The 46,359-nt window shown below is 71.1% G+C and carries 42 protein-coding genes and 1 pseudogene; 13 read left to right on the forward strand and 30 right to left on the reverse strand.

Going from position 1 to position 46,359, the window contains the following annotated elements; genetic code table 11:
* Positions 1 to 819: protein kinase (locus N4P33_RS06365; RefSeq protein ID WP_260825270.1), on the reverse strand; the 819-nt coding region annotated here is incomplete at its 3' end.
* A gap of 135 nt (positions 820 to 954) precedes the next feature.
* Entirely contained in the window at positions 955 to 3,072 is a 2,118-nt protein-coding gene (locus N4P33_RS06370) for a serine/threonine-protein kinase (protein WP_260825272.1), read from the reverse strand.
* 171 nt (positions 3,073 to 3,243) lie between these two features.
* On the opposite strand from N4P33_RS06370, the gene N4P33_RS06375 reads away from it, so the two are divergent.
* Positions 3,244 to 4,278 (forward strand): serine hydrolase, encoded by a 1,035-nt coding sequence (locus N4P33_RS06375; RefSeq protein WP_260825273.1) that lies wholly within the window; start codon positions 3,244 to 3,246, stop codon positions 4,276 to 4,278.
* Positions 4,279 to 4,466: 188 nt separating this feature from the next.
* Here N4P33_RS06375 and N4P33_RS06380 read toward each other — a convergent pair whose 3' ends face one another.
* On the reverse strand, positions 4,467 to 6,173 hold the full coding sequence (locus N4P33_RS06380; protein WP_260825275.1) for a glycerol-3-phosphate dehydrogenase/oxidase: 1,707 nt from the start codon (positions 6,171 to 6,173) through the stop codon (positions 4,467 to 4,469).
* A gap of 271 nt (positions 6,174 to 6,444) precedes the next feature.
* Between N4P33_RS06380 and N4P33_RS06385 the strand changes: the two genes are divergently transcribed.
* Entirely contained in the window at positions 6,445 to 7,653 is a 1,209-nt protein-coding gene (locus N4P33_RS06385; RefSeq protein WP_260825276.1) for a nucleotide sugar dehydrogenase, read from the forward strand.
* 103 nt (positions 7,654 to 7,756) lie between these two features.
* Here N4P33_RS06385 and N4P33_RS06390 read toward each other — a convergent pair whose 3' ends face one another.
* The 4 genes from N4P33_RS06390 to N4P33_RS06405 all read right to left on the reverse strand — a co-directional run bounded on the left by N4P33_RS06390 (position 7,757) and on the right by N4P33_RS06405 (position 12,650).
* The gene (locus N4P33_RS06390; protein WP_260825277.1) at positions 7,757 to 8,881 is read right to left on the reverse strand and encodes a GuaB3 family IMP dehydrogenase-related protein; all 1,125 of its coding nucleotides are present in this window, start codon (positions 8,879 to 8,881) and stop codon (positions 7,757 to 7,759) included.
* Between the two features lie 166 nt (positions 8,882 to 9,047).
* Entirely contained in the window at positions 9,048 to 10,550 is a 1,503-nt protein-coding gene (guaB, locus tag N4P33_RS06395) for an IMP dehydrogenase (RefSeq protein ID WP_260825278.1), read from the reverse strand.
* A 174-nt stretch (positions 10,551 to 10,724) separates the two neighbouring features.
* Complete coding sequence (locus tag N4P33_RS06400) at positions 10,725 to 11,312, reverse strand: sigma-70 family RNA polymerase sigma factor (RefSeq protein ID WP_260825279.1); 588 nt, start codon at positions 11,310 to 11,312, stop codon at positions 10,725 to 10,727.
* Between the two features lie 726 nt (positions 11,313 to 12,038).
* Positions 12,039 to 12,650 carry a response regulator transcription factor gene (locus N4P33_RS06405; protein WP_003948568.1) on the reverse strand — a complete coding sequence of 204 codons (612 nt, stop codon included), beginning with the start codon at positions 12,648 to 12,650 and terminating at the stop codon, positions 12,039 to 12,041.
* 380 nt (positions 12,651 to 13,030) lie between these two features.
* Here N4P33_RS06405 and N4P33_RS06410 point away from each other — a divergent pair, with 380 nt between their 5' ends.
* The gene (locus tag N4P33_RS06410) at positions 13,031 to 13,366 is read left to right on the forward strand and encodes a WhiB family transcriptional regulator (protein ID WP_260825280.1); all 336 of its coding nucleotides are present in this window, start codon (positions 13,031 to 13,033) and stop codon (positions 13,364 to 13,366) included.
* 162 nt (positions 13,367 to 13,528) lie between these two features.
* Here the strand turns inward: N4P33_RS06410 and N4P33_RS06415 are convergent, their stop codons facing one another.
* The gene (locus tag N4P33_RS06415) at positions 13,529 to 14,425 is read right to left on the reverse strand and encodes a LysR family transcriptional regulator (RefSeq protein ID WP_260825281.1); all 897 of its coding nucleotides are present in this window, start codon (positions 14,423 to 14,425) and stop codon (positions 13,529 to 13,531) included.
* An 81-nt stretch (positions 14,426 to 14,506) separates the two neighbouring features.
* Here N4P33_RS06415 and N4P33_RS06420 point away from each other — a divergent pair, with 81 nt between their 5' ends.
* The 4 genes from N4P33_RS06420 (at position 14,507) to N4P33_RS06435 (ending at position 18,643) form a co-directional block, all read left to right on the forward strand.
* On the forward strand, positions 14,507 to 15,187 hold the full coding sequence (locus tag N4P33_RS06420; RefSeq protein ID WP_260825282.1) for an MOSC domain-containing protein: 681 nt from the start codon (positions 14,507 to 14,509) through the stop codon (positions 15,185 to 15,187).
* 173 nt (positions 15,188 to 15,360) lie between these two features.
* Positions 15,361 to 16,932 (forward strand): multicopper oxidase family protein, encoded by a 1,572-nt coding sequence (locus tag N4P33_RS06425; RefSeq protein ID WP_260825284.1) that lies wholly within the window; start codon positions 15,361 to 15,363, stop codon positions 16,930 to 16,932.
* A 140-nt stretch (positions 16,933 to 17,072) separates the two neighbouring features.
* Positions 17,073 to 17,846 carry an SDR family oxidoreductase gene (locus N4P33_RS06430; protein ID WP_260825285.1) on the forward strand — a complete coding sequence of 258 codons (774 nt, stop codon included), beginning with the start codon at positions 17,073 to 17,075 and terminating at the stop codon, positions 17,844 to 17,846.
* An 89-nt stretch (positions 17,847 to 17,935) separates the two neighbouring features.
* Positions 17,936 to 18,643: an ester cyclase gene (locus N4P33_RS06435; protein WP_260825286.1), complete on the forward strand. Its 708-nt coding sequence runs from the start codon at positions 17,936 to 17,938 to the stop codon at positions 18,641 to 18,643.
* Positions 18,644 to 18,810: 167 nt separating this feature from the next.
* Here the strand turns inward: N4P33_RS06435 and N4P33_RS06440 are convergent, their stop codons facing one another.
* The 5 genes from N4P33_RS06440 to N4P33_RS06460 form a co-directional block, all read right to left on the reverse strand.
* The gene (locus N4P33_RS06440) at positions 18,811 to 19,866 is read right to left on the reverse strand and encodes a hypothetical protein (RefSeq protein ID WP_260825287.1); all 1,056 of its coding nucleotides are present in this window, start codon (positions 19,864 to 19,866) and stop codon (positions 18,811 to 18,813) included.
* A gap of 140 nt (positions 19,867 to 20,006) precedes the next feature.
* Complete coding sequence (groL, locus tag N4P33_RS06445; protein WP_260825288.1) at positions 20,007 to 21,632, reverse strand: chaperonin GroEL; 1,626 nt, start codon at positions 21,630 to 21,632, stop codon at positions 20,007 to 20,009.
* Between the two features lie 135 nt (positions 21,633 to 21,767).
* Positions 21,768 to 22,076, reverse strand: coding sequence for a co-chaperone GroES (groES, locus tag N4P33_RS06450; RefSeq protein WP_029382138.1), 309 nt, complete (start codon positions 22,074 to 22,076; stop codon positions 21,768 to 21,770).
* A gap of 374 nt (positions 22,077 to 22,450) precedes the next feature.
* On the reverse strand, positions 22,451 to 23,206 hold the full coding sequence (locus N4P33_RS06455; protein ID WP_399028799.1) for a polysaccharide deacetylase family protein: 756 nt from the start codon (positions 23,204 to 23,206) through the stop codon (positions 22,451 to 22,453).
* A gap of 20 nt (positions 23,207 to 23,226) precedes the next feature.
* The gene (locus tag N4P33_RS06460) at positions 23,227 to 24,213 is read right to left on the reverse strand and encodes a polysaccharide deacetylase family protein (protein ID WP_260825290.1); all 987 of its coding nucleotides are present in this window, start codon (positions 24,211 to 24,213) and stop codon (positions 23,227 to 23,229) included.
* A 90-nt stretch (positions 24,214 to 24,303) separates the two neighbouring features.
* Between N4P33_RS06460 and N4P33_RS06465 the strand changes: the two genes are divergently transcribed.
* Positions 24,304 to 25,530 (forward strand): THUMP-like domain-containing protein, encoded by a 1,227-nt coding sequence (locus N4P33_RS06465; protein WP_260825291.1) that lies wholly within the window; start codon positions 24,304 to 24,306, stop codon positions 25,528 to 25,530.
* Here the strand turns inward: N4P33_RS06465 and N4P33_RS06470 are convergent, their stop codons facing one another.
* From N4P33_RS06470 to N4P33_RS06485, 4 genes are all read right to left on the reverse strand, one after another.
* Positions 25,531 to 26,736 carry an RNA polymerase sigma factor gene (locus N4P33_RS06470; RefSeq protein WP_260825310.1) on the reverse strand — a complete coding sequence of 402 codons (1,206 nt, stop codon included), beginning with the start codon at positions 26,734 to 26,736 and terminating at the stop codon, positions 25,531 to 25,533.
* Positions 26,737 to 26,895: 159 nt separating this feature from the next.
* Complete coding sequence (locus N4P33_RS06475; RefSeq protein WP_260825292.1) at positions 26,896 to 27,258, reverse strand: YciI family protein; 363 nt, start codon at positions 27,256 to 27,258, stop codon at positions 26,896 to 26,898.
* 99 nt (positions 27,259 to 27,357) lie between these two features.
* On the reverse strand, positions 27,358 to 28,374 hold the full coding sequence (locus N4P33_RS06480) for an LCP family protein (RefSeq protein ID WP_260825293.1): 1,017 nt from the start codon (positions 28,372 to 28,374) through the stop codon (positions 27,358 to 27,360).
* Positions 28,375 to 28,524: 150 nt separating this feature from the next.
* Positions 28,525 to 29,577, reverse strand: a complete 1,053-nt coding sequence (locus tag N4P33_RS06485) for a LacI family DNA-binding transcriptional regulator (RefSeq protein ID WP_260825294.1) — start codon at positions 29,575 to 29,577, stop codon at positions 28,525 to 28,527.
* Between the two features lie 131 nt (positions 29,578 to 29,708).
* Here N4P33_RS06485 and N4P33_RS06490 point away from each other — a divergent pair, with 131 nt between their 5' ends.
* A complete protein-coding gene (locus tag N4P33_RS06490) occupies positions 29,709 to 32,027 on the forward strand; it encodes a glycoside hydrolase family 3 N-terminal domain-containing protein (RefSeq protein ID WP_260825295.1) in 2,319 nt (772 codons plus the stop codon).
* Positions 32,028 to 32,033: 6 nt separating this feature from the next.
* Here the strand turns inward: N4P33_RS06490 and N4P33_RS06495 are convergent, their stop codons facing one another.
* Genes N4P33_RS06495 through tsaB form a run of 4 tightly spaced genes read right to left on the reverse strand, consistent with a single transcriptional unit; the run spans position 32,034 to position 34,579 of the window.
* Positions 32,034 to 32,291: a hypothetical protein gene (locus N4P33_RS06495; RefSeq protein WP_260825296.1), complete on the reverse strand. Its 258-nt coding sequence runs from the start codon at positions 32,289 to 32,291 to the stop codon at positions 32,034 to 32,036.
* Positions 32,288 to 33,403, reverse strand: a complete 1,116-nt coding sequence (gene tsaD, locus N4P33_RS06500) for a tRNA (adenosine(37)-N6)-threonylcarbamoyltransferase complex transferase subunit TsaD (RefSeq protein WP_260825297.1) — start codon at positions 33,401 to 33,403, stop codon at positions 32,288 to 32,290. The genes N4P33_RS06495 and tsaD overlap by 4 nt, the downstream gene beginning before the upstream one ends.
* Positions 33,396 to 33,929 (reverse strand): ribosomal protein S18-alanine N-acetyltransferase, encoded by a 534-nt coding sequence (gene rimI / locus N4P33_RS06505; protein WP_260825298.1) that lies wholly within the window; start codon positions 33,927 to 33,929, stop codon positions 33,396 to 33,398. Before rimI ends, tsaD begins: the two co-directional genes overlap by 8 nt.
* On the reverse strand, positions 33,926 to 34,579 hold the full coding sequence (gene tsaB / locus N4P33_RS06510) for a tRNA (adenosine(37)-N6)-threonylcarbamoyltransferase complex dimerization subunit type 1 TsaB (protein ID WP_260825299.1): 654 nt from the start codon (positions 34,577 to 34,579) through the stop codon (positions 33,926 to 33,928). The genes rimI and tsaB overlap by 4 nt, the downstream gene beginning before the upstream one ends.
* 128 nt (positions 34,580 to 34,707) lie before the next feature.
* On the opposite strand from tsaB, the gene N4P33_RS06515 reads away from it, so the two are divergent.
* Entirely contained in the window at positions 34,708 to 35,259 is a 552-nt protein-coding gene (locus N4P33_RS06515) for a hypothetical protein (RefSeq protein ID WP_260825300.1), read from the forward strand.
* A gap of 93 nt (positions 35,260 to 35,352) precedes the next feature.
* Here N4P33_RS06515 and N4P33_RS06520 read toward each other — a convergent pair whose 3' ends face one another.
* The 4 genes from N4P33_RS06520 to alr form a co-directional block, all read right to left on the reverse strand.
* Complete coding sequence (locus tag N4P33_RS06520; RefSeq protein WP_260825301.1) at positions 35,353 to 35,526, reverse strand: hypothetical protein; 174 nt, start codon at positions 35,524 to 35,526, stop codon at positions 35,353 to 35,355.
* Between the two features lie 167 nt (positions 35,527 to 35,693).
* The gene (tsaE, locus tag N4P33_RS06525; protein ID WP_260825302.1) at positions 35,694 to 36,251 is read right to left on the reverse strand and encodes a tRNA (adenosine(37)-N6)-threonylcarbamoyltransferase complex ATPase subunit type 1 TsaE; all 558 of its coding nucleotides are present in this window, start codon (positions 36,249 to 36,251) and stop codon (positions 35,694 to 35,696) included.
* On the reverse strand, positions 36,217 to 37,488 hold the full coding sequence (locus N4P33_RS06530) for an alpha/beta fold hydrolase (protein ID WP_260825303.1): 1,272 nt from the start codon (positions 37,486 to 37,488) through the stop codon (positions 36,217 to 36,219). The genes tsaE and N4P33_RS06530 overlap by 35 nt, the downstream gene beginning before the upstream one ends.
* Positions 37,489 to 37,515: 27 nt before the next feature.
* Entirely contained in the window at positions 37,516 to 38,709 is a 1,194-nt protein-coding gene (gene alr / locus N4P33_RS06535; RefSeq protein WP_260825304.1) for an alanine racemase, read from the reverse strand.
* 112 nt (positions 38,710 to 38,821) lie between these two features.
* On the opposite strand from alr, the gene N4P33_RS06540 reads away from it, so the two are divergent.
* A complete protein-coding gene (locus N4P33_RS06540) occupies positions 38,822 to 39,673 on the forward strand; it encodes a MerR family transcriptional regulator (RefSeq protein ID WP_260825305.1) in 852 nt (283 codons plus the stop codon).
* 60 nt (positions 39,674 to 39,733) lie between these two features.
* Here the strand turns inward: N4P33_RS06540 and N4P33_RS06545 are convergent, their stop codons facing one another.
* A complete protein-coding gene (locus N4P33_RS06545; RefSeq protein WP_260825306.1) occupies positions 39,734 to 41,173 on the reverse strand; it encodes an NAD(P)H-hydrate dehydratase in 1,440 nt (479 codons plus the stop codon).
* Between the two features lie 156 nt (positions 41,174 to 41,329).
* Here N4P33_RS06545 and N4P33_RS06550 point away from each other — a divergent pair, with 156 nt between their 5' ends.
* Entirely contained in the window at positions 41,330 to 42,466 is a 1,137-nt protein-coding gene (locus N4P33_RS06550) for a hypothetical protein (protein WP_260825307.1), read from the forward strand.
* Positions 42,467 to 42,587: 121 nt separating this feature from the next.
* Here N4P33_RS06550 and N4P33_RS06555 read toward each other — a convergent pair whose 3' ends face one another.
* The 4 genes from N4P33_RS06555 to N4P33_RS35655 all read right to left on the reverse strand — a co-directional run bounded on the left by N4P33_RS06555 (position 42,588) and on the right by N4P33_RS35655 (position 45,842).
* A complete protein-coding gene (locus tag N4P33_RS06555) occupies positions 42,588 to 42,959 on the reverse strand; it encodes a holo-ACP synthase (protein WP_260825311.1) in 372 nt (123 codons plus the stop codon).
* A 327-nt stretch (positions 42,960 to 43,286) separates the two neighbouring features.
* Positions 43,287 to 43,796 carry an immunity 21 family protein gene (locus tag N4P33_RS06560; protein WP_260825308.1) on the reverse strand — a complete coding sequence of 170 codons (510 nt, stop codon included), beginning with the start codon at positions 43,794 to 43,796 and terminating at the stop codon, positions 43,287 to 43,289.
* A gap of 1,085 nt (positions 43,797 to 44,881) precedes the next feature.
* Positions 44,882 to 45,424 (reverse strand): SMI1/KNR4 family protein, encoded by a 543-nt coding sequence (locus N4P33_RS06565; RefSeq protein WP_260825309.1) that lies wholly within the window; start codon positions 45,422 to 45,424, stop codon positions 44,882 to 44,884.
* A gap of 64 nt (positions 45,425 to 45,488) precedes the next feature.
* Positions 45,489 to 45,842: a DNA/RNA non-specific endonuclease gene (locus N4P33_RS35655; protein ID WP_399028802.1), complete on the reverse strand. Its 354-nt coding sequence runs from the start codon at positions 45,840 to 45,842 to the stop codon at positions 45,489 to 45,491.
* Positions 45,843 to 45,870: 28 nt separating this feature from the next.
* Between N4P33_RS35655 and N4P33_RS06570 the strand changes: the two are divergent.
* Positions 45,871 to 46,233, forward strand: a pseudogene (locus N4P33_RS06570) (transposase); the annotation flags it as partial.
* Between the last annotated feature and the right edge of the window lie 126 nt (positions 46,234 to 46,359).

Genomic DNA, 46,359 nt, shown 5'->3' on the forward strand with positions numbered 1-46,359 from the left:
CTCGATCGCGGCCCGCCGCATGGCGTCGGGGTCACTCCGGGGCCCCGGCGCGGCGGCCGTTCCGGGCGGCCAGGCCCCGGACCCTTCCGCGTCCGGCACTCCGGCGGACGCCCCAGGCCCGGATGCCTCGCCCCCGCTCTCCTCCGCCCCCTCGGAGTCCGGAGCGGGCACGGGGTCGTAGCCGCACAGCGCCTCCTCGGCCGCGCCGACGGCCAGGCCGGTGAGCATCACGCGGCCGTCGTCGCAGACCAGCACCGTGCGCGCGGTGATGTTCCGGTGCACCCAGCCGTGCGCGTGCAGCACCCGCAACGCCATCAGCACGTCGGCGGCCACCTCCGCCGCCCGGTACGGCGTCAGCGGCTTCTCGGCGAGCAGCGCGGCCAGCGGACGCGCGCCCACCAGCTCACTGACCACCCACAGCGAACCGCCCTCCGCGAACACGTCGAACACCTGGTCCAGCCGCGGATGATCTGGAATCGCGGCCGCCGCCTGCGCGGCCTCCACCGCCCGCCGCACGACCGGATCCGTGGGCCGTCGCGTGCCCGCCCGCGCAGGCGCTCGCCCGGAACCGCGCCGCGCGCTGCCGTCCCGCGCGGTGAAGCCGTCCGGCAGCCCCTCGGCGTCGAGCACCTCCGCCTCGACGACCTCCGGCAACGGCACCTGCCTGACCAGGACTTCCTGCCCGCTATAGGTGTCGAAGGCGCGGGTCTCGGTCAGTTCGTACTCGTCGGAGGGCGGCAGCGGCAGGCGGTAGCGGTCGGCGAGAACCCGTCCCGCATAGTCGTCCACGTTGCCTCCCCCGGCAGTACGGTCGGTCAATTCCGTTCGCCTCGCGACCCGTTCCGGCTGCGTACGGTCCGCAAGCACTCACGATACGTGCCCGAGGCAACCCGCAAAGAGGGGATTGCCACATCTCACTCCCCAAACCCGGGACGGCTCATGCCCGGGAGCGGCTCAGGACTTGGGCTCGAAGGAGCGCGTCAGCGTCCGCCAGGATTCCCTGCGCTCCTCGTCACCCCACGTGTCCGCCTTCGCCGTGTACATCAGCGCGTAGCCGAGACTTTCGTGGACGACGAACCCCCGGTCCACGGTCCGCCACTTCGTCCCGTCCTCCACATAGGTGAACTCCCAGTCGGCGGCCTTCCACCCCCGGTAGCCCACCTCCTCTATGCGGATCTTCTTGTACTGCGAACGCACCATGTAGCGTTCCTGGTTCTTCCAGTCGGCCACCGGGTCGTCCTTCGGCGTGGAGGTCCAGGCGACCAGCAGCTTCTGCCCGTCGGGTCCGGTGAAGCGGTCCCCCGCCGACCCCGTCGACTGGAACTTCCATCCCTCGGGCAGCCCGATCGAGTACCCCTGGTCCCCCTTGTACGTCTCGTCCGCCGACGTGTCGCCGCCGTCGTCGGCCGAGTCGTCCGCCCCGTCGTCACCGGATCCCGCGTCGCTCTCCGCCGGCCCGGCTCCCGCTCCCGCTCCGGTCGACGCGTCGGCGGAACCGTCCGTACGAGTGCCGTCCTTCTCGTCGCCCTTGGTCTCGGCACTGGGCGACGCGCCTGCCGTCACCCCGGTGCCGTTCTTCGCGGCCTTGCCGCCGTCCTTGTCGTCTCCGCCGAGCGCGATGCCGATCACCACCCCGAGCACGGCGAGCACCACGATCACCGCGATGGCGACCAGCGTCCGCCGCGGCACCACATCGGTGAGCGACGCCCTGGGCGCGGGCCGCGCCGGCAGATCCGGCGGCGCCATCACCGGCCACCCCGAACTCGCGCCCTTGGCAGGAGGCTTCGCCTCCCGCGCGCCCTCGTCCGCCCCGGCTCCGGACTCGCCCCCGGACGCCTGCCCCGTGCCGGACTTCCCAGCAGCCCCGCCCGCACTCGCCCCCGCGGACGCGGCGCTCACCGAGGACGATGCGGCACCCGCCCCCGCACCCGGCGTACCCGCTCCGGCCTCCTCTGCTCCCGCAGCACCGGCGGAACCGTCCGAGCCCGCAGTCCCGGTGGAGCCACCCGAGCCCGAAGTACCGGCAGAACCAGTCGACTTAGCACCGGCAGCGGTCCCAGCCGCCACGGCGGCCGCCTTGCGCACGGACCGCAACGCACCCCGCAGCCGCTCCCCGGCCTCCTCGCCCCGCTTGCCCCCGGACCGCGCCGCCCGCTCCCCGGGCTGCTCCGGCAGCGGAACGACCTTCGTCGCGTCCGCCGGCTCGGCCTCCTTGGGCTCGGGGGCATGGATGACCGCGTTCAGCATGGCCCGCGCACCGGCGTCGTCGAGCCGCTGCTCCGGGTCCTTGGTGAGCAGCCCGTGGATGACGTCCCTGAGCGGCCCCGCGTTCTTCGGCTCCTCGAGCGGCTCGGTCATCACCGCGGTGAGCGTGGCGATGGCTGAGCCCTTGTCGTACGGCGGTGTTCCCTCCACCGCCGCGTACAGCAGCCCGCCGAGCGACCACAGGTCGGCCGCCGGTCCCGGCTTGTGCCCGCGGGCCCGCTCCGGGGAGATGTAGGAGGGCGCGCCGACCAGCATGCCGGTCGAGGTGATGGACGGGTCGCCCTCGACCTGGGCGATGCCGAAGTCGGTGAGCACGACCCGGCCGTCGTCGGCGATGAGCACGTTCGACGGCTTCACGTCACGGTGCAGGATGCCCTGGCGGTGGGCGGACCGCAGCACGTCGAGCACGGCGAGCCCGACCTCCGCGGCACGCCGGGGCTCGAGCAGGCCGTCCTCCCGGATGACCTCGGCGAGCGACTTGCCCTCGACGAGCTCCATCACGATCCAGGGCCGGTCGTCCTCCTGGACCACGTCGAAGACGGTCACGGCGCTGTTGTTGCGGATCCGCGCGATCGCCTTGGCCTCACGCAGCGTTCTTGTGATCAGCCGCCGTTTCTCGTCCTCGTCGATGTTCGACGGGAACCGGAGTTCCTTAACGGCGACCGTCCGCCCCAGGGTCTCGTCCTCGGCTCGCCACACCGTCCCCATGCCGCCGCGGCCGAGGACTTCTCCCAGCCGGTACCGCCCGGCGAGGAGACGTGCGCTCTCGTCCGTACGGGATGTCCCCGCCCGCTCCGCCTCCGACATGCGTCCCCTCATGCAACCCGCCCTGACAGAGCCTTCATTGTCTCTCACCCGACAAGTGGCCGACGCCCAGGGTGCCTCAGGCGCCGCGGCGGCCCGCGCACCCCGTGAACCCGGGTGAAGGACGCGTTCCACCGCCTTGCATGATGGGCCTCCGACAAGGGAGGAACCGGGATGCCGCCGCTTCGGACACTACTGGCCGTTCCTGTGTCCCTAGCCCTGCTCGCCCTCACCCCGACGGCTTCCTCGGCTTCTCCCGCGGACGCGCTGCTCCCCTTGCTGGTCACACGGGGCGGGGCGCCGGGAGCTGCCCTGCTGGCGCGGGAGGAGACCGGCTCGCGCTACGCCCACGCCGGCCAGGGCATGGCACGCGCCGACCACTTCCGCGCCGGCAGCATCACGAAGACCTTCATCGCGACGGTGGTGCTGCAACTGGCCGAAGAGCACCGCCTCTCACTGTCGGACACTGTGGAGGAGCATCTGCCGGGGCTGGTGAGGGGAGCCGGGAACGACGGCCGCGCGCTGACCCTGCGCTCCCTGCTCTCCCACACCAGCGGCCTGCACGACTTCACCGCCGAGACCCACGGTGCGGTCGCCGTGACGCCTCTTCAGGCTCTGCGCATTGCCCTCACCCACCCTCCGGCCGACCGTGGCCGCTTCTCCTACTCGAACACCAACTACGTCCTGCTCGGCCTGGTCGTCGAACAGGTCACCGGCCGCTCCTACGCCGCCGAGGCCGAGCAGCGCATCATCGCTCCACTCCGGCTGACGGGCACCTCCTTCCCGGGCTCCGACACCTCCCTGCCCTCACCGCACGGCCGCGCCTACGCCGCCGACGGGACCGATGTCACCGAGCTCGACCCGCGGGTGGCCGGCGCCGCGGGCGAGCTGGTGACCACGCTCGCCGATCTGGACCGCTTCTACGCGGGCCTGCTGGGCGGTGAACTGCTGCCCCCGCGCCTGCTGCGCGAGATGCTCGACACCCGGGCCGCACGCGGCTCGTACGGCCTGGGTCTGTATCCCGTGAAACTTCCGTGCGGCACCACCGTGTGGGGACACAACGGGCGCATCTCCGGCAGCTACGTGCGCACCGCAGCCACCGTCGACGGCCGGCGTGTCCTCACCTTCCGGGTGAACACGGACGCGATTGCCGATCCCGGTCTCGAACCCGCGGTGCTCGCGGCCGAGTTCTGCCCCCGCACCTCGTAGAACGACCGGGTTCCGAACGAAGATCCCGGTTCGCGACACTCGTTCGAGTGAATGAGGCGACGGCAGCGGGCGACGGCGCCAGCGGCACCACAGCAACCACAGAAACCACAGAAACCACAGAAACCACAGAAACCACAGAAACCACAGCGGTCTACACGGCTACAACCGACTACGTCGACTTCATCCGTCTACAACGGCACGATGTCCGGCGCCCCCAGCCGTGCCGCGTCCGCCGTCAGGTCGTCCGGCTGGCGCTGCGACTCCCGCTCTGCCTCCACCCGCTTCTCGTAATGCTGCACCTCGCGCTCGATCTGGTCCTTGTCCCAGCCCAGCACCGGCGCCATCAGCTCCGCGGTCTCACGGGCGCAGCGCGTGCCCCGGTCGAACGTCTCGATCGAGATGCGGGTGCGCCGGGTCAGCACGTCGTCCAGATGCCGAGCGCCCTCGTGAGAGGCGGCGTAGGTGATCTCGGCGCGCAGATAGTCGTCCGCCGCCTGCAGGGGCTCGCCCAGGGAGGGGTTGGACGCGATGAGGTCCAGGACCTCCTCGGCCATCGCCCCGTACCGGTTCAGCAGGTGCTCCACCCGCACCGTGTGCAGCCCGGTGCGCGCGGCGATGCGCGCACGCGCGTTCCACAGCGCCCGGTACCCCTCGGCTCCCACGAGCGGCGTGTCCTCGGTGACGCAGTCGGCGACGCGCACGTCGAGCCCGTGCACGGCCGCGTCCACCGCGTCCTTGGCCATGACGCGGTAGGTCGTGTACTTGCCGCCGGCGACCACGACGAGGCCGGGCACCGGATGCGCCACGGTGTGCTCGCGCGACAGCTTGCTGGTGGCGTCGGACTCGCCGGCCAGCAGCGGCCGCAGACCGGCGTACACGCCCTCCACGTCGTCCCTCGTGAGCGGGACCGCCAGCACCGAGTTGACGTGTTCCAGCAGGTAATCGATGTCCGCGCTGGACGCGGCCGGGTGGGCCTTGTCGAGGTCCCAGTCGGTGTCGGTGGTCCCGACGATCCAGTGCCGCCCCCAGGGGATGACGAACAGCACGGACTTCTCGGTGCGCAGGATGAGCCCGGTCGTGGAGTGGATGCGGTCCTTGGGGACGACGAGGTGGATGCCCTTGGACGCCCGGACGTGGAACTGGCCGCGTTCGCCGACCATCGCCTGCGTGTCGTCGGTCCACACACCGGTGGCATTGACGATCTGCTTGGCGCGGATCTCGTACTCGCCTCCGCCTTCCACGTCCTGCACCCGGGCGCCGACGACCCGCTCGCCCTCGCGCAGGAATCCGGTCACACGCGCACGGTTGGCGGCCTTCGCGCCGTATGCCGCGGCCGTGCGCACCAGGGTCGCCACGAAGCGGGCGTCGTCCATCTGCGCGTCGTAGTACTGCAGGGCGCCGACCAGCGCGTCCTTCTTCAGGCAGGGCGCCACCCGCAGGGCCTGACGTCGGCTCAGGTGGCGATGCACGGGCAGGCCCCGGCCGTGCCCGCGGGCCATGGACATGGCGTCGTAGAGTGCGACGCCCGACCCCGCGTACAGCCGCTCCCAGCCCTTGTGCTGCAGCGGATACAGGAACGGCACCGGCTTCACCAGATGCGGAGCGAGCCGCTCCAGCAGCAGGCCGCGCTCCTTCAACGCCTCCCGGACGAGGCCGAAGTCGAGCATCTCCAGATAGCGCAGGCCGCCGTGGATCAGCTTGCTGGACCGGCTGGAGGTGCCCGACGCCCAGTCACGTGCCTCGACCAGCCCGGTGGACAGGCCGCGCGTCACGGCGTCGAGCGCGGTGCCCGCACCGACGACGCCGCCGCCCACCACCAGCACGTCCAGTTCGTGCTCGGCCATGGATGCGAGTGACTCGGCGCGCTGCGCCGGCCCCAGTGTCGCTGTCCTCACCGCTGCCTCCCGCTCATCGGTCGCGTCGGCCGCACCCGTCGGGCGAAGCCCGGCCCCTCCCTCATGCCCAAATTCTGACCGGCTTGCCCGACTTCAGCCACCACGCACCCCCAGCCTGTGGACAACCACGCGGAACGACTCACCGAAACTCGGCCGATCAATCCCGCAAATCGGTCATATTTACTCCTAGTCTGACATTGCGCTCGCTCGTTCTGTCCACAGGGCTTGCGCACCTGTCTCACTTCGGCTACTGGGAAGGACGGCCCACGCCATGCCCGCAGATCTCGCCGTCATCGGACTCGGCCCGTACGGCCTGCCCCTGGCCCAGGCCGCCGTCACCTCCGGAATGCCGACCATCGGCTACCGGACCGGCCCCGAGGCGGGCTCCCTCAGCCCCGCCGAGGTGCGCCGCATGCTCGCGCAAGGATTCCGTGTCACCGCCAACCCGGCGGAGCTCGGGCGCGTGCGCACCGCGGTCATCTGCGCGCCGGCCCCGCGCGCCGCGGACGGCGGGCTGGACCTGAGCCAGGTGGAGACGGCGGCCCGCACCCTCGCCGCGCGGCTGCGTCCGCACACCACGGTGATCCTGGAATCCCCCGTGCCGCCCGGCACCACGGAGGGGTTCCTCCGGCGCCTCCTCGAGTCGGAGTCCGGCCTCCGCGCCGGGCGGGATTTCCACCTCGCCTACTCCCCCAGCCGTGTCGACCCCGGCAACCGCGACTTCACCCCGGCCAACACGCCGAAGGTCATCGGCGGCCTCACCCCCGCCTGCACCGAATCGGCCGCGGCCTTCTACGGGCGGCTCACCGACAAGGTGGTACGCGCGCGTGGACCCCGGGAGGCGGAGACGGTCCAGGTCCTGGAGACCAACTTCCGGCAGGTCAACATCGCGCTCGTCAACGAGATGGCCGTCCTCTGCCACGAGATGGGGGTCGACCTGTGGGACGTCATCCGCTGCGCGGAGACGAAACCGTTCGGCTTCCAGGCGTTCCGCCCCGGCCCCGGCGTCGGCGGCCACGCGGTCCCCCAGGACCTGACCGCGCACGCCGGGCGCACCCTGCGCATGGCGGAACTGGCCCAGGAGGTCAACAGCCGCATGCCGCGCTACGTCGTGCAGCGGGCGGCCGCGCTCCTCAACGAGCACGGCAAGTCGGCGCGGGGCGCGCGCGTGCTGCTCCTCGGCGTCACCTACAAGCCCGATCTCGCCGACCAGCAGGGCACTCCGGCTCAGGAGATCGCGGTCCGGCTGATGGAGCTCGGCGCCTCCGTCAGCTACCACGACCCGCACGTCCCGTCCTGGAACGTCCTCGACCGCCCTCTCCCCCGCGCCGACTCCCTCTACGAGGCCGCCGCCGACGCCGACCTGACGATCCTGCTCCAGCAGCACCGCACCTACGACCTCCAGGGCCTCTCGGTGAAGGCACAGCTCCTGCTCGACACCCGGGGAGCCACGCCCACGGGGGCGGCCCACCGGTTGTGAGCAGGGGCGCGCGGAGGCGGTCGTACGAAGGCTGCCACCCACCCGGACACACGAGGAGGCCGGTCACCCCGTCGGGTGACCGGCCTCCGGTGTCTCGCGGGGACTATCGCCGGTGCTGCGAGTCCGCCACCGTGACCTCCACGCGCTGGAACTCCTTCAGCTCGCTGTAGCCGGTGGTGGCCATCGCGCGGCGCAGGGCGCCGAAGAGGTTCATCGAGCCGTCGGGGGTGTGGGACGGGCCGGTGAGGATCTCCTCCAGGGTGCCGACCGTGCCGAGGTCGACCTTCTTGCCGCGCGGCAGCTCCTCGTTGACGGCCTCCATGCCCCAGTGGTGGCCCTTGCCCGGGCCGTCGGTCGCGCGGGCGAGCGGGGAGCCCATCATCACCGCGTCGGCACCGCAGGCGATCGCCTTGGGCAGGTCGCCGGACCAGCCGACGCCGCCGTCCGCGATCACGTGCACGTACCGGCCGCCGGACTCGTCCATGTAGTCACGCCGGGCGGCGGCCACATCGGCGACCGCGGTGGCCATCGGCACCTGGATGCCCAGCACGTTGCGCGTGGTGTGCGCGGCGCCGCCGCCGAAGCCGACCAGGACGCCCGCAGCGCCGGTACGCATCAGGTGCAGCGCCGCGGTGTAGGTGGCGCAGCCGCCGACGATCACCGGGACGTCGAGCTCGTAGATGAACTGCTTCAGGTTCAGCGGCTCGTGCGAACCGGAGACGTGCTCCGCCGAGACGGTCGTACCGCGGATGACGAAGATGTCCACGCCCGCGTCGACGACGGCCTTGGAGAACTGGGCCGTGCGCTGCGGAGAGAGCGCGGCGGCGGTGACCACGCCCGAGTCGCGCACCTCCTTGATGCGCTGCCCGATCAGCTCCTCCTTGATCGGCGCGGCGTAGATCTCCTGGAGGCGGCGGGTGGCCGACTCGGCCGGCAGCTCGGCGATCTCGTCGAGCAGCGGCTGCGGGTCCTCGTAGCGCGTCCACAGGCCCTCGAGGTTCAGCACGCCGAGGCCGCCGAGCTCGCCGATGCGGATCGCGGTGGCCGGCGAGACGACCGAGTCCATGGGGGCGGCCAGGAAGGGCAGCTCGAACCGGTAGGCGTCGATCTGCCAGGCGATCGAGACCTCCTTCGGGTCCCGCGTACGGCGGCTGGGGACGACGGCGATGTCGTCGAAGGCGTACGCCCTGCGGCCGCGCTTGCCGCGCCCGATCTCGATCTCAGTCACGTCTGTGGCCTTTCCCTGATGCGTTGCAGCGTCTTCCAGTATCGCCGACGGGTACGACAGCCACCGCCCCGGACGTACGACAAGGGCGGCCCCTGTGCTCCGGGGCCGCCCTCACGGAAGCCTCACGCGTGCGTGCGCCCTTTCGAGGCTCACGCGCGCGTGCGCGTCACTTGCTGCTGTAGTTCGGCGCCTCGACCGTCATCTGGATGTCGTGCGGGTGGCTCTCCTTGAGGCCCGCCGAGGTGATCCGCACGAAGCGGCCCTTGGACTCCATCTCCTCGATGGTGGCGGCGCCCACGTAACCCATGGTCTGGCGCAGACCACCGACGAGCTGGTGCAGCACGTTGGCCAGCGGGCCGCGGTAGGGCACCTGGCCCTCGACGCCCTCGGGCACGAGCTTGTCGTCGGAGGCGACCTCGGCCTGGAAGTAGCGGTCCTTGGAGTACGACCTGCCCTGGCCGCGCGACTGCATGGCGCCGAGCGAGCCCATGCCGCGGTACGACTTGAACTGCTTGCCGTTGATGAACAGCAGCTCGCCGGGCGACTCCTCGCAGCCCGCGAGCAGGCTGCCCAGCATCACCGTGTCGGCACCGGCGGCGAGCGCCTTGCCGATGTCGCCGGAGTACTGCAGACCGCCGTCGCCGATCACCGGGATGCCCGCCGGACGGGCGGCGAGGGAGGCCTCGTAGATCGCGGTGACCTGCGGGACGCCGATGCCGGCCACCACGCGCGTGGTGCAGATCGAGCCCGGGCCGACACCCACCTTGATGCCGTCGACGCCGGCGTCGATGAGCGCCTGAGCGCCGTCGCGCGTGGCGACGTTGCCGCCGATCACGTCGACCGACACGCTCGACTTGATCTTCGACATCCAGCTGAGCGCGTTGCTGTTGTGGCCGTGCGAGGTGTCGACCACCAGGAAGTCCACACCGGCCTCGGCGAGCGCCTGGGCGCGCTCCAGGGCCTCGGGGCTGGCGCCCACGGCGGCGCCGACCAGCAGGCGGCCCTCGGCGTCCTTGGCGGCGTTCGGGTACTTCTCCGCCTTGACGAAGTCCTTGACGGTGATGAGGCCCTTGAGGACGCCCTCGTCGTCGACCAGCGGCAGCTTCTCGATCTTGTGGCGGCGCAGCAGCTCCATGGCGTCCACGCCGGAGATGCCGACCTTGCCGGTGACCAGCGGCATCGGGGTCATGACCTCGCGCACCTGGCGGCTGCGGTCGCTCTCGAAGGCCATGTCGCGGTTGGTCACGATGCCGAGCAGCTTGCCGGCCGGGTCCGTGACGGGCACGCCGCTGATCCGGAACTTGGCGCACAGCGCGTCCGCCTCGGCGAGCGTGGCCTCCGAGTGCACTGTGATGGGGTCGGTCACCATGCCCGACTCGGACCGCTTCACCAGGTCGACCTGGTTGACCTGGTCCTCGATGGACAGGTTGCGGTGCAGTACACCGACGCCGCCCAGACGGGCCATCGCGATCGCCATGCGCGACTCGGTGACCTTGTCCATGGCGGCGGACAGGAGCGGAATGTTGACCCGGACATTGCGGGAGATGCGGGACGAGGTGTCGACCGCGTTGGGGAGCACCTCGGATGCACCCGGCAGCAGCAGCACGTCGTCGTAGGTCAGCCCGAGTGTCGCGAATTTTCCGGGCACTCCGTCGACGTTGGCAGTCATGACACCTTCCCCAAATGGCCTTGATCGGTGCGGATGTCCATGCTAACGGGAAGCGTGGGTGTCTCATTCCACGGTTTCCCACGGCTCCGGGCTTCGTATGTTCGTACGGAAACGGTCCTGCGCCGGTTCATTCGCCGACGGTGTGATGCCGAAGGCGCGGTGGGGCAGCGGCGGTTACTGCTCCGCCAGGGCACGCAGCCGGCTCAGCGCCCGGTGCTGTGCCACCCGGACGGCGCCGGGTGACATTCCCAACATCTGTCCAGTCTCCTCCGCCGTGAGGCCCACCGCGATGCGCAGCAGGAGCAGCTCGCGCTGGTTCTCGGGCAGGTTGGCGAGGAGTTTCTTGGCCCATTCGGCGTCGCTGCTGAGAAGGGCGCGCTCCTCCGGGCCGAGGGAGTCGTCGGGACGTTCGGGCATCTCGTCGGAGGGCACGGCGGTGGAGCCGGGGTGGCGCATCGCGGCGCGCTGCAGGTCGGCGACCTTGTGGGCGGCGATGGCGAAGACGAACGCCTCGAAGGGGCGCCCGGTGTCCCGGTAGCGGGGCAACGCGAGCAGGACCGCCACACAGACCTCCTGGGCGAGGTCCTCGACGAAGTGCCGGGCGTCACCGGGGAGCCGGGACAGCCGGGTGCGGCAGTAGCGCAGGGCCAGGGGATGCACGTGGGCGAGGAGATCGTGCGTGGCCTGCTCGTCCCCGTCGACAGCGCGGTGGACGAGCGCACCGATCGCCCCTTGGGCAGTGCCCGCCTCGTCGTCGCGCATCGGTCCATGGTGCCCTGCGGACGCGGGGTCCGCGGCACCACGTCCCTTGTTGTGCACCGAAGCGTTATGAGCAGGTGCGCCGGAACTCATCCCCTGCGCCCTCCCCTTCCGCTCGACCGACTCGTCCCCGAGGAACTCCACACCTCAAGGATGCGGCATCCGCGGCGAAACGAGCAGCGGGCATCCGGCGACCACCGCCGAAGCCCTGGTGGGCGGGGCTTTCGGCGCCCTGCACACGGTGTGCGCGATAGGCCCTGGGACCTGTCGTTCGGATCGAGCGGGCTCCGTGACTCCGGGCCCGCACCCGGCCGGGACGCGAACCTCGCCGACAGTGCGGTCCCGCGTGCGGCCAGACCTCGTACGGCGCGGTCACGCGGAGTGGGGCCCTCGTGGAGAGCCCGTGCGACACCACGCCCAGGCGAGTCCCGTTGAGCGCTACCGCGCCGGACGAAGATCCGTACGGCGGACTTGCGCCAAGCCAGACCTCGTACGACCAAGCCCCTACGGCCGCACCACGCCCGGGGAGCACCCGTACGGCGACACCGCACACCCGCAGAAGCACGGGCGGCGGAACCACCTCCGCCGCAGCGCCCCCGTCAGAGGCACTCTCCGCGGTCGGTGGGGCCACGCGCGTGTAGCGCCCGGGCGGGGGCATCCACGTACCCCCGCTCACCGGGAGCCGCTCCACGTCAGCCGCCGCGGCCGGTCCGATCCGAAGGACAGGCCCTAGCGCACCAGACCCCACCGGAATCCGAGCGCCACCGCGTGCGCCCGGTCCGACGCGCCGAGCTTCTTGAAAAGCCGCCTGGCATGGGTCTTGACCGTGTCCTCGGAGAGGAACAGTTCGCGGCCGATCTCCGCGTTGGAGCGGCCGTGGCTCATCCCTTCGAGGACCTGGATCTCACGCGCGGTGAGCGTCGGCGCGGCGCCCATCTCGGCGGAGCGCAGCCGGCGCGGGGCGAGCCGCCAGGTCGGGTCGGCGAGGGCCTGAGTGACCGTGGCGCGCAGCTCCGCGCGGGAGGCGTCCTTGTGCAGATAGCCGCGGGCGCCGGCGGCCACCGCGAGGGCCACGCCGTCGAGGTCCTCGGCGACGGTCAGCATGATGATGCGCGCGCCGGGGTCGGCCGACAGCAGCCGCCGGACGGTCTCCACGCCGCCCAGACCGGGCATGCGTACGTCCATCAGAATCAGGTCCGAGCGGTCGGCGCCCCAGCGGCGGAGGACTTCCTCGCCGTTGGCAGCCGTCGTCACGCGCTCGACGCCGGGCACGGTCGCGACCGCGCGGCGGAGCGCCTCTCGGGCAAGCGGGGAGTCGTCGCAGACGAGGACGGAAGTCATGGCCGCCCTCCGCAGCTGATGCGCGTCACCTTGAGCCTCCAGGCTGGTACGAAATCGTCACCTGTGCGGTCGACCGTCTCGGACGCCTGCCCGAGCGCTTGTTCCTTCAACCGCCTCGCACTCTCAACGACGGTCACTCGAAAGAGTTACGGGGCCGTCTGCCATCTTCGGCACTCTACGTGAGGAGGCGGACACGGTGCAGATACGCGCGGCAGACCCTCAACCTTTCATCACAACCCATGCCCCATTCAGACCCTTTTCTTCCCGTTTGCCAGTGTCTGGAGCTAGATTCGCAATGAGTCATATTTTCATCTCCTTGGATCGTAGTTGTACGGTCGTGGACACCGGATCCGCCCAGAACGGCTACAAGGGGTCACGCAATGGCAGATTTCTCCCGCCTTCCCGGACCGAACGCGGACCTGTGGGACTGGCAGCTCCTGGCTGCGTGCCGCGGGGTGGACAGCTCGCTCTTCTTCCACCCGGAGGGCGAACGGGGCGCCGCTCGAAGCGCTCGCGAGAACTCGGCCAAAGAGGTCTGCATGAGGTGCCCGGTGCGCGCCGAGTGCGCCGCGCACGCCCTGGCGGTACGTGAGCCGTACGGCGTGTGGGGCGGCCTGACCGAGGACGAGCGCGAAGAGCTGATGGGCCGCGCGCGCAACCGCCTGGTGTCGGCATCGGCGTCGACAGCCGGCGAGCACGCGGCTTCGAACACCTGAAGGAACGTTTCTGCGCTTCGGGCACGCACGCGTGCCCTTGTTTTTTCGCTGGAGGTGGTCACAGAGGCGTCGTCACGGGGGTGATCAGAGGACCGTCACGGGAAGTGACCGCAGGACAGTCTCCCGCCCCAGCCGCGACACGGCCGCCGGTGCCGGACCCCGCTACCGGCCGGCCGCCCGCGCCAGCTGATCCAGCGTCGCCGTGACCGCCGGCACCTGGGCGAGGTCGGGGAGGGTCAGCGCGACGATCTCCCGCCGCACGGCGGGTTCCAGGGAGACGGTGCGTACGCCCCTGGGCCGCAGGGACTCGATGGCGAGCTGCGGCAGTACGGCGACGCCGAGGCCGGCGCCCACCAGACCGGCGACCGCGGGATAGTCGTCGGTCGCGAAGTCGATGCGCGGGGTGAAGCCGGCCGACTCGCACACCTCCACCAACTGCCCCCGGCAGCGCGGACAGCCCGCGATCCACGGCTCCTCGGCGAGCTCGCCGATGCCGACGGAAGACGCACGCGCGAGCGCGTGCCGCTCGGGCACGAGCCCGACGAGACGGTCCGTGAGCAGCGGGCGCACCACGAGGTCGTCCCACTCCTCGGCACCGGCCGCCCCCTCGTAGCGGAAGGCGAGCGCCACATCGCAGTCGCCCTCGCGCAGCATCTCGACGGAACGGGGCGGCTCGGCCTCCTCCAGGGAGACCCGGGTGCCGGGATGCGCGTCGCGCAGGGCCGCGAGGGCCGTCGGTACGAGGGTGGAGCTGCCGCTGGGGAAGGAGACCAGCCGGACCCGTCCCGCCCGCAGCCCGGCGATGGCGGCCACCTCCTCCTCGGCGGCGGTGAGGCCCGCGAGGATCCCGGCGGCGTGCCGCACCAGCGCCTCACCGGCCTGGGTGAGCCGCATCTCGCGGCCGCTGCGGATGAGCAGGGGCGTGCCGACGGACGCTTCGAGCGCCTTCATCTGCTGGCTGACGGCGGGCTGGGTGCAGCCCAGTTCGCGGGCCGCGGCGGAGAAGGAGCCGGTGGCGGCCACGGCGCGCAGCACTCGGAGATGACGGGCTTCGATCACACCGCCAAGGATAAGCGCTCCTTTGATGCGACGCCGAATAATGCGTCGACGCTTTGATCGAGGTCGCCTACCGTGCGGCTCATGAAGCTTCTCTCTGTGAACCTCGGGCGCCCGAAGGCCGTGCCGTACACCGACCAGCCCGAGGGCCTGACCGGAATCGACAAGAAGCCGGTGGACGGGCCGGTGCGGGTGGCGGCGCCGGGACCGAAGGGAACGGGCGCGGGCGGGCTGGCCGGGGACGCGGTGTGCGACACGCGGCACCACGGCGGCGACGACCAGGCCGTCTACGCCGTGGCCCGCGAGGATCTCGACGCGTGGGAGCGCGAGCTGGGCCGCCCGCTGGCGAACGGCGCGTTCGGCGAGAACCTCACCACGGAAGGGATCGACGTGTCCGGCGCCCGCATCGGTGAGCGCTGGGGCATCGGCTCCGAGGTCGTGCTGGAGATCACCAGCGGGCGTATCCCCTGCCTGACCTTCCAGGGCCACATCGGCGAGAAGGGCTGGGTGAAGCGCTTCACGCAGCAGGGTGCGCCGGGGGCCTATCTGCGTGTGGTCAGGCCCGGTGAGATACGTGCGGGCGACGAGGTGCGGATCCTGCACCGGCCCGACCACGAGGTGACGGTGGCCCTGCAGTTCCGGGCCGTGACGACCGAGCGGACGCTGCTGCCGCGGCTGCTCGCGGCGGGCGAGGCACTGCACCCGGAGGCGCTGGCGACGGCGCGGACGTGGGTGGAGAAGTACGGCGAGCAGCAGTCGACTTGATGACGCGTCAACCCTGATGCCGGGCGCGTGCCGGGCCTTCAGGGAAGTCGTCCTCGGCCAGTCGCCGCACGGCTCCTAGGGGGAAACCCCCGAGGCCCTGCGGGGGTTGTCTCAGGGGCTGGTCGGGGCAGGTCCCCGATGTCCGGCGGGTCGTGATCCACGACGCTCGAAGCATGACTCGCCACACGTCGCACCACGCGGCACCGGACGGAGGAAACCCGCCCGGTGCCCCACGCCGCGCCTTCCGTTTCAAGCGCCTTGTCATCGTGCTGGGTTCGCTGGTGACCACGGTCGCCGTGGCCGTCGGCGCGCTGTTCGCCTGGCTGTGGACCGACGCGAAGGTGAACACGGTCGGCAAGGAGCCGTTCGACAACGCCCTGGCGATACCGCCCCTGGCCGAGTCGACCGTCGACAAGGACGGTACCCGGGTCTTCGATCTGCGAATGCAGGCGGGAGAGACGGAGTTCCGGGACGGTGTGAAGACGCCGACCTGGGGCTTCAACGGCTCCTATCTGGGCCCGACGCTGCGGGCGGAACGCGGCGAGAAGGTACGGGTGCGGGTCAGCAATGCGCTGGACGAGGCGTCCTCCGTGCACTGGCACGGCATGCATCTGCCGGCCCGGATGGACGGCGGCCCGCACCAGATGATCGCCCCGGGAGCCACCTGGAGCCCGCACTGGACGGTGGACCAGCCGGCGTCCACGCTCTGGTACCACCCGCATCCCCACGGCAGGACCGAGGACCACGTGCGGCGCGGGCTGGCTGGCCTGTTCCTCCTCGACGACGAGACCTCGGCGCGCCTGCCGCTGCCGAAGCGGTACGGCGTCGACGACCTGCCGGTCGTCGTGCAGGACGTCCGCTTCGACGGCGCACGGCTGGCGGGCGACCGCGGGCTGATGCAGAACGTGGGTTTCCTCGGCGACCGGACCATGGTCAACGGCACCCTGCGCCCCTACCGGAAGGTCCACGACGAGCTGATACGGCTGCGGCTGCTCAACGCGTCCACGGCCCGCACCTACGCCTTCGGGTTCCCCGACGACCGCGACTTCTCCCTCATAGGCACGGACGGCGGTCTGCTGGAGCGGCCCGCGGTCATGGACCGCATACAGCTGTCGCCGGGTGAACGCGCCGAGATCGTCGTGCGGATGAAGGCCGGTGAGCGGGTGATGCTCCGCAGCTTCCCGCAGGAGAACTACGGGGGCGCCTGGCAGCGGCGGTTCGGGGGCGGCGACGACACCTTCGACGTACTGGAGTTGCGGGCGGCCGAGCGGCTGCGGCCCTCCCCGGAGGTTCCCGCCTCGCTGGCCGCATCGGAACTGCCGGACGCCGAACAGGCCGTGCGAGGGCGGCACTTCGATCTGAAGCTGTCAGGGATCAATGTCCGGAAGATGGATATGGGGCGCGTCGACGAGACCGTGACACGCGGGACGACGGAGGTGTGGACGATACGCAACTCCAACGGAATGCCGCACAACTTCCATGTGCACGACGTGCAGTTCCGCGTGGTGGAGGTGAACGGAAAGACTCCGCCGCCGGCTCTGCGCGGGCCGAAGGACACGGTGTTCGTCCCGCACGGCACCACGATGAAACTGGCTCTGCGCTTCACCGGGCCGGCCGATCCGGACACGCCGTACATGTACCACTGTCATCTGCTGTATCACGAAGACGAGGGGATGATGGGCCAGTTCGTGGTGGTCGAGAAGGGTCAGTCGGCCGGGAGCCCTCCGGACCATGCGGGTCATTGAGATCACGGAGGTCAGGGAGGTCGTGGGGGCGGGCGGAAGCGTGGGGAGAAGGTGGGCTGAACCGACCGGGGCTCCAGCGCACTCCCGGAAGGGGACCGGCGTGAGCGGACCACTCCGCTCCAGGTAACTACTCTTGCGCCATGACAACGGCTCTGATTACGGGATCGACGGCGGGGATCGGTGCCGCGTTCGCGCGGCGGCTGGCGGCCGACGGACATGACCTGGTGCTGGTGGCCCGCGACACGGGCCGGCTGCGGGAACAGGCGACCGAGCTGCACGACCGGCACGGCATCGAGGCGGAGGTGCTGACCGCCGACCTCGCGGAGGACAGCGGCATCGAGGCGGTGGCCGAGCGGCTCCGCGACCGCAAGAACCCCGTCGACCTGCTGATCAACAACGCCGGTTTCGGCAACAAGGGACGCTATCTGGACGTGCCCATGGCCGACGAGCTGAGAATGCTCAAGGTGCACTGCGAGGCGGTGCTGCGGCTGACGTCGGCGGCGGCGGAGGCGATGCGGGAGCGCGGTCGCGGTGGTGTCGTGAACGTGGCCTCGGTCGCGGCCTTCGTCCCGCGGGGGACGTACGGGGCGTCCAAGGCGTGGGTGGTGCAGTTCACGCAGGGCGCGGCGAAGGATCTGGCGGACAGCGGCGTACGTCTGATGGCGCTGTGCCCCGGGTTCGTGCGCACCGAGTTCCACGACCGGGCCGGGATGGGCACGGACAACATCCCGAAGTGGATGTGGCTGGACGCGGACAAGGTGGTGGCGGCGGCGCTGGCCGATCTGGCCCGGGGCAGGACGGTGTCGATCCCGGACCCGCGCTACAAGACGCTGATGGGTGCGGCGAAGCTGGTGCCGCGGGGCATGCTGGGCGGGATCTCGTCGCGGACGGGCCGGAAGTACGGGCCGCAGTAGGGCCACGGCGTCGGGCTGTGGCCCTGGGGTCCCGGTGGGAAAATGGGTGCTGACAGTACCCGGACCCGGGGGGACCGGAGGCGGGCGGCATGACCTTCGTACAGCTCATCGACTGCAGGACGAACCGGCTCGAGGAGATGGACCGGCTGCTCGATCAGTGGGTCGAGCAGACCAGGGGAAAACGGACGGCGACGCATGCGGTGGTCGGCAGGGACCACTCGGACGCCTCGCACGTCGTGGAGATCGTGGAGTTTCCGTCGTACGAGGAGGCGATGCGCAATTCGGGGCTGCCGGAGACCGACCGGATCTTCCGGGAGATGGTCGCGCTCTGCGAGGAGACGCCGACGTTCACCGATCTGGACGTGGTGCGGGACGCGCAGTTGAACGCGGACTCCGTGCGGCGGTTCTTCGAGGTGCTGGCCGGCGAGGGTGATCTGTCGCCGATGGCCGGTCTGGTCGCGGAGCACTACCACGACCACGATCCCGGCAACGAGCAGGACCTCATCGGCCTGGACCACTTCCGGCGCGAGATGGACGTGTGGCGCAACGGCTTCGACTTCACCATCCGGATCGAGGACCAGATCGCCCAGGGCGACCGGGTGTGCACACGGTGGTCCTGGGAGGCGACGCACAAGGGCGAGTTCCTGGGCATCCCGGCCACCGGCAGGAAGGTCTCCATGACCGGTACGACCATCTTCCGTTTCGACGGCAACGGCAGGATCGCCGAGGGCTGGTGGCAGTACGACCGACTGGGGCTGATGGCACAACTGGGGGCGCTGGAGCCGACGGAGCTGTAAGCGCTGCGGCTCCGGAGTTAAGTCAGGTCCCTCTCCCCCGAGGGGGACCTTCGGCCTGCGACGCCCCGCACGCCTGACTCAAGGGCGTCGAAGGGCCCCACTCGTCGCACCGGCGCCGCAAGGCCCGCCCAACCGGGCTGGCGCGCGGTGCGACCGTGCGTACGGCCCTAGTCGCCGCCGCCTCCGCCGCCTCCCCCGTCACCGCCGCCTCCGTCGCTGCCGCCTCCGCCGCTGTCTCCGGCGTCGCCGCCGTCGCTGCCCCAGCCGTCGGAACCGCCGGGTTCGTTGTCGTCGCTGCTGATGCCGATGTTGGTGAACCAGGGGCGGTCCCATTCGGCGACCGTGTCTCCGCGGGAGTGGTGCACGCTGCGGAACCTGGCCAGTCCCGTGGTGTTGCCGAGGCCGAAGGACACGGCGACGGCGTGGGCCATGACGGCGTCCAGGGGGTCGGGGCTTTCGTGGTGGACGGTGGCGAGGGGCAGCAGCAGGGTGCCGGGGTCGAGGGCCGATCGTCGGGGCGGGCGGCTCAGCAGGGCGACCCGGTTCTCGTCGCGCAGCAGCCACGAGCTCTCGGCGTTCTCGCGCCGCAGTGTCCAGCACCGGTCGGGCAGGCGTATCTCGACACGGCTCTTGGACTTGCGGAGCCTCCGCTGCAGGACGAGTTGCGCGTAGACGTCGCCGACGCTCATGACCAGGCCGCTGCCGGGATCCGTCGAGTCGCCGCGGTAGCCGTACGGTGCCCTGAGGCGTACGGCGGGCGCGTTCGGGCCCCAGACGTCCACGCGGACCAGGCGCCGGTCGACCGCGACGGCGACCGGGCCGGCGGGGCCCGGCGCGTACCGGCGGGCGATCCACAGGGGGACGCCCTCCGCCTGGGCACGCGCGGCGAGTGCGGCCACCTGGTCCGGGCCGCCGCATCGGCGCACCGCCAAGTCGCCCAGCGCGCGGGCGAACTCCGCGGCCCGGCGCACCTTCAGGGGCTTGGTGGAGCCGGTCACCCGGGTGACCGGAACGGTGCCGGGACCCTCGGCCAGGTGTGCCAGCGGGCGTTCCGTGCCGCCACCGCCGAGCCAGAATCCCCGTAGGAAGGCCTCGGCCATGGCGGCGTGGTTCAGTTCGTCCAGCGGTGTCGTCCTGCCGCCCCTGCGCAACCGGTCGTCGGTGAGTTCCACGGTCCGTGCCAGCGGGTTCCGGGACCGTTCCCCGTAGAGCACCTGGCTCATCGCATCCCCCTCGTGCTTCGCCCTCGGTTAAGTCGCCGGCGCGCGTCGCCCTGGTTCCCTGGTCCTCGCGGGGAGCTGACAGGCGCACGGCGAAGGCCCGGCACCCCCGTGGGGTACCGGGCCTTCTACGAGCGCGTCGCTCAGTGGGCGTGGCCGTGGCCGTGGCCCGCGGCGGCCGGCTCTTCCTCTTCCTTCTTCTCGACGACCAGGGTCTCGGTCGTGAGCAGCAGGGAGGCGATGGAGGCGGCGTTCTCCAGGGCGGAGCGGGTGACCTTGACCGGGTCGATGACGCCGGCCTTGATCAGGTCGCCGTACTCGCCGGTGGCGGCGTTGTAGCCGCTGCCCTTCTCGAGCTCGGCCACCTTGGAGACGATGACGTAGCCCTCGAGGCCGGCGTTCTCGGCGATCCAGCGCAGCGGCTCGACGGCGGCCTTGCGGACCACGGAGACACCGGTGGCCTCGTCGCCGGTCTTGTCGAGGTTGCCCTCGAGGACCTTGACGGCGTGGACCAGCGCGGAGCCACCACCGGAGACGATGCCCTCCTCGACCGCGGCGCGGGTCGCGGAGATGGCGTCCTCCAGACGGTGCTTGCGCTCCTTCAGCTCGACCTCGGTGGCGGCACCCACGCGGATGACGCACACGCCGCCGGCCAGCTTCGCGAGGCGCTCCTGGAGCTTCTCGCGGTCCCAGTCGGAGTCGGTGGTCTCGATCTCCGCCTTGATCTGGGCGACGCGACCCTCGACGTCCTCCTTCTTGCCGGCACCGTCGACGATCGTGGTGTCGTCCTTGGTGACGGTGACGCGGCGGGCGGAGCCGAGCACGTCCAGGCCGACCTGGTCGAGCTTGAGGCCGACCTCCTCGGAGATGACGGTGGCGCCGGTGAGGACGGCCATGTCCTGCAGCATCGCCTTGCGGCGGTCACCGAAGCCGGGCGCCTTGACGGCGACGGCGTTGAAGGTGCCGCGGATCTTGTTGACGACCAGGGTCGACAGGGCCTCGCCCTCGACGTCCTCGGCGATGATCAGCAGCGGCTTGGAGGAGTTGGACTGGATGATCTTCTCCAGCAGCGGCAGCAGGTCCGCGATGGAGGAGATCTTGCCCTGGTTGATGAGGATGTACGGGTCCTCCAGGACGGCCTCCATGCGCTCCTGGTCCGTCACGAAGTACGGCGACAGGTAGCCCTTGTCGAAGGCCATGCCCTCGGTGAAGTCCAGCTCCAGACCGAAGGTGTTGGACTCCTCGACGGTGATGACACCGTCCTTGCCGACCTTGTCCATCGCCTCGGCGATGAGCTCGCCGACCTGCTGGTCCTGGGCGGACAGCGCGGCGACGGCGGCGATGTCGGACTTCTCGTCGATCGGGCGGGCCGAGGCGAGCAGGTCCTCGGAGACGGCCGCGACGGCGGCGTCGATGCCCTTCTTCAGGGCGGCCGGGGAGGCACCGGCGGCGACGTTCTTCAGACCCTCACGGACCAGGGCCTGGGCGAGCACGGTGGCGGTGGTCGTACCGTCACCCGCGATGTCGTTGGTCTTGGTCGCCACCTCCTTCACCAGCTGCGCGCCGAGGTTCTCGTACGGGTCCTCGATCTCGACCTCGCGGGCGATCGTGACACCGTCGTTGGTGATGGTGGGGGCGCCGAACTTCTTGTCGATGACGACGTTGCGGCCCTTGGGGCCGATCGTCACCTTCACCGTGTCGGCAAGCTTGTTGACGCCGCGCTCGAGGGCGCGACGGGCGTCCTCGTCGAACTTCAGGATCTTCGCCATGGCAGCGGGAGCCCTCTCGGAATTCTGGGTGACATCACTGCGCCCCGGGCGCCCGGCTTCTTATGGGATGCGGGGGCCAGGGGCGCAGTTCGAGCAAAGGTGCTTCGAGGTGGTACGAGGAGTCTTGCTTCTCGCTTACTTCTCGACGATCGCGAGCACGTCGCGGGCCGAGAGGACGAGGTACTCCTCGTTGTTGTACTTCACCTCGGTGCCGCCGTACTTGCTGTAGAGAACGACGTCGCCGACCTTGACGTCGAGCTCGACGCGCTTGCCGTCCTCGATGCGGCCCGGGCCCACGGCCAGGACGACGCCCTCCTGGGGCTTCTCCTTGGCGGTGTCCGGAATGACCAGGCCCGAGGCCGTGGTCTGTTCGGCGTCCAGCGGCTGGACCACGATGCGGTCCTCGAGCGGCTTGATGGCAACCTTGGAGCTGGCGGTCGTCACGATCCGACCTCCCCCTTCGGAGATCTCACGGGGTTAACTGTCTGAGGTGGCGACCAGGTCGATCCGTCGTCGCGGGTGCCGGACCTGCCCGTCGCGTAGTTGGCACTCTCCAGTGGGGAGTGCCAGAGCCGAGACTATGACTGCGGTTAGCACTCGGTCAAGCGGAGTGCCAATTGCCTGCGGCGCGTCGGCCGTGGGTTCGTTGTCGGCGCCGGTGTGTGCGGCCGGCCTGTGTGGTGGTGAGCGTCGTCTGGGGGCTGCGCCCCCAGGCCCCCCCTTCGGCCCTGGACGGGCCTCGTCCTCAAACGCCGGACGGGCTGGATTTCCTGACCCTCCTCAAACGCCGGACGGGCTGTGCTGTGCCGGCCCGGGACTCAAGGGCTCCCGACGTAGTCCTCCAGGCGGGCCACCCTCAAGCCTCGGCGCTCGATCTCTCGCAGCAGGCGGGTCGTGCGGTCTGCCAGGGACAGGGGCGGCAGGTCTGCCGACGGGATGGAGATGATGTCGCCGGGGTTCAGGTGGTCGGGGCCTTCGGTGTACGTGAGGTCGCCGTCGCCTTTCAGGGTCGCCCGCCAGAGGACGACCGCCGTGATGCCGCAGTCGGCGGCTGCCCGGAGGGTCGTGGTGTCGTACGTGCCGTAGGGCGGGCGGAAGAGGTGGGGGCGAATGCCGAAGCGGGAGCGGAGTTTGCGTTGCTGGCCGCAGATCTCCGCGCGCTGGCCGGCGTACGGCAGGCCGCGCAGGGCGGAGTGGTCGAGGGTGTGGTTCTGCAGGCTCGCGCCGACCGCGCGGAGCCGGGCGAAGTGGGCGTAGCCGGGACCCACAACGCTGTCCGTGAGGAAGAGGCTGACGGGGAGGCGGCGTTCGCGGACCAGGTCGATGAAGCGAGGGTCGCGTTCGGCGCCGTCGTCGTAGGTCAGGAAGACGACCTTGTCGCGGGTGCGGATGTGATCGATGACCGGTGGGGCGGCGGGGGCGGGCGGACGCCGTGGTGGGGTGCGGGTGGTGCGTGGTTGCTCGCGCAGTTCCCCGCGCCCCTTTCGGGGCGCTTCGCCCGCGTCGTCTCCGGCCACCCGGTGTTGCCCCGGGCCGCCACAGCCCGCGGCGAGGAGCAGAGCGGCCAGGAGCATCGCCGGCAGGACGCGGCGCCTCACAGGTAGTCCTCCAGGCGGGCCACCGCATATCCCTCCGCCGTGACCTTGTTCAGGAAGCGGCGGATCATGTCGCGCATCGTGCCGTCCCAGTCGTCGGTGCCCCGGAAGTGGGTGAGGACGATGTCGCCGGGGTGCAGTTCCCGGTCCCACTCGCGGTACTCCCAGTGGTCGACGAAGACCTCCTCGTTCCACAGGGGGACGTACTCGATGCCGCAGCGCTTCGCCGCGCGCAGGGTGTTCTTGTCGTAGTTGCCGAAGGGCGGGCGGAAGAGGACGGGGCGGGTTCCGTAGCGCTCCTCGATGACCTTCTGCATGCCGCAGATCTCGCGCTTCTGGGCGGTGTAGGACAGGGCGGGCAGATAGGGGTGGTTGAGCGTGTGGTTGTTCAGGGTGACGCCGCGGTCCTGCATCCGCTTGAAGTAGCCGTAGTCGTCGTTGACGACGTAGTCGCTGAGGAAGGCGGTGTACGGGATCCGCAGGTCGCTCATCATCCGGAGGAACTTCGGGTCCTTCTCGGCGCCGTCGTCGATGGTGAGGAAGACGATCTTCTTCTTGGTGGGGACGGTGGTGAAGACCGGGGGGAGGCCGAGGCGGCGGTGGCCGTCGACCTCGAAGCCGTCGCGGGTGGTGATGTGCGGCTTCTTCTTCGGTGCCGGAGGGGCCGTGAGGGGCACCCTCTTCAGCCCCCAGCGTTTCGCGGCGGCGACTCTCGCGGCGTGCGCGGCGCGCAACTTGGTGGCGTAGGAGTCGAGCGCGCGGGCCGGGGGCGCGTTGAGGGGCGGCTGTCCGCCCGCGGGCCGCACCGAGTCGCCGCCCTGCCCGCAGCCGGGAGCCAGGGCAGCGAGGGTGAGGACGATCAGGCCGATGCGTACGCGACTCAGCGCGCCCCTGGGCCGCCCTGCGCCCCGCGTCTCCCCCGCTTCACCCGAAGCCCACCCCACACCCCACACCCGCTTTTTATCGTTTTGTCCTACTACTCGCATGGGCCCGGATCCTCCCAGCCGCCCGCCCTCAACCCGGCCCGACACCGCCGCCGGAGGCGTACGGTCCACCGACTGGCCCACAATGAGCCGGTGAACGACCTCGCCCCGCTCCTCACTCCCGAAGGCCGCGCTCTCCTGGAGGAGGTGCGCGACACCGACCCGGCGCACGAGCTCGCCGTCGCGACCCGGCTGCGCCGCGAGCACCCCGCCGAGCTGGTGTCGGCGGCGCTCGGTCAGGCACGGCTGCGGCAGCGGGCGGTGGCCAAGTTCGGGGAGGAGGACGCCCGGCGGATGTTCTTCACCCCGAACGGGGTCGAGCAGTCGACGCGGGCGAGCGTGGCGGCGTACCGGGCGCGGCGGTTCACCGAACTGGGCGTGACGTCCGTGGCCGACCTGTGCTGCGGCATCGGCGGGGACGCGATCGCGCTGGCGCGGGCCGGGATCCGGGTGCTCGCGGTGGACCGTGACCCGCTCACCGCGGCGGCGGCCCGGGCGAACGCGGAGGCGCTGGGGCTGGCCGAGCTGATCGAGGTGCGCGAGGCCGATGTCACGGAGGTCGACACGGCCGGGTACGACACCGTCTTCGTGGACCCGGCCCGGCGCGGCGGCCGGGGCCGCATCTTCGACCCCGAGGCGTACTCGCCGCCGCTGTCCTGGGCGATCGCCACGGCGCGCACGGCACCTCGCGCCGCAGCCCTGAAGATCGCCCCCGGCGTCCCCCACGAGGCAGTCCCGGACGACGCCGAGGCCGAGTGGATCTCGGACGGCGGGGACGTGAAGGAGGCCGTGCTGTGGTTCGGCACGGAACAGGCCAGCCGCAGCGAACAAGGCCCGGCGCAGGCGAAGGGCGGCCCCTTCCGCGCCACCCTCCTCCCCGGCCCCCGCACCCTCCTCTCCCGCGGTCTGCCCGACCCCCCGGTCCGTCCGCCCGGCCGGTACCTGTACGAGCCCGACGGCGCCGTCATCCGCGCGCATCTGGTCGCCGAGGTGGCCGAGCAACTCGACGGCGGGCTCATCGACGAGACCATCGCGTACATCACCGCCGATGAGCACCGCCCGACGCCGTACGCCACCGCCTACGAGATCACCGACGTGCTGCCCTTCAACGCCAAGAAGCTGAAGGCGCTGCTGCGCGAGCGCGGGGTCGGCACCCTCACCGTCAAGAAGCGCGGCTCGGCGGTCGAGCCGGAGGAGCTCCGCCGCAAGGTGCTGCCCAAGCCGCACGGCACGGAGGCCGTCACCGTGTTCCTCACGCGGGTCGCGGGCGCCCCGACCATGCTGCTCGGGCACCCGGCGACCGGCCGGTCGACGGGCTGATCAGGCGCCGCTCTCCTCCGCCCTCCGCAGCAGCAGCTCCCGCTCGCGTCCGTTGCGCGTCAGTGACGCCGCCCGCTCGAACTCCGCGCGGGCCTCCTCCGACCGCCCGAGGCGTGCCAGCAGGTCGCCGCGCACGCTGGGCAGCAGGTGGTAGTCCCGCAGGGCGGGTACGTCGGTCAGCGCGTCGACGAGGGGCAGGGCGGCGGCGGGGCCCTCGGCCATGGAGACGGCGACCGCACGGTTGAGTTCGACGACCGGGGACGGGGCGCGGGCGGCGAGCAGGCCGTACAGGGCGGCGATGCGCGCCCAGTCGGTGTCCTCGTACCTGGCCGCCTGCGCGTGACAGGCGGCGATGGCGGCCTGGAGGGTGAACGGACCGGCGGCGGCGCCCGGTTCGAGGGCCCGCTCCAGGGCGGCCAGGCCGCGCCGGATCAGCAGCCGGTTCCACAGCCGCCGGTTCTGGTCGGCGAGCATCACCGGCTCGCCGTCGGGCCCGGTGCGGGCCGCCGTGCGGGATGCCTGGAACTCCAGCAGGGCGGCCAGTCCGTGCGCCTCGGGCTCCTTGGGCATCAGCGCGGCCAGCAGCCGGGCGAGGCGCAGCGCGTCCTCGCACAGCGCGGGGCGCAGCAGGTCGTCGCCCGCGGTGGCGGCGTATCCCTCGTTGAAGATCAGGTAGATGACCTCCAGGACCGAGCCGAGCCGGGCGGCCCGGTCCTCGCCGTAGGGCACCTCGAAGGGGACCCCGGATGTGGCCAGCGTGCGCTTGGCCCGCACGATCCGCTGCGCGAGGGTCGCCTCCGGCACCAGGAAGGCGCGGGCGATCTCGTCCGTGCGCAGCCCGCCGACCAGCCGCAGGGTCAGCGCGGTGCGGGCCTCGGCGGACAGCACGGGATGGCAGGCGGTGAAGATCAGCCGCAGGACGTCGTCGTCGATGTCGCCGGGGCCGGAGGGTTCGGGGTCGTGCGTCGCGTCCGGCAGCACGCGGCCGGCCTCCGCGAGCTTGCGGGCGTAGGTCTCGCGGCGCCGCACCAGGTCGATGGCACGGTGTTTGGCGGTGGCCGTCAGCCAGGCGCCCGGGCGGTCGGGGACTCCCTCCCGCGGCCACTGCTCCAGCGCGGCGACGAGGGCGTCCTGGGCGATCTCCTCGGCGATGCCGACGTCCCGGACGATCCGCGTCACGCCGGCGATGATCCGGGCGGACTCCATCCGGAAGACCGTCTCAAGGGTCTCGGCGATGGTCTGCGGGCCGTGTGCCGTCACACCTCACATGACAGCACACGGCACCGACACCGGCCGCCCGCTCAGACCCCCGGCACCGACAGCAGCCGCCCGCTCAGACCCCCGGCACCGACACCGGCCGCCCGCTCAGGCCCCCGGCTCCTCGACCTCGCGGACCTCCAGGCCCACGGTCCACTGGGGCGGGTGCACCTCCAGGAACCGCTTCCCCCACTCGATGGCCTCGGCCATGTCCTTGCACTGCATCAGCGCGTACCCGCCGACGACCTCCTTGGTCTCCGTGAACGGGCCGTCGGTGTACGACAGCTTGCCCCCGGACCAGGTGATGCGGGTGGACTCGGCGGTGGGCTTGAGCCCGGCGGTGTCGAGCATCACGCCCGCCTTGGTGAACTCCTCGAACAGCGCGCCCATGCGCTCCTCGAAGCCCGGGTCGGCGGACTCCATGTCGATGGTGTTCTCCTCGATGCGGACCAGGGACAGATAGCGGGGCATGATGCCTCCTCGGGTCTCGGGCGGGGTCTCTCCCCGCTCTCACCCTGTGCGTCGAACGAGGGACGCCGGCTTCGACACGCCTGCCGGAAAATCTTCAGGTCACTTCAGCGAGTCCCACAGCTCCTTCGCCCCGGGCTCGTCCGCCACCACCCGGTTGGGGTCGTAAGGGGCGGGGACGACCGGCATGGTCACGGTCGTGACGCCGGACGACGACAGGTCCCCGAGGCTCCGGCCGAAGCCCACCAGCTCGCTCAGCGAGTCCAGCCCGGTGTCCGTGGTGAGGCTGCCGGTGAGCGCGTCGGCGATGTCGTAGAGCTTCACGGGGTCGGTGAACAGGTCCTGGTCGGCGATGCGTTCCAGGAGGGCCTTGACGAGCGTGTGCTGGAGGCCGATGCGACCGAGGTCGCTGCCGTCGCCGATGCCGTAGCGGGTGCGCGCGAGGGCCAGGGCCTGGGTGCCGTCGAGGTGGTGGGTTCCGGCGTCCAGCCGCAGGTGGCTGCGGTCGTCGTCGGTGTCCTGCTCGGTGGTGACGGTGACCCCGCCGAGCGCGTCGACCAGCCGCGCGAAACCTGCGAAGTCGATCTCGATGTAGTGGTCCATGCGGACGTCGGTGAGGGCCTCGACCGTCTTCACCGCGCACACCGGGCCGCCGACCGCGTAGGCGCTGTTGAACATGGCGCCGGAGACGGGGGGCGTCTCCCCTCCGTCCGGCAGCGGGCAGGCGGGCCGGTCGACGAGGGTGTCGCGCGGGATGCTGACCACGGTGGCGGCGGTCCGGCCGGGGTCGAGGTGGACGACCATGGCCGTGTCGGAGCGGGCCCCGTCGGTGTCGCCGCCGCCCAGCGCCTGGTTCTCCTCGCCGCTGCGGGAGTCCGAGCCCAGGACGAGCAGGTTGAGGGACCCCGTGGACACGGGCGAGGCCGCTGCCGCGCCCTCCGGGGAGGAGTGGCTGCCCGCCTCGGCGGGACGGTCGTCGCCGAGGGCGCTGTCGATGTCGACACCGGTGATGTTGTCGTCGAGCTGCCAGTACGCCCATCCGGCCGCCCCGGCCCCGAGCACGAGCACTCCTGTCAGCGCCAGGCCGACGATCTTCAGTTTCCCCGTGAGTCCCGTCACGGGCAGGAACGTACGTCCGAATTATGACGACCAGCGACCCGCGGACAGTTTTCTTGTGAAATTCTCAGACTTCCAGCTGACGACGGCGGGATCTTCCGCCGATGCATCGAAACTTTCGCTGGACTCGACGACCGAGTTCGACCGCGCGCCTCACGCACCCCCCGGTGCCGCCGTGCTGCTGCGCACGACCAGGCTCGTCGCCAGTTCCACCCGGGTCGCCACCTGCTGGTCGTCGCCCTTGGCGAGGTCGAGCACCAGCTTGGCCGCCGCCTCCGCCATCTCCGTCAGCGGCTGCCGTACGGTCGTCAGCGGCGGCCCCACCCAGCGGGCCACCGGCAGATCGTCGAAACCGACCACGCTCACGTCCTCCGGGATCCGCAGCCCCAGTTCGCGGGCGGCCTCGTAGAGCCCGAGTGCCTGGAGGTCGTTGCCGGCGAAGACGGCGGTGGGCCGGTTCTCGCGGCGCAGCAGGGCGAGGCCCTGCCGGTAGCCGGCGTCATGGTGGAAGTCGCCGGTGAGGATCAGCCCCGGATCCACCGGGAGCCCGGCGGTCTCCAGCGCGGCGCGGTAGCCGTCGACGCGGGCGCGGCTGCACATCATCCGCGTGGGTCCGCTGATCGCCCCGATCCTGGTGTGACCGAGCTCGATCAGATGCCGGGTGGCGGCGAGCCCGCCCTGCCAGTTGGTCGCGCCGATGGAGGGCACGTCGGTGCCGGGGTCGCCCGCCGGGTCCATCACCACGAACGGGATGGAACGGCTGGTCAGCAGCGCCCGGCCGGACTCGTCCAGCCCGGACAGCACCAGGATCACGCCGTGCGGGCGGCGGGCGGCGACCTGGTCGGCCCAGGTACGCCCGGGCGTGAGGCGGCCCGCGCTCTCGGACAGCACGACGCTCAGTCCGGCGTCCCTCGCCACGTTCTCCACGCCCCGGATGACCTCCATCGCCCAGGCGCTCTCCAGCTCGTGGAAGACCAGGTCGATCAGCGGTGAGCGGGTGGCCTCGGCACGCCGGCGCCGGTAGCCGTGGGCGCGCAGCAGCTGCTCGACCCGGCTGCGCGTGGCGGGGGCGACATCGGCACGACCGTTGAGCACCTTCGAAACAGTCGGCGCGGACACCCCCGCCTCGCGAGCGATCTCGGCGAGGGTCGCGGTCTGGGTGCTGCGCCCTTGCGTCCGGGTTTCTGCGGGCTGCGAGGAAGTCATGGCTGCGATCGTATCCCTGCGGGACCTCTTGACGAAGCCCTCGGGGCGCCATAGGTTCCCGGAACATTCGATATGCGCCTCGAAACATTCGAACCCGTGAGAGGGCTGTTCGTCCACCCGACAGGAGCTCCATGACCACCGCGCCCTGGCGTGACCCCGCCCTGCCCGCCGCCGCCCGCGTCGACGACCTGCTCTCCCGGATGACCCTGGAGGAGAAGACCGCCCAGCTGTACGGCGTGTGGGTGGGCGCCGACACGGACGGCGAGGGCGTCGCACCGCACCAGCACGACATGACCTCCGACTACGACTGGGACGAGCTGATCACCCTCGGCCTCGGCCAGATCACCCGCTCCTTCGGCACCGCCCCCGTCGACCCGGACCTCGGCGCGCAGGCGCTGGCCCGCGCCCAGCGGCAGATCGCGGCGGCCGGCCGGTTCGGCATCCCGGCGGTCGCGCACGAGGAGTGCCTGGCCGGATTCACCGCCTGGCAGGCCACCGCCTATCCCGTGCCGCTGGCGTGGGGCGCGAGCTTCGACCCCGAGCTGGTGGAGCGGATGGCCCGCCGTATCGGCGAGGACCTGCGCGCGGCCGGCGTCCACCAGGGCCTCGCGCCCGTCCTGGACGTCGTACGGGATCCGCGCTGGGGCCGGGTGGAGGAGACGATCGGCGAGGACCCGTATCTGGTCGGCACGATCGGCACCGCCTATGTGCGCGGGCTGGAGTCGGCCGGGGTGGTCGCGACGCTGAAGCACTTCGCCGGGTACGCCTCCTCCGCCGGGGCGCGGAATCTGGCGCCGGTGCGGGCGGGTGTGAGGGAGTTCGCCGACATCACGCTGCCGCCGTTCGAGATGGCGCTGCGCGAGGGCGGGGCCCGCTCGGTGATGGCCGCCTACACGGAGACCGACGGCGTGCCCGCCTCCGCCGACCCGGGGCTGCTGACCCGGCTCCTGCGCGAGGAATGGGGGTTCACGGGCACGGTCGTCGCCGACTACTTCGGCATCGGCTTCCTGCAGACCCTGCACCGGGTGGCGGGCAGCCCCGCCGAGGCGGCGCACGCGGCGCTGCTGGCCGGCATCGACGTCGAACTGCCCACCGTCACGTGCTACGGCACGCCGCTGCCGGCCGCGGTCCGCGCGGGCGAGATCCCCGAGGAACTGGTGGACCGGGCGGCCCGCCGGGTGCTGCTGCAGAAGTGCGAACTCGGCCTGCTGGACGAGGACTGGGCCCCGGAGCCGACCGGCCCGATCGACCTCGACGCACCTGAGAACCGCGCCCTGGCCCGCCGCCTCGCCGAGGAGTCGGTGGTGCTGCTGGACAACCCCGACGGGCTGCTGCCCCTCGCCCCCGACACCAGGATCGCGGTCGTCGGCCCCCGCGCCGCCGACGCGCTGGCGATGCTCGGCTGCTACTCGTTCCCCTCCCACGTCCTCACCCACCACCCCGGCGTCCCGATGGGCATCGAGATCCCGACGGTCCTCCAGGCCCTGCGCGACGAACTGCCGGACGCCAAGGTGACGTTCGCCGAGGGCTGCGACACCTCCGACCCGGACACCTCGGGTTTCGAGGAGGCGGTCGCGCGGGCCGCCGAGGCGGACGTGTGCGTGGCGGTGCTCGGCGACCGGGCGGGCCTGTTCGGCCGCGGCACCTCCGGCGAGGGCTGCGACGCGAGCGACCTGAGCCTGCCCGGTGTGCAGGCCGAGCTGCTGGACGCGCTCGTCGCGACCGGCGTGCCGGTGGTGCTGGTGCTGCTCACCGGGCGGCCGTACGCGCTGGGCCGCTGGCAGGACCGGCTGGGCGCGGTCGTGCAGGCCTTCTTCCCCGGCGAGGAGGGCGGCCCGGCGGTGGCGGGCGTGCTCTCCGGCCGCGTGAACCCCTCCGGGCGCCTGCCGGTCAGCGTGCCGCGCCTCCCCGGCGGCCAGCCGTGGACGTACCTCCAGCCGCCCCTGGGCCTCGCGGGCGAGGTCAGCAACCTGGACCCGACCCCGCTGTACGCCTTCGGCCACGGCCGCTCGTACACGACCTTCGAGTGGATCCCCGACCGGCCCACCGAGGAGGTGGAGATCGGCACGGACGGCTCGTACGACGTGTCGCTGACCGTCCGCAACACCGGCGACCGCGAGGGCGCGGAGGTCGTCCAGCTCTATCTGCACGACCCGGTGGCCTCGGTCACCCGCCCCGACATGCGCCTGATCGGCTATCAGCGCCTGGAGCTGGCCCCGGGCGCGGCGGCCCGCGTGACCTTCCGCTTCCACGCCGACCTGTCGGCTTTCACCGACCGGGCGGGCCGGCGGATCGTCGAACCGGGCGCGCTGGAGCTGCGGTCGGCGGCGTCGAGCGCGGACGTGCGCCATACGGCCCGGCTGACGCTGACGGGCCCGCAGCGGGTCCTGGGCACGGACCGTCGGCTGCGCTGCGAGACGGAGGTGACGGAGGTGGCACAGGTGCCGTGAGGCACCTCAGCCGGAGGCCACCGATTCGAACCGCCACCGGTGCACCGCACGGGTCGTCAACTCTCCCGGCGGCTCGGGGAGTTCGGGCAGCTCCGCCTCGTAGGGCGCGTCCCACCACGTGATGACCAGGACCCGGTCCTGCGGGGCCCGGAACGTCTCGCGGCGCAGGGGTGTGCCGGCGAGGTCCTGCGCCCGGGCCCAGTCCAGCAGTTCGCCGCCCCGGCCGGGGACCGCCCGGGCCTCCCACATCAGGGCGACCGTCACGAGTAGAGGTTCTCCTTGCTCACCTCGTGCACATGATCGTGACCGTGGCCGTGCGCGCGGGCGTGCGCCTCGCCGGGGACGTGCGGGTCGGTCACCGGCAGGGACGAGTCCGCCGACAGCTCCCAGTCGGAGGCCGGGCGGTTCCGGGCGACCATCTCCGCGCCCAGCGCCGCCACCATCGCGCCGTTGTCCGTGCACAGCTTGGGGCGCGGCACCCGCAGCTGGATCCCGGCGGCCTCGCAGCGCTCCTGGGCCAGCGCCCGCAGCCGGGAGTTGGCGGCCACACCGCCGCCGATCATCAGGTGGTCGACGCCCTCGTCCTTGCAGGCCCGCACGGCCTTGCGGGTCAGCACGTCCACGACGGCCTCCTGGAAGGACGCCGCCACATCGCGCACCGGCACCTCCTCCCCCGCCGCCCGCTTGGCCTCGATCCAGCGGGCCACGGCCGTCTTCAGCCCGGAGAAGGAGAAGTCGTACGCCGGGTCGCGCGGCCCGGTCAGACCGCGCGGGAACGCGATCGCGGCCGGGTCGCCCTCGCGCGCGTACCGGTCGATGACCGGGCCGCCGGGGAAGCCGAGGTTCAGTACCCGGGCGATCTTGTCGAAGGCCTCGCCGGCCGCGTCGTCGATGGTGGCGCCCATGGGGCGCACGTCGGAGGTGATGTCGCTCGACAGCAGCAGCGAGGAGTGCCCGCCGGAGACCAGCAGCGCCATCGTCGGCTCGGGCAGCGCGCCGTGCTCCAGCTGGTCGACGCAGATGTGGGAGGCGAGGTGGTTGACGCCGTAGAGGGGCTTGCCGAGGGCGTAGGCGTACGCCTTGGCCGCCGAGACGCCGACGAGGAGGGCGCCCGCGAGACCGGGGCCCGCGGTGACGGCGATGCCGTCCAGGTCCCGCGCGCTCACCCCGGCCTCCTTCAGGGCGCGGTCGATCGTCGGCACCATCGCCTCCAGGTGCGCCCGTGAGGCGACCTCGGGGACGACCCCGCCGTAGCGGGCGTGCTCGTCGACGCTGGAGGCGACCGCGTCGGCCAGCAGGGTGGTGCCGCGGACGATGCCGACACCGGTCTCGTCGCAGGAGGTCTCGATCCCCAGGACCAGGGGTTCGTCAGCCATTGATCTCGGTTCCTTGTACGCCGTTCACCGGATGCACCGGTGGGACAGAGGTGGAGGGGTCGGACAGGCGCAGCACCAGGGCGTCCACGTTGCCCGGCTGGTAGTAGCCGCGCCGCACGCCGATGGTCTCGAAGCCGAAGCGCTCGTACAGCTTCTGGGCGCGGACGTTGTCGATCCGGCACTCCAGCATCACTTCGGAGCACTCGAAGGCGGTGGCCGCCCGCAGCAGGTCGGTCAGCAGCCGCGAGCCGAGGCCCGTGCCCCAGTGGTCGCGTGTGACCGCGATGGTCTGGACGTCGCCCTGCCCGCCGGAGGCGGCGAGCCCCGCGTAGCCGACGATCCGGTCGCCCTCCTGGGCGATGACGTAGCGCCGGGTCGCCCCGGGGCCGCGCGCGTGGGCCAGCTCGGACCAGAACATGCCCCGGGACCAGGCGTCCTCGGGGAACAGGTCCCGTTCCAGCTCCAGCACGGGTTCGATGTCCCACCAGCGCATCTCGCGCAGCACGACCATCTCGGATCCCGTCACTTGGGGGTGACCACCTTGTAGTTCTTGGGGACTTGGGCATCGGGCCGCCGCAGATACAGCGGCCGGGGCGCCGGCAGCTCCTCACCGGCGGCCAGCCGCTCGGCGGCGAGCCGGGCCAGGGCCGCGGCGGACACATGCTCGGGCTCGTGCGCCTTGGGGAAGGTCTCCGGGTACAGCAGCGCGCCCGCGCCGACCGCGGGCAGGCCCTTGACCTGCTCGGCGATGGCGGCGGGCCGGTCGACGGCCGGGTCGGTGAGGCGGGTGCGCGAGTCGGCGTAACGGGCCCAGTAGACCTCCTTGCGGCGGGCGTCGGTCGCCACGACGAAGGGGCCCTCCAGGTCGGCCGCGTAGGCCAGTCCGTCGAGCGTGCACACGCCGTGCACGGGGACGCCGAGCGCGAGCCCGAAGGTGTCCGCGGTCATCAGGCCGACGCGCAGCCCGGTGTAGGGGCCGGGCCCGATGCCGACGGCGATGTCGGTGACGGCGTCCAGCTTGCGGCCGGCGTCGGCGAGCACGCGGTCGATCGCCGGGAGCAGCAGTTCGCCGTGCCGGCGGGCGTCCACCTGGCTCGACGAGGCGATGATGTCGTCGCCGTCGTGCAGCGCGACCGTGACGGCGGGGGTGGCGGTATCCAGAGCGAGCAAGAGCACGCAAACAGCCTACGGCTCCCGCGCCTTCGCCACGGCCGCACGGGTCGTACGGTCACGGACTGCTACCGTCTCGATCGCGTCCGTACAGGACGGGTCGAAGCAGGACGGACAGGACAGAGGTGACGGCGGTGGCAGTGACCAGCTCGGCGATCGTGGCGGCACTGACCGCGGCGGCCCTCGCGACGGTCGGCTTCCTCGGCCACCAGGCGTCCGAGAACGTCCCGCCGGACCTGCGCTCGGCCGCGGGGGCGGGAACGGCACAGTCCGCGCCCAAGGCGCCCGGGGCCAAGGACCGGTCCGGGACCCTTCCCGCCCGCTCGGGCCGGGGCGCCCGGGTCGTGTACTCCCTGGACGACGACCGGGTGTGGCTGGTCGAGGGCGACGGCGAGGTCCGGCGCACCTTCTCCGTCAGCCCCAGCACGGTGGACCCGGCGCCGGGCACCTACCGGGTCACCTCCCGCTCCAAGCGGGTCACCGGTTCGGATGGCATTCCGGTCGAGCACGTGGTGCGGTTCGCCAGCGTGGACGGCACGGTGATCGGCTTCAGCGCGGCGGTCGACGGATCCATGCCGAACCCCGATCCGGGGGTCCGCACGGGCGGGGTCCGCGAGACACGGGCGGACGGCGCGGCGATGTGGCAGTTCGCCACGATCGGGCGGAAGGTCGTGGTGGTTCCGTAGATCCGCCCGTAGACCTGCTCGCAGGTCTACGCGGCCTCGCGGCGGTCTGCTCGACTGACGGTCTACTCGACTGACGGTCTGCTCGGCTGACGTCTACGCCGCCTCGCGGCGCTCCCGCACCGGCTCGGCGAGGTGCGCCTCGGGGACGCGCGGCGGGGTGGAGATCGCGGCCGCCGCGGCGCACGCGGCGAGCAGATCGCGCATGGGCACCCCGGAGACCGGCTGCGGCTGCGCCGTGGTCCGGCGGTCGCTCTCGGTGGCCGACATGGACGCCTCCTGGGGGCCGGGGGCGGAAGCAGTCAGGTACTTAGGTACACCTAACTACGGGCTGGGTACCATGTGACCACGCCCGGGAGCCGGAACGCAACATTTTCCCGACGTCTTGTCGGAACGTTCATAGGAGACCCGTGCCCGAGACGGCGCCCCCGAGAGGGCTACGCCGACAGCACGCTCAGATCCGCCCCCGACCACCGCTCACCCAGCCCCGTCAGCGTCACCTGCCGGACCTCGTCCGTCGTGTCGCCGACGGCGCGGTGGATGACGACCTGGAGCCGCTCGTCGGTCAGCTCCTCGACCTTGCCCTCGCCCCACTCCACGACGATCACCGACTCGGGCAGCGAGACGTCGAGATCGAGGTCCTCCATCTCGTCCAGGCCGCCCGAGAGCCGGTACGCGTCCACGTGGACCAGGGGCGGGCCGTCGCCCAGGGAGGGGTGTACGCGGGCGATCACGAACGTCGGCGAAGTGACGGCGCCCCGCACACCGAGCCCCTCGCCGAGCCCCCGGGTCAGCGTGGTCTTGCCGGCGCCCAGCTCACCGGTGAGCATCACCAGGTCGCCGGCGCGCAGCAGCTTGGCGAGCTTGCGGCCCAGTTCCCGCATCTGGTCGGGCGAGGTGATGGTCAGCTCGACGGACGGCTCGGGCTGCGCGCCGGTGGACTGGGGGGTCGGCTCGGGCTCAGCCGGGTTGTGCGGTGCTGCTGGTGCTTCCATAGCCACCCACGTTAGCCCCTGCGGGCACCGCACCCGCGCGGGTCAGCAGGTCCGCGAGACGGTCGGTGACGACCTCCGGGTGCTCCAGGATCACCAGATGCCCGGCGTCCGGCACCAGCACCAGCTCCGCCTCCGGCAGCAGATCGGCGATCGCCTCGCTGTGCTCGCTCGGCGTCACCAGGTCCTGCACCCCGGCCAGGACCAGCACCGGCAGCTCCGCGAAGTGGGCGAGCGCCTCGGTCTTGTCGTGGTCGCTGAACGCCGGGTAGTACTCGGCGACGACATCGATCGGCGTGGACTCGATCATCCGCTCGGCGAACCGCGCGACCGCCGGATCCACGTCCCTGGACGCGAACGAGTACCGCTTGATGACCCCGGCGAACAGATCCGCCGTCGCCCGCCGCCCCTTCTCCACCAGTTCGGCCCGCTGCCCCAGCGCCTTCAGCACCCCCGGCAGCACCCGCCGCACCGCGTTGACCCCGGCCACCGGCAGCCCGAAGTTCACCTCGCCGAGCCGCCCCGACGACGTACCGACGAGGGCCACGCCGACGACCCGCTCGCGGATCAGCTCGGGGTACTGGTCGGCCAGCGCCATCACGGTCATCCCGCCCATGGAATGACCCACCAGCACCAGCGGCCCCTCGGGCGCGGCGGCGTCGATGACGGCCTTCAGGTCCTGCCCGAGCTGCTCGATGGTGACCGGCTCGCCCCGCTCCACCTGGGCCGCGCCCCGCGCGGACCGCCCGTGGCTGCGCTGGTCCCAGTGCACGGTCCGTACGACGCCCCTGAGCGCGGCCCGCTGGAAGTGCCAGGAGTCCTGGTTGAGGCAGTAGCCGTGGCTGAAGACGACGGTGACGGGCGCGGGGGCCTTGCGGCCGAACAGCCGACGCCTGCGCGCCGGTGCGGCGGCCGTCTCGGGGTCCGGCTCGTCGACCTCGTAGTACAACTCGGTGCCGTCGTCGGCGTACGCCTTGCCGGGGGTGCCGCGCAGCGTGCCGTACGGTCCCGCCGCGTCGAGCGCGAGGCGGGCCTTGCGGCGCATGCCCCGGCCGACGGTCATCCGCTCTATCGCGACGCCAGCGGCGGCGCCGGTGGCGATCACACCTATCGCGACGCCCGCGATGCCGGTCGCCCGGCGCCACCCGCCGGACGCCCCGGCCGCTCCGGACGCCCCGGCGGCGGAGGCGACGGCCGCCACGGCGGCACTCGCGACGGCCTCCGCACTGCTCTCGGTCACGTACCGCTCCTCTTCACCGGCTGCTGATCACGGGCGGGGCCGCTGCGACGACTCGGCCCCATGGAGATAGACGCGCGGAACGCGTGGTCCGATCCGCGTGACGATCTCGTACGCGATGGTCCCCGCGGCCTGCGCCCAGTCCTCGGCGGTGGGCTCACCCCGGTCACCTGGCCCGAACAGCACCGCTTCCGTCCCCTCCGGCGGCTCGTCGCCACCCAGGTCGACGACGAACTGGTCCATCGCGACCCGCCCCGCGACCGTGCGCCACTTGCCCTCGACCAGCACCGGACCGGCGGAGGAGGCGTGCCGCGGGATGCCGTCCGCGTAGCCGAGGGGGACGAGGCCGAGGGTGGTCGCGCCCGGGGTGACGTAGTGGTGCCCGTAGCTGACGCCGTGCCCGCCGGGGACGCGCTTGACCAGCGCGAGGGAGGCGGACACCGTCATCACCGGCCGCAGCCCGAAGTCGGCGGGGCTGCCGATCTCGGGGCTCGGCGAGACGCCGTACATCGCGATACCGGGGCGGACGAGGTCGAAGTGGGTCTCGGGGAGGGTGAGGGTGGCGGGTGAGTTGGCGATGTGCCGCACGTCCGGCCGGACGCCTTGCTGCTCCGCGTACGCCACCATCTCCCGGAAGCGGGAGAGCTGGGCGGCGATGGAGGGGTGCCCGGGCTCGTCGGCGCAAGCGAAGTGGGACCAGAGGCCGGTGACGCGCACGAGCCCGTCCCGCTCGGCGGTCAGCGCGGCGGAGACGAGTTCGGCCCAGTCCTCGGGCTGACAGCCGTTCCGCCCGAGCCCGGTGTCGGCCTTGAGCTGCACGAGCGCGGGCCGCCCGGCTCGTCGAGCTGCCCCAACGACCTCGTCCAGGGCCCACACCCCGCTCAGGGACACGTCGATGCCGGCCTCGATCGCCTCCCGCCAGGGCCCTCCGGGCGTCCACAGCCAGCACATGACCCGTACGTCGTCGGGCACACCGGCGCCCGGCGCGCGCAGCGCGAGCGCCTCCTGCGGTGTGGCCGTGCCCAGCCAGGTCGCCCCGGCCTCGACGGCGGCGCGGGCGCAGGGGAGCGCGCCGTGCCCGTACGCGTCGGCCTTGACCACGGCCATGAGGGCGGCACCGGGCGCGAGTTCGCGCAGCCGGCGCACATTGCCCCGCAACGCGTCCAGGTCGATCTCGGCACGAGCTCGCAGGGTGCCGGCCTGCTGGGCATCTGTCTCAGTCATGGTGGGGCCAGTGTCTCAGAGGGGAGGGAGGGGAACCGCGAGGGCTTACCCGGCGGCGGACGGCTCGGGCCCGGCTTGCCCCTTCCCCAGGGGCAGAGGACATGGTGGCCCTGTGCACGAGGACTTGATCAGCATCGGGGAGCTCGCGGCCAGGACCAGGCTGAGCCACAAGGCGCTGCGGCTCTACGGGGACCGGGGGCTGCTGACGCCCGCCCATGTCGATGAGCGGACCGGGTTCCGCCGCTACGGCCCCGACCAGGTCGAGCGGGCCCGCCGCATCGCGCTGCTGCGCGGCACCGGGATGCCCCTGGCGCAGATCGCGGAGGTCCTCGATCCGAGCGCCGAGGTCTCGGAATCGGTTCGGCTGCTCGACGCCTACTGGCGGCAGCAGGAGTCCGCACACGCCTCCCGACGGGCGGCGGTCGGCTACGCCCGTCACGTTCTGACCGGAAGGAAACCGTCCATGTACGAGATCGCCGAGCGCGACGTCCCCGAGCAGAAGGTGCTCTTCACCCAGCGCCACGTGACGGCCGCGGACCTGCCCGGCTTCCTCTCCGAGGCGACCCAGCTGCTCTTCTCCCACCTGCGGGGGACCGGGGCCGGCCTGTCCGGGCCCGTCTTCGCCGTCTACCACGGCCTGGTGAGCGAGGACTCCGGCGCTCCCGTCGAGGTCTGTGCCCCGACGCGCGACGCGATCGAGCCGGCCGGGACCATCGGGGTGCGCATCGAGCCCGCGCACCGTGAGGCGTACACGGCCCTGGCCAAGCGGCACGAAGGCTACGCGGCGACGGCCGCCGCCCACGACGCCGTCCTCGCCTGGCTCACCGAACAGGGGTACGTCCGCAGCGCGTCCCCCCGGGAGGTGTACTACCCGAACTGGGCGACCGCCGAGCCCGACGACCACGTGGCGGACGTCGCCTGCCCGTTCCTCGCCCGTCCCGCGGCGCAGGCGCCTTCCCCTTGATTCCTGACGGGCAGGTGATTCCTGAGGAACGAGCCCGCCGGCCGCGTGTCTCCGCGCCCGTCACCCCCGCACGACATCCCGCCAGGCCCCCGGAATCGCCGCAGCCACGTCATGCGCCGCCACCGGTGCTCCTCCGGCCCCCGCCGCGAACCGCCCCGCCAGCCCGTGCACGTACGCCCCCGCACTCCCCGCGTCCACCGCCGAGAGCCCCGCCGCCAGCAACGACCCCGCAAGCCCCGACAGCACGTCACCGCTCCCCGCCGTCGCCAGCCAGGGCGTCCCCGTCGGGTTCACCCGCACCGGCCCGCCACCGGAGTCGGCCACCAGCGTCGTCGACCCCTTCAGCAGCACCGTCGCCCCGTAGCGCCCCGCCAGCTCCCGTACGGCGGCCAGCCGGCCGCCCTCGACCTCCTCCCGCTCGACACCCAGCAGCGCCGCCGCCTCCCCGGCGTGCGGCGTCATCAGCGTCGGCGCCGTCCGCGCCCGTACCGCCGCCGCCTCGGCCAGCCGCAGCCCGTCCGCGTCGATCAGCACCGGCACCTCCGACGCCACCACCTCCGCGACCGTCGCCGCGTCGTCCCCGGCCCCCGGCCCGGTCACCCACGCCTGCACCCGCCCCGCGTGCGCGGGCCCTCGGTCCGACACCAGGGTCTCGGGGAAGCGGGCGATCACGGCCTGCCCGGCCGGACCGACGTACCGCACGGCGCCCGCGCCGCCCCGCAGCGCCCCTGCCACCGCGAGCACGGCCGCCCCCGGATAGCGCGCGGACCCGGCCGCGATCCCGACCACCCCTCGCCGGTACTTGTCGCTCTCCCCGCGCGGCACCGGCAGCAGCCGCGCCACATCCGCGTGCTGCAAGGCCCCCATCTCCGCCTCCACCGGCAACTCCAGCCCGATGTCGACCAGCCGCACCGACCCCGCGTACTCCCGCGCCGGATCGATGAGCAGCCCCGGCTTGTGCGTCCCGAACGTCACCGTGACATCGGCCCGCAGGGCCGCCCCCCGCACCTCCCCGGTGTCGGCATCGACCCCGCTCGGCAGATCCACGGCGACGACCACGGCCCGCGACCGCTCGGCGGCAGCGGCGAGCGGCACGGCATCCGGCCGCAGCCCGCCCTTCCCGCCGATCCCGACGATCCCGTCCACGACGAGATCCGCCCGCTCGATCAACGCCTCCGCCCCGTCCGTCCCCACGGTCCGGCCACCGGCCCGGCGCAGCGCCGCGAGCCCTCCGCCGTGCACACGGTCCGGCGCGAGCAGCACCGCGCTCACCCCCGCGCCGCGCCGGGCCAGCCGGGCCCCGGCGTACAGGGCGTCGCCTCCGTTGTCACCGCTGCCGACCAGCAGCACCACCCGGCTGCCGTAGACCCGCCCGAGCAGATCCGCGCAGGTCGCGGCCAGTCCGGCGGCGGCGCGCTGCATCAGCGCCCCCTCCGGCAGCCGTGCCATCAGTTCCCGCTCCGCCGTCCTGACCGTCTCCACGCTGTACGCAGTACGCATGCGTCCGAGTCTCCCGCACGCGCCGCCTCAACTCCCGTACCACGCAACCCGGTCGCCCCCATTGACGTACGGCCGCGCCCGCGCCACACTCACGCGCCCCTAGGGGTGAATCGATTCAGTCGAACCGTTCGACGCGACCAGAGAGGCCATGAACCCATGGGACGCAGAGCCGCCCTTCTCACCACAGCCGCACTCCTCACGACCGCGGGCATCATGACGGCCCCCACCCCCGCCCGCGCCGCCGTCTGCGGCGAAGGCGCTTACCAGGCCGAAGCCGTCCAGAGCGGCGGCACCTGGACGGCCCGCCGCGGCGGCAGCACCGTCTACACGGGAACGGACATGCGCGCGGCCGTGCAGGCGGCGATCAGCAGCCTGACGTCGGGCCGTACGACGAAGGAACGGGTCGTGGTCCGCGGCTCGGGCTCGATCTCCGCCGGCTCCCGCATCTCGCTGCCCAGCTACACCACCCTCGACGTCTGCGGCACCATCAACGTCACCGGCAGCGGCACCGGCGACCAGGCCCCGGTCTACTCCCGCGGCACCCGCGACATCGAGGTCCAGCACCTGAACGTCACCGGGACGCCCCTCTACGGCGTCTTCCTGCGCAACGTGCAGAACGCGACGCTCGGCCAGATCGACATGCGCCTGTCCTCGGGCCTCGGCATGCGCATCGACAACCGCGGCGACACCAGCCAGTGGACGCGCAACGTCCGCATCGACAGCGTGTACGTCTCCGGCGCCTCCAGCCACGCGGTGGAGACGTACGGCGTGGACGGCTTGTCCGTCGGCACGATCACGGCCCGCGACGTCGGCGAGTCGGGCCTGCTGCTGAACCAGACCATCAACGCGACGGTGACGAAGGTCGACGCGGAGAACGCCGGCACGGGCACCGGCTACGCCGCCTTCCGCATGGCCAACCGAAACGGCCGTATCGGCAGCTCGTACCCGACGAACATCCGCGTCGGCGAGGTCATCGCCCGCGGCGGCGGCAGGGGCGTCTTCTGCGTCTCGGAGAGCGGCGGCGCGACGATCGACCGCGTGACCCTCTCGAACACCGGCAACAACTCGGTCCTGATCGAGAACTGCTACAACGTGACCCTGGCGGCCCAGGGCGGCACGATCACGGGCGGCGGCGAACTCCGCCTGGCGGCGCGCTCGGAGTTCCCGAACAACAGGGACATCACCATCCAGAACCTGACGGTGACGAACAGCGCGATCCGCGAGAGCCCGTGCGGCGAGAACACGACGTTCCGCAACAACACCCTGATCAACAGCAGCCAGTCGATCTGCTAACGCCGCCGATTACGCAGAAACGCGAAGACGACGGTGAGCACAGCGGCGACGACGAGCAGGGCCTGCCCCCAGACGGGAAGCTCGACCCCGGCTCCGGGAAACCCGAGCTCGACCACGCTCCTCACCCCTCCGCGACCACAACGGCGGAGGCAACCCCGGCATCATGGCTGAGCGACACATGCCACGACCGCACCCCCAGCTCAGCGGCCCGCGCGGCCACGGTCCCCTTCACCCGCAGCCGGGGTTGCCCACTGTCCTCGACATACACCTCGGCATCGGTCCAGTACATCCCCGCGGGCGCCCCCAGCGCCTTCGCCAACGCCTCCTTGGCAGCAAACCGCGCCGCCAGCGAGGCGACCCCGCGCCGCTCCCCACTGGGCAACAACAACTCACTCTCGATGAACAGCCGCTGAGCCAACCCGGGCGTCCGCTCCAGCGACGCCGCGAACCGGTCGATCTCAGCAACATCAATCCCGACACCGATGATGCTCATGAGGGGCACCTTACGGGCCCGGAAACCCGAACCGGAGATCCCCGGTAACCGCCGGGCCACTCGCTTCCAGAAGGCGTAGTGGTGGTCGGCCGCGAAGTCGGTCTGCCCGATGCGCCCGGCCTCGAGCCGCCGCACGTACGGGGCGTAAGCTCACCACACGTCGATGATGACCTCACTCCAGAAGTCACCCTCATTCCCGATCTTCGCGTCGATGCTCTGGAAGTGACGCAATACCCCACGAGATACGAGAAGACCGCCACTTCCTACGAAGCAGCGGTCACCCTCGCGCCGTTCCTGCTCTGGGCAAGATCCGCTTGAAGACGAACCCTAGACCAAGCGATACAGCGTTACCCAGATGTTCCAGCATTCCCTGGGTGATACCTCGGCTACTTGTACATTCACTGGCCCTGCCGGTCGAGGGACACGCAGCAGTCGTTTTGGAGGGACTTCTCTCCCCGACCAAACGGCATCGAAAACTACCAGATCGCTGCCCGCCTCCCAGTGTGTAATCGTCTCCCAATGCAGGGCAGGAAAAGCATCGATAACGGCATTGATCACATCTGTGACAGAAGTCTTTGCCCTCCGCTGCACAAACAGATCTAGGCTGGGCACGTACGTGAGTGGCCCCTCGCCAGCCGCCAGCACCAAGGCCTGCACTCCTGCGACAGAGTAAGTGCCGACGATGCGGTCGGTCTGGCCCGCCCGCCAGTAGTCAGTGGCCTCTTCTGAATCATCTTCGTCATCCTCGACACCCCCTTGCCACAACTCCCGAATGGATTCCGGCAGGCACACATAAAGCCCTCCCAGAGAATCGATCCACGCCGTCTCGGTTGTCATCGGAGCGATCGCATCCCCATTACACGCCCGGGGCCTCAAAGGCCAGAAAGCCTTTGAGGTCGGGTAAAGTCATCCTGCTCTCAATCGGTTTGCTTCAGCGGACCGAATCGAGACGGGTCAGAGCGCTACCATCATCCTCGTGCCACTGGCAATGTGTCGCATACAAGTAGCCTGCACCGCCATTGAGTACGAACCACTTCCCGGGGTCCTCAAAAGGGCCCACCGAATCCGACGGGTGAAATTCAGGGACGAGGCAGATCTCAAGTCGACTGCATTCAGTCGACACATGCATAAATCGAACATTCGAAAAGAGGACGTCGATTCGAGTCGGCGACGTCTCGGCCAGGCTACGCAAGAGTAGTTGACGGTAACTGACAGAGTAGTGCCATATGCGGAACGGGCGCTCCCACTTAGCGATAAGCTCCACTAGGAACCTCCGAATTGCCGAAATCCCGAGAGAATATCATCGGTGACATCATTTCCTCCCATTCAGAAGGAAAGGCGATCGCACCCAAGGTTTCCCACCCTAGACCGGATCGCCTCCGCGGTCCCCTCCGGCAACGACAGACTTACCCTCGCCCCTGGCGCTTCGCCGATGCTGTACGACGTCTCACTCATGACACCAGTTTGCCAAACGAGGAGGAAACGGCTCCAGCCGCCGCTCTCCGCTTGGCTCGCGTGGCACACCGGGGGCGAGCGGAGAGCCTCGACACACGACTGCCCCCGAGCCCGCAACGCACTCGCCGCAAGTCACACATTCGACCTATTGAGCACTGAGCCTCAGTCTCGATCTCCACTAATCATGCGCGCTGCATCTGTTACTACTTCGCTCCATACTTGAAGCCCTTCAACCTCAAACTCATCGAGGAGAGCCCTTCGCACCTCACTCATCGGCCGCCCACTGCGAGTTGCTCGGACACGCTCAAGTACTCGTTGATACGTCGCGACATACTCTCGAACCTCCGGCATCGCTTCGTCGTAGCCATCCGTACCCGACACTTTCAGCTCGCTCTCGTTCTTTTGGGACATTGAGCATCAGAAATCCAGTCGTTGTACAAGGCTTTAGGGCGGCTTGCTTCCCACGGTCAGAAGCTCGCGAAAGACCTGAACTCGTGATCCTGCAACGGGAAGGAACTGGAAAGGATCTCCGACCTTCTTTCTCCTGCCAGGAGCGATACCAGGAATTCTACACAGCCCACCTCGAAATGCTCCCACCAGGCACCCCTGGCCTCGTTCACCATCACTGTCCAGTCATCAGGGTGAGTTCCTGCTGCCGCCAGCCAGTAGATGAATTCTCCGTTGTCTGTGGAGGCCCAAGGGATGAGCCTGCTTCCGGGCGACTCCAGCAATTGCGTCGGCTTCTCCTCGCCCTCCTCCCATAGAAGTTCGAAGCCTTCGTCTCGCTCTTCGATGGAGGAGAGGAGGTCGTAAGGGCGCTTTGGACAATCGGACTCCAGAAGCCACAAATAATTGTCGAAGCACCCCCCGCCGTAGGTATCGATCAGTTCTCGATAGTCCGCTGGCAGCCGGATTCCCAGCTCTCGGGCAACATCACCCCAGTCTCGGGGACGCGTGGCGCCTTGCGGGAGAATCACCAATTGGATCAACCTTTGGATATGCACGTTCATCGCCTTGGCCTGTTCAGAACTGTCTGGAAGATGTCAAGTCCCCCTGATCCGTTGGCGCGAATGCTCACACCGATCGGATACGGGTTGGCCGGGCCAGCACCGAGTGTTGTGCATAGATCGGGATGAGGGTGTACTGCACAGTCTGCCCATCCCTATCGACGGCCCTCCGTACTTGATTTTCCAGACGTCGCGTTCCTGGATGGTTGGCGTACTGATGCAGGGTCACGAAGTTCCGGGGGTCACTGTTCGAGCCACCGAGCTGCGCACCCCAGAGGTGAGAGCGGTTGCATCCCATTGCGCTGACCCAACCAGCCGGATCGACGCTGAAATTGGTCGTACCACCAAGGTTATCCCGGGTAGCGTGACGCCGATACCTGTGGCTCGACCGTGTTCGTCGAGCTCTCCGTACCCGCCGCAGTTGTGGACGAGGAGGGGTGGGGCGTCTGCGAGTACATCGTCACGCCCGGGATCAGCTGTGGGTCACCGACATCACCGAACACCCCACCTTCGAGGGCAAGGTGTACTGCGCGGTCGTCCTGGACACGTTCTCCCGCCGTGTCGTGGGTTGGTCGATCGACGCCTCACCCACCGCAGCCCTGACCACCAACGCCCTGGCCATGGCCATCGGCAACCGCTCCCCGAGCCCGGGCAGCACCATCATCCACTCCGATCACGGCGTGCAGTTCGGGTCCTGGGCATTCACCGAACGCGCTCGCGCCTCCGGCCTGCTGCCCTCCATGGGCTCCATCGGGGACTGCGTGGACAACGCGATGATGGAGTCCTTCTGGGCCCGGGTCCAGGTCGAGTTACGAGTTGGTGCGTGATAGTGGGTGAGGCGTCGTGCCTGGCCGGTGGCATGATCCGTCTGTGGCGATCATGGTCAATCGAACGGTGCTGGCACATCGGCTGCTCACGGGGGTCTCGCGGCGGCATCT

Source organism: Streptomyces sp. 15-116A (assembly GCF_025290915.1).
GTDB lineage: Bacteria > Actinomycetota > Actinomycetes > Streptomycetales > Streptomycetaceae > Streptomyces.

What these genes read in the sequence shown, in the direction of transcription:
- N4P33_RS06440 (WP_260825287.1), bottom strand. Translation starts at nt 19,866, where the DNA reads ATGAGCCAGGTGCTCTACGGGGAACGGTCCCGGAACCCGCTGGCACGG.
- N4P33_RS06420 (WP_260825282.1), top strand. Translation starts at nt 14,507, where the DNA reads ATGAAGCTTCTCTCTGTGAACCTCGGGCGCCCGAAGGCCGTGCCGTAC.
- N4P33_RS06460 (WP_260825290.1), bottom strand. Translation starts at nt 24,213, where the DNA reads ATGCGAGTAGTAGGACAAAACGATAAAAAGCGGGTGTGGGGTGTGGGG.
- guaB (WP_260825278.1), bottom strand. Translation starts at nt 10,550, where the DNA reads ATGACTGCCAACGTCGACGGAGTGCCCGGAAAATTCGCGACACTCGGG.
- N4P33_RS06470 (WP_260825310.1), bottom strand. Translation starts at nt 26,736, where the DNA reads ATGGAGTCCGCCCGGATCATCGCCGGCGTGACGCGGATCGTCCGGGAC.
- N4P33_RS06430 (WP_260825285.1), top strand. Translation starts at nt 17,073, where the DNA reads ATGACAACGGCTCTGATTACGGGATCGACGGCGGGGATCGGTGCCGCG.
- N4P33_RS06455 (WP_399028799.1), bottom strand. Translation starts at nt 23,206, where the DNA reads ATGCTCCTGGCCGCTCTGCTCCTCGCCGCGGGCTGTGGCGGCCCGGGG.
- N4P33_RS06545 (WP_260825306.1), bottom strand. Translation starts at nt 41,173, where the DNA reads ATGCGTACTGCGTACAGCGTGGAGACGGTCAGGACGGCGGAGCGGGAA.
- N4P33_RS06410 (WP_260825280.1), top strand. Translation starts at nt 13,031, where the DNA reads ATGGCAGATTTCTCCCGCCTTCCCGGACCGAACGCGGACCTGTGGGAC.
- N4P33_RS06485 (WP_260825294.1), bottom strand. Translation starts at nt 29,577, where the DNA reads ATGACTTCCTCGCAGCCCGCAGAAACCCGGACGCAAGGGCGCAGCACC.
- tsaE (WP_260825302.1), bottom strand. Translation starts at nt 36,251, where the DNA reads ATGGAAGCACCAGCAGCACCGCACAACCCGGCTGAGCCCGAGCCGACC.
- N4P33_RS06520 (WP_260825301.1), bottom strand. Translation starts at nt 35,526, where the DNA reads ATGTCGGCCACCGAGAGCGACCGCCGGACCACGGCGCAGCCGCAGCCG.
- N4P33_RS06560 (WP_260825308.1), bottom strand. Translation starts at nt 43,796, where the DNA reads ATGACAACCGAGACGGCGTGGATCGATTCTCTGGGAGGGCTTTATGTG.
- N4P33_RS06425 (WP_260825284.1), top strand. Translation starts at nt 15,361, where the DNA reads ATGACTCGCCACACGTCGCACCACGCGGCACCGGACGGAGGAAACCCG.
- N4P33_RS06565 (WP_260825309.1), bottom strand. Translation starts at nt 45,424, where the DNA reads ATGAACGTGCATATCCAAAGGTTGATCCAATTGGTGATTCTCCCGCAA.
- alr (WP_260825304.1), bottom strand. Translation starts at nt 38,709, where the DNA reads ATGACTGAGACAGATGCCCAGCAGGCCGGCACCCTGCGAGCTCGTGCC.
- N4P33_RS06370 (WP_260825272.1), bottom strand. Translation starts at nt 3,072, where the DNA reads ATGTCGGAGGCGGAGCGGGCGGGGACATCCCGTACGGACGAGAGCGCA.
- N4P33_RS06555 (WP_260825311.1), bottom strand. Translation starts at nt 42,959, where the DNA reads ATGAGCATCATCGGTGTCGGGATTGATGTTGCTGAGATCGACCGGTTC.
- tsaD (WP_260825297.1), bottom strand. Translation starts at nt 33,403, where the DNA reads ATGGCTGACGAACCCCTGGTCCTGGGGATCGAGACCTCCTGCGACGAG.
- N4P33_RS06435 (WP_260825286.1), top strand. Translation starts at nt 17,936, where the DNA reads ATGACCTTCGTACAGCTCATCGACTGCAGGACGAACCGGCTCGAGGAG.
- N4P33_RS06405 (WP_003948568.1), bottom strand. Translation starts at nt 12,650, where the DNA reads ATGACTTCCGTCCTCGTCTGCGACGACTCCCCGCTTGCCCGAGAGGCG.
- N4P33_RS06490 (WP_260825295.1), top strand. Translation starts at nt 29,709, where the DNA reads ATGACCACCGCGCCCTGGCGTGACCCCGCCCTGCCCGCCGCCGCCCGC.
- N4P33_RS06475 (WP_260825292.1), bottom strand. Translation starts at nt 27,258, where the DNA reads ATGCCCCGCTATCTGTCCCTGGTCCGCATCGAGGAGAACACCATCGAC.
- N4P33_RS06550 (WP_260825307.1), top strand. Translation starts at nt 41,330, where the DNA reads ATGGGACGCAGAGCCGCCCTTCTCACCACAGCCGCACTCCTCACGACC.
- groL (WP_260825288.1), bottom strand. Translation starts at nt 21,632, where the DNA reads ATGGCGAAGATCCTGAAGTTCGACGAGGACGCCCGTCGCGCCCTCGAG.
- N4P33_RS06400 (WP_260825279.1), bottom strand. Translation starts at nt 11,312, where the DNA reads ATGCGCGACGACGAGGCGGGCACTGCCCAAGGGGCGATCGGTGCGCTC.
- N4P33_RS06385 (WP_260825276.1), top strand. Translation starts at nt 6,445, where the DNA reads ATGCCCGCAGATCTCGCCGTCATCGGACTCGGCCCGTACGGCCTGCCC.
- N4P33_RS06375 (WP_260825273.1), top strand. Translation starts at nt 3,244, where the DNA reads ATGCCGCCGCTTCGGACACTACTGGCCGTTCCTGTGTCCCTAGCCCTG.